Annotated in this window: 54 protein-coding genes and 1 tRNA gene (2 of these 55 cut by a window edge); 38 read left to right on the top strand and 17 right to left on the bottom strand. The window is 36.2% G+C overall.

Going from position 1 to position 57671, the window contains the following annotated elements; genetic code table 11:
• The 8 genes from BUA89_RS06850 to BUA89_RS06815 all read left to right on the top strand — a co-directional run.
• A protein-coding gene (locus BUA89_RS06850; protein ID WP_072954688.1) for a beta strand repeat-containing protein crosses the window boundary here: on the top strand, positions 1 to 694 show its final stretch. The gene continues 6968 nt to the left of window position 1, outside the view; the window shows 694 of its 7662 coding nt (coding positions 6969-7662); its start codon lies beyond the left edge, outside the window; it ends in the stop codon at positions 692 to 694.
• A gap of 122 nt (positions 695 to 816) precedes the next feature.
• A complete protein-coding gene (locus BUA89_RS06845; protein ID WP_072954685.1) occupies positions 817 to 1344 on the top strand; it encodes a hypothetical protein in 528 nt (175 codons plus the stop codon).
• An 80-nt stretch (positions 1345 to 1424) separates the two neighbouring features.
• Positions 1425 to 1691, top strand: a complete 267-nt coding sequence (locus BUA89_RS06840) for a hypothetical protein (protein WP_143152279.1) — start codon at positions 1425 to 1427, stop codon at positions 1689 to 1691.
• Positions 1692 to 1829: 138 nt separating this feature from the next.
• A complete protein-coding gene (locus BUA89_RS06835; RefSeq protein ID WP_072954677.1) occupies positions 1830 to 3023 on the top strand; it encodes a hypothetical protein in 1194 nt (397 codons plus the stop codon).
• 42 nt (positions 3024 to 3065) lie between these two features.
• On the top strand, positions 3066 to 3800 hold the full coding sequence (locus BUA89_RS06830) for a DNA-binding domain-containing protein (RefSeq protein WP_072954674.1): 735 nt from the start codon (positions 3066 to 3068) through the stop codon (positions 3798 to 3800).
• Between the two features lie 184 nt (positions 3801 to 3984).
• Positions 3985 to 6000, top strand: a complete 2016-nt coding sequence (locus BUA89_RS06825; RefSeq protein WP_072954671.1) for a hypothetical protein — start codon at positions 3985 to 3987, stop codon at positions 5998 to 6000.
• Between the two features lie 51 nt (positions 6001 to 6051).
• Positions 6052 to 7425, top strand: a complete 1374-nt coding sequence (locus BUA89_RS06820) for a hypothetical protein (RefSeq protein ID WP_072954668.1) — start codon at positions 6052 to 6054, stop codon at positions 7423 to 7425.
• 351 nt (positions 7426 to 7776) lie between these two features.
• Positions 7777 to 9186, top strand: coding sequence for a hypothetical protein (locus BUA89_RS06815; RefSeq protein WP_072954665.1), 1410 nt, complete (start codon positions 7777 to 7779; stop codon positions 9184 to 9186).
• A gap of 80 nt (positions 9187 to 9266) precedes the next feature.
• Here BUA89_RS06815 and BUA89_RS06810 read toward each other — a convergent pair whose 3' ends face one another.
• The 4 genes from BUA89_RS06810 to BUA89_RS06795 all read right to left on the bottom strand — a co-directional run bounded on the left by BUA89_RS06810 (position 9267) and on the right by BUA89_RS06795 (position 13436).
• The gene (locus tag BUA89_RS06810; protein ID WP_072954662.1) at positions 9267 to 10649 is read right to left on the bottom strand and encodes a hypothetical protein; all 1383 of its coding nucleotides are present in this window, start codon (positions 10647 to 10649) and stop codon (positions 9267 to 9269) included.
• Between the two features lie 239 nt (positions 10650 to 10888).
• On the bottom strand, positions 10889 to 11557 hold the full coding sequence (locus tag BUA89_RS06805) for a helix-turn-helix domain-containing protein (protein WP_072954660.1): 669 nt from the start codon (positions 11555 to 11557) through the stop codon (positions 10889 to 10891).
• A 720-nt stretch (positions 11558 to 12277) separates the two neighbouring features.
• A complete protein-coding gene (locus tag BUA89_RS06800) occupies positions 12278 to 12832 on the bottom strand; it encodes a helix-turn-helix domain-containing protein (protein WP_072954657.1) in 555 nt (184 codons plus the stop codon).
• Between the two features lie 533 nt (positions 12833 to 13365).
• Positions 13366 to 13436 (bottom strand) — tRNA-Gln (locus BUA89_RS06795).
• Between the two features lie 298 nt (positions 13437 to 13734).
• Here BUA89_RS06795 and der point away from each other — a divergent pair.
• Positions 13735 to 15045 (top strand): ribosome biogenesis GTPase Der, encoded by a 1311-nt coding sequence (gene der, locus BUA89_RS06790; protein ID WP_072954654.1) that lies wholly within the window; start codon positions 13735 to 13737, stop codon positions 15043 to 15045.
• Between the two features lie 110 nt (positions 15046 to 15155).
• On the top strand, positions 15156 to 15806 hold the full coding sequence (upp, locus tag BUA89_RS06785; RefSeq protein ID WP_072954652.1) for a uracil phosphoribosyltransferase: 651 nt from the start codon (positions 15156 to 15158) through the stop codon (positions 15804 to 15806).
• 8 nt (positions 15807 to 15814) lie between these two features.
• Here upp and BUA89_RS06780 read toward each other — a convergent pair whose 3' ends face one another.
• From BUA89_RS06780 to BUA89_RS06770, 3 genes are all read right to left on the bottom strand, one after another.
• A complete protein-coding gene (locus BUA89_RS06780) occupies positions 15815 to 16573 on the bottom strand; it encodes a hypothetical protein (RefSeq protein ID WP_072954649.1) in 759 nt (252 codons plus the stop codon).
• 18 nt (positions 16574 to 16591) lie between these two features.
• A complete protein-coding gene (locus tag BUA89_RS06775; RefSeq protein WP_072954646.1) occupies positions 16592 to 17278 on the bottom strand; it encodes an alpha/beta fold hydrolase in 687 nt (228 codons plus the stop codon).
• Positions 17279 to 17398: 120 nt separating this feature from the next.
• The gene (locus BUA89_RS06770; protein ID WP_072954642.1) at positions 17399 to 18052 is read right to left on the bottom strand and encodes a ComF family protein; all 654 of its coding nucleotides are present in this window, start codon (positions 18050 to 18052) and stop codon (positions 17399 to 17401) included.
• A gap of 107 nt (positions 18053 to 18159) precedes the next feature.
• Between BUA89_RS06770 and BUA89_RS06765 the strand changes: the two genes are divergently transcribed.
• From BUA89_RS06765 to BUA89_RS06745, 5 genes are all read left to right on the top strand, one after another.
• Entirely contained in the window at positions 18160 to 18543 is a 384-nt protein-coding gene (locus BUA89_RS06765) for an acyl-CoA thioesterase (protein WP_072954639.1), read from the top strand.
• Positions 18544 to 18604: 61 nt separating this feature from the next.
• A complete protein-coding gene (locus tag BUA89_RS06760; RefSeq protein ID WP_072954636.1) occupies positions 18605 to 19051 on the top strand; it encodes a 6-pyruvoyl trahydropterin synthase family protein in 447 nt (148 codons plus the stop codon).
• Between the two features lie 24 nt (positions 19052 to 19075).
• Positions 19076 to 19873 carry a UDP-2,3-diacylglucosamine diphosphatase gene (locus BUA89_RS06755; protein WP_072954633.1) on the top strand — a complete coding sequence of 266 codons (798 nt, stop codon included), beginning with the start codon at positions 19076 to 19078 and terminating at the stop codon, positions 19871 to 19873.
• A gap of 163 nt (positions 19874 to 20036) precedes the next feature.
• Positions 20037 to 21017: a long-chain-fatty-acid--protein ligase gene (locus tag BUA89_RS06750; protein WP_072954630.1), complete on the top strand. Its 981-nt coding sequence runs from the start codon at positions 20037 to 20039 to the stop codon at positions 21015 to 21017.
• Positions 21018 to 21035: 18 nt separating this feature from the next.
• A complete protein-coding gene (locus tag BUA89_RS06745; RefSeq protein ID WP_072954626.1) occupies positions 21036 to 21584 on the top strand; it encodes a hypothetical protein in 549 nt (182 codons plus the stop codon).
• Between the two features lie 45 nt (positions 21585 to 21629).
• Here BUA89_RS06745 and aqpZ read toward each other — a convergent pair whose 3' ends face one another.
• The gene (aqpZ, locus tag BUA89_RS06740; protein WP_072955765.1) at positions 21630 to 22358 is read right to left on the bottom strand and encodes an aquaporin Z; all 729 of its coding nucleotides are present in this window, start codon (positions 22356 to 22358) and stop codon (positions 21630 to 21632) included.
• Between the two features lie 211 nt (positions 22359 to 22569).
• On the opposite strand from aqpZ, the gene BUA89_RS06735 reads away from it, so the two are divergent.
• The 10 genes from BUA89_RS06735 to BUA89_RS06680 all read left to right on the top strand — a co-directional run bounded on the left by BUA89_RS06735 (position 22570) and on the right by BUA89_RS06680 (position 33857).
• The gene (locus BUA89_RS06735; protein ID WP_072954623.1) at positions 22570 to 23190 is read left to right on the top strand and encodes a DUF5715 family protein; all 621 of its coding nucleotides are present in this window, start codon (positions 22570 to 22572) and stop codon (positions 23188 to 23190) included.
• A gap of 80 nt (positions 23191 to 23270) precedes the next feature.
• Positions 23271 to 24002 carry a hypothetical protein gene (locus BUA89_RS06730; protein WP_072954619.1) on the top strand — a complete coding sequence of 244 codons (732 nt, stop codon included), beginning with the start codon at positions 23271 to 23273 and terminating at the stop codon, positions 24000 to 24002.
• Positions 24003 to 24014: 12 nt separating this feature from the next.
• Positions 24015 to 24623 carry a hypothetical protein gene (locus BUA89_RS06725; RefSeq protein WP_072954616.1) on the top strand — a complete coding sequence of 203 codons (609 nt, stop codon included), beginning with the start codon at positions 24015 to 24017 and terminating at the stop codon, positions 24621 to 24623.
• Complete coding sequence (locus tag BUA89_RS06720) at positions 24569 to 25408, top strand: sensor histidine kinase (protein WP_228420535.1); 840 nt, start codon at positions 24569 to 24571, stop codon at positions 25406 to 25408. The genes BUA89_RS06725 and BUA89_RS06720 overlap by 55 nt, the downstream gene beginning before the upstream one ends.
• Positions 25377 to 26054: a response regulator transcription factor gene (locus BUA89_RS06715; RefSeq protein ID WP_072954613.1), complete on the top strand. Its 678-nt coding sequence runs from the start codon at positions 25377 to 25379 to the stop codon at positions 26052 to 26054. Before BUA89_RS06720 ends, BUA89_RS06715 begins: the two co-directional genes overlap by 32 nt.
• A 136-nt stretch (positions 26055 to 26190) precedes the next feature.
• Positions 26191 to 27537 carry a T6SS phospholipase effector Tle1-like catalytic domain-containing protein gene (locus tag BUA89_RS06710; RefSeq protein WP_072954609.1) on the top strand — a complete coding sequence of 449 codons (1347 nt, stop codon included), beginning with the start codon at positions 26191 to 26193 and terminating at the stop codon, positions 27535 to 27537.
• A gap of 311 nt (positions 27538 to 27848) precedes the next feature.
• A complete protein-coding gene (locus BUA89_RS06700; RefSeq protein ID WP_072954603.1) occupies positions 27849 to 29783 on the top strand; it encodes an ABC-F family ATP-binding cassette domain-containing protein in 1935 nt (644 codons plus the stop codon).
• Positions 29784 to 30210: 427 nt separating this feature from the next.
• Positions 30211 to 30567, top strand: coding sequence for a hypothetical protein (locus BUA89_RS06690; protein WP_072954594.1), 357 nt, complete (start codon positions 30211 to 30213; stop codon positions 30565 to 30567).
• A gap of 316 nt (positions 30568 to 30883) precedes the next feature.
• Positions 30884 to 33268: a TonB-dependent receptor gene (locus BUA89_RS06685; protein WP_072955759.1), complete on the top strand. Its 2385-nt coding sequence runs from the start codon at positions 30884 to 30886 to the stop codon at positions 33266 to 33268.
• Positions 33269 to 33296: 28 nt separating this feature from the next.
• Complete coding sequence (locus BUA89_RS06680; RefSeq protein WP_072954590.1) at positions 33297 to 33857, top strand: hypothetical protein; 561 nt, start codon at positions 33297 to 33299, stop codon at positions 33855 to 33857.
• A 174-nt stretch (positions 33858 to 34031) separates the two neighbouring features.
• Here the strand turns inward: BUA89_RS06680 and BUA89_RS06675 are convergent, their stop codons facing one another.
• Positions 34032 to 34571, bottom strand: coding sequence for a hypothetical protein (locus BUA89_RS06675; protein WP_072954586.1), 540 nt, complete (start codon positions 34569 to 34571; stop codon positions 34032 to 34034).
• Between the two features lie 55 nt (positions 34572 to 34626).
• Complete coding sequence (locus BUA89_RS06670; RefSeq protein ID WP_072954583.1) at positions 34627 to 36090, bottom strand: hypothetical protein; 1464 nt, start codon at positions 36088 to 36090, stop codon at positions 34627 to 34629.
• 542 nt (positions 36091 to 36632) lie between these two features.
• On the opposite strand from BUA89_RS06670, the gene BUA89_RS06665 reads away from it, so the two are divergent.
• From BUA89_RS06665 to BUA89_RS06655, 3 genes are all read left to right on the top strand, one after another.
• Positions 36633 to 37967: a trigger factor gene (locus BUA89_RS06665; protein ID WP_072954580.1), complete on the top strand. Its 1335-nt coding sequence runs from the start codon at positions 36633 to 36635 to the stop codon at positions 37965 to 37967.
• A gap of 114 nt (positions 37968 to 38081) precedes the next feature.
• Positions 38082 to 38768, top strand: coding sequence for a hypothetical protein (locus tag BUA89_RS06660; protein WP_072954577.1), 687 nt, complete (start codon positions 38082 to 38084; stop codon positions 38766 to 38768).
• 169 nt (positions 38769 to 38937) lie between these two features.
• Positions 38938 to 41802: a M16 family metallopeptidase gene (locus tag BUA89_RS06655; RefSeq protein WP_072954573.1), complete on the top strand. Its 2865-nt coding sequence runs from the start codon at positions 38938 to 38940 to the stop codon at positions 41800 to 41802.
• Between the two features lie 114 nt (positions 41803 to 41916).
• On the opposite strand, the gene BUA89_RS06650 is transcribed toward BUA89_RS06655, so the two are convergent.
• Together BUA89_RS06650 and BUA89_RS06645 are read right to left on the bottom strand one after the other, a co-directional pair.
• Complete coding sequence (locus BUA89_RS06650) at positions 41917 to 42501, bottom strand: DUF3109 family protein (RefSeq protein ID WP_072954570.1); 585 nt, start codon at positions 42499 to 42501, stop codon at positions 41917 to 41919.
• Between the two features lie 6 nt (positions 42502 to 42507).
• Complete coding sequence (locus BUA89_RS06645; RefSeq protein WP_072954567.1) at positions 42508 to 43413, bottom strand: DUF6427 family protein; 906 nt, start codon at positions 43411 to 43413, stop codon at positions 42508 to 42510.
• A gap of 42 nt (positions 43414 to 43455) precedes the next feature.
• Here BUA89_RS06645 and BUA89_RS06640 point away from each other — a divergent pair, with 42 nt between their 5' ends.
• The gene (locus tag BUA89_RS06640) at positions 43456 to 43689 is read left to right on the top strand and encodes a DUF6341 family protein (RefSeq protein ID WP_072954560.1); all 234 of its coding nucleotides are present in this window, start codon (positions 43456 to 43458) and stop codon (positions 43687 to 43689) included.
• A gap of 82 nt (positions 43690 to 43771) precedes the next feature.
• Here the strand turns inward: BUA89_RS06640 and BUA89_RS06635 are convergent, their stop codons facing one another.
• The 5 genes from BUA89_RS06635 to BUA89_RS06615 form a co-directional block, all read right to left on the bottom strand.
• On the bottom strand, positions 43772 to 44209 hold the full coding sequence (locus BUA89_RS06635) for a universal stress protein (RefSeq protein WP_072954556.1): 438 nt from the start codon (positions 44207 to 44209) through the stop codon (positions 43772 to 43774).
• Between the two features lie 59 nt (positions 44210 to 44268).
• Positions 44269 to 44874, bottom strand: a complete 606-nt coding sequence (locus BUA89_RS06630; protein ID WP_072955757.1) for a fumarylacetoacetate hydrolase family protein — start codon at positions 44872 to 44874, stop codon at positions 44269 to 44271.
• Between the two features lie 289 nt (positions 44875 to 45163).
• Positions 45164 to 45562, bottom strand: a complete 399-nt coding sequence (locus BUA89_RS06625) for a putative signal transducing protein (protein WP_072954552.1) — start codon at positions 45560 to 45562, stop codon at positions 45164 to 45166.
• A 4-nt stretch (positions 45563 to 45566) separates the two neighbouring features.
• Positions 45567 to 46331, bottom strand: coding sequence for a 3'-5' exonuclease (locus tag BUA89_RS06620; RefSeq protein WP_072954548.1), 765 nt, complete (start codon positions 46329 to 46331; stop codon positions 45567 to 45569).
• A gap of 45 nt (positions 46332 to 46376) precedes the next feature.
• Complete coding sequence (locus BUA89_RS06615; RefSeq protein WP_072954544.1) at positions 46377 to 47087, bottom strand: CDP-alcohol phosphatidyltransferase family protein; 711 nt, start codon at positions 47085 to 47087, stop codon at positions 46377 to 46379.
• Between the two features lie 122 nt (positions 47088 to 47209).
• Between BUA89_RS06615 and BUA89_RS06610 the strand changes: the two genes are divergently transcribed.
• The 9 genes from BUA89_RS06610 to BUA89_RS06570 all read left to right on the top strand — a co-directional run.
• Entirely contained in the window at positions 47210 to 49141 is a 1932-nt protein-coding gene (locus tag BUA89_RS06610; RefSeq protein ID WP_072954540.1) for an LTA synthase family protein, read from the top strand.
• A 165-nt stretch (positions 49142 to 49306) separates the two neighbouring features.
• Positions 49307 to 49723 carry a DUF2147 domain-containing protein gene (locus BUA89_RS06605; protein WP_072954537.1) on the top strand — a complete coding sequence of 139 codons (417 nt, stop codon included), beginning with the start codon at positions 49307 to 49309 and terminating at the stop codon, positions 49721 to 49723.
• Positions 49724 to 49833: 110 nt separating this feature from the next.
• Positions 49834 to 50814, top strand: a complete 981-nt coding sequence (locus tag BUA89_RS06600; protein ID WP_072954533.1) for a pyruvate dehydrogenase complex E1 component subunit beta — start codon at positions 49834 to 49836, stop codon at positions 50812 to 50814.
• A 124-nt stretch (positions 50815 to 50938) separates the two neighbouring features.
• Positions 50939 to 52933, top strand: a complete 1995-nt coding sequence (locus BUA89_RS06595) for a KUP/HAK/KT family potassium transporter (RefSeq protein WP_072954530.1) — start codon at positions 50939 to 50941, stop codon at positions 52931 to 52933.
• A gap of 67 nt (positions 52934 to 53000) precedes the next feature.
• A complete protein-coding gene (locus BUA89_RS06590; protein ID WP_072954526.1) occupies positions 53001 to 53474 on the top strand; it encodes a Fur family transcriptional regulator in 474 nt (157 codons plus the stop codon).
• Between the two features lie 7 nt (positions 53475 to 53481).
• The gene (locus BUA89_RS06585; RefSeq protein ID WP_072955754.1) at positions 53482 to 55224 is read left to right on the top strand and encodes an OstA-like protein; all 1743 of its coding nucleotides are present in this window, start codon (positions 53482 to 53484) and stop codon (positions 55222 to 55224) included.
• A gap of 452 nt (positions 55225 to 55676) precedes the next feature.
• Positions 55677 to 56852: an aspartate aminotransferase family protein gene (locus tag BUA89_RS06580; RefSeq protein ID WP_072955751.1), complete on the top strand. Its 1176-nt coding sequence runs from the start codon at positions 55677 to 55679 to the stop codon at positions 56850 to 56852.
• 190 nt (positions 56853 to 57042) lie between these two features.
• Positions 57043 to 57429: an START-like domain-containing protein gene (locus BUA89_RS06575; protein WP_072954523.1), complete on the top strand. Its 387-nt coding sequence runs from the start codon at positions 57043 to 57045 to the stop codon at positions 57427 to 57429.
• A gap of 76 nt (positions 57430 to 57505) precedes the next feature.
• Positions 57506 to 57671: the start of an aminotransferase class IV gene (locus tag BUA89_RS06570; protein WP_072954517.1), read on the top strand. It continues 644 nt past the right edge of the window; 166 of the gene's 810 nt are visible here — the first part of the coding sequence; it begins with the start codon at positions 57506 to 57508; its stop codon lies off the right edge, out of view.

Below are 57671 nucleotides of genomic sequence, written 5' to 3'. Positions count from 1 at the left end.
TTTCTCAGGACATACTGCTTACAGAAATCAACTCGAGAATACCGCAAATTACGGTGCATCGGGCACTTTCAAAGGGATTACAGGTTGGAACTGGATCAATGCAAATTCTGATGTAGATGCAACTGCGGCTACCTTCAGCGCAGCACAGCTAAAAGCTAAATATGACGTTATTGTTACAGGATATAATAATATGACTGCAGCTGACGCCCCTGCAAAAATCAAAGCATTTACAGATTTAGGAGGGGTAGTGATTGTTCTTGAAGATGGAGCGCAATCTGCAGGAAATGCCCTTAATTCGGCTTTCGGAGGAACGGGTAATATCAGTAACGGAAGTGATGCACAGGCAGGAGCCAATGCGCAGGCAAGAACATTAGACAGCACTATTAGCAATGGTGTGTTTGGTACAGGAGGAGGTATAGTAATTACAGGAGTTCAAGGTCAGGCAGTTCCTCCGGTTACTAATATTCCTCCGGCTTCATTTATTGCTGCCTATATGAATTATCCTACCACTACAAGTTCAGATTATGCCGGAGTATACCTTGCAGGAGCTGGTAACAGAGCCATATTTGTATACGACGAAGGTATTTTCCGTGCCGCAGCTGTATCAGGTACTGTAATTGATACTCCGCAGGAGATTTTTATTCATAACCTGATGTCATATGCATTGCAAGCCATAGGATTTTCTCCTAACTAATATTTTAAACCAATCTCATAGGTTTCCAAAAACCTATGAGATTTAAAAAATTAAAAATAAAAATGTTTTGACAAACTCAGCAGAATTCAATTTTCAGCTGATTAACTATTAAACATAAAAAAATGAGAGCAGTAATTATTACAACATCCCTGTTGATATTAGCTGGCACAACAGCAAAATCACAAGTGGCCATCGGTAAGCAGGCTGTTACCAATACTTCGGTTTCTCTGGAATTTGCGGATACCGAAAACAGGGGAATGATTCTCCCGTATGTCATCGATAAATCCGGGATTACAGAAAATGGCACAATGATCTATGATACAACAGATCATAAGGTAAAATATTTAAAGGATAACGCATGGTTTGATTTTAGTATTGATGCAACAGGAACGGCCGATCTTAGTATTCAGGGAGCCGACAAGATAGAGCAGCCCGGAGCAAAGGTTGCCATTCTTTCAGGTGGAAATACAACAACAACAACACCAGGAATCCTGGTATTGGGCGATACCAATAAGGCGATGATATTGCCCAAGGTAGCCAGCCCACATCTTAACATTATAAACCCCAGTGCGGGAATGATGGTATATGACACTACAAAAAGACAGCTGGCCGTATACAACGGTACAGTATGGACTTTCTGGAAGCCATAACACATGCAGGGAAAAGGAGGGCTGAAAAATGCCTTCCTTCTTTCTCTTTTAAAATAAAAAAAACAAAACACACAAAAATAATGATGATTCTAAACGATATTCAATGTATCCCTTGCGATACATTCCGAAAAGAAATCTTCCATGATTTCTTACTGAAGCATATAAGTGATAGTACCGGGAAAGTGTACACGATTAATGCAGAAGCTCAACATCCTTTTACGATTCGCACCAGATTTGAAAGTCTATTTCAAAAAATGATACAGGCTTTGTCGCTCTCTTTACAGGGCAGCTGCAAAGTTGATAAGAAGAAGGTTGCCTTTGTTATCTTCATTAAAGATCAGCGGTAAACCAAATTTTATCACGATCAATTTTCGCCTTCATATGTCATAAAACGGTTTTTCCGATGATAATGAATAAAAAAGCCGATGCGGACCCGAAGGTGTAAAATTAAAAGAATCAAAAAATAATATACATCATAAAACCGTATGAAAAACAAATTAATTCCAATCAAACATGTGCAGCTAAAATTTATTATTCCTGCTGTTTTGTTTATGAATCTGCAATTATCAGGACAGGTGGGAATAGGTGTTGAAAATCCTGACCCGTCTGCTATTCTTGAGCTAAATGTAAATAATCTTGCAGCAGGCAGTAAGAAAGGCTTTTTAGGACCGAGGCTTGCTCTTGCTTCCAATACAGATGTAGCAACCATTCCAAACCCGGCGACAGGCTTATTGGTCTTCAACTCGGGAACAAATGTAAATTTAAATTACGTAGGATATGTTTTCTGGAACGGTACGGAGTGGCGTAAGCTGGATGGCACCTCAATAGCCATAGGCACAGTGGGGACTCTGAACTGTAACTCTGTATCTCTTACTCCTGATACATATACTTCCGGAGTTCCGTATACAGGAACCATGAGTGTTCCTTATACAGGAGGAAATGGAGGTAGCTATCCGGCTCAGTCTATTGGTCCTGTTAATGGGCTTACGGCGACCCTCGTTCCGGGTAATTTTTCTAATGGTGCGGGAACCCTCTATTATAACATCACAGGAACACCTACGGTTTCAAGCCCTTCTGTTACTACTTTTTCAATAAATATAGGAGGAAAAACATGCAGTGCGGCGGTAGGATCCGGCAGTGTGATTTCTGTTGGTCAGGAAGTATTCTGGTCCGGTGAAGCTCCTGCCAATATAGGAAGCGGAGGGCTAAACGCCACCACAAACCTTGCCGCAAATTATCTCAGTAACTATACTACCGATATCCCTGTAATGGATGGGATGAGATTCGATTATTACTTTATTGATGCGGTTTCGGGAGCAGGAACCATTTCCGGGTTACCTCGTTTGGTGAATGTTTCGGGAGGTAACCTTAAAGTAAATTTCTCTGCCATGTCAAGCGTGCAGAATTTTGGCTCCAGCAATATCTTACTGGGACCGAATAACTTTATTAATCTTGATGACGGGATCTACAATGGGAACGGATTAAATATGACAACAAGCAGTACTCCGGCGAACTATACAAGCCCCTCAACATCTCACACCGAAATTGAAACAGTGGATCTTTGGGTAAATAATCACTGGTACAGAGCCAATTACTATCCTGTGATTGACAATAACAACACTACAAACGCAAGCGATGATATCAGAAAGATATCCATATCAGTAAAAAGACTGAAATAAATTATTCCAATATTTAAAGACAACTTATAAAAACACATTATTATGCCAATTCTACACAAAATTAAAGCGTATCTGTACGATAATTTTTTAACGAAAGACAATCCCAATGATTTTATTGCCCGTACCATAAGTGAGCGTTCTTTGAATGTAAAAGAGATCTGCGAATCGGCGGCTAACCGTGGAGGAGCAGATGTATCGGCAGCAGCAATGGAGCATGCTACAGAACTTTTTCTGAAAGAAATGGCATACCAGCTTTGCGACGGCTACTCTGTAAACACCGGATACTTTACCGCAAGCACATTGATTAGAGGGGTTTTCGACAGCCCTTCAGAAACCTTCAACAGTGATAAGCACAGCATATTGTTCAGATTCAATCAAGGGGAGAAACTGAGAGCAGAAATCCCTACGATAGAGGTAAATATTATCGGCGTGGCTGAGGCCACTTCTACCATTCTTCAGGTAGCAGATGTGAAAAGCGGTACCGTAAATGATATCCTTACTCCCGGCAGAAACCTTAAGATATCAGGAAGCAGACTAAAAATATCGGGTGATAGTCCTGCTAACGGAATTTATTTTATCGAAACGGCCACTCAGGAAAGGATACCTGTAGACTCTGGCGATATTGTGACCAACAATCCTTCAGAACTTATTATCGTCATCCCGGATTTACCTGCCGGAAACTATACTGTGGAGGTTACTACCCAATTCAGCGGAAGTTCTGTTCATTTAAAAGAATCCCGTACGGCATTCTTTGATAAACAGCTTACTGTAGAGTAAAATTATTGGTATCTCTGATACGCCCGTATCAGGGGTACCGATTCGCCCGTATCAGACAGGCTGAATCGCTCGTATCAGGAGGTCTGAATCGCCCGAGTGGGTAGGTCTGAAAAATAAATAATGAAAGAAAGGTAAATCATGATGACGGAGTAAAAAATAGAATAAAAACAAATACCAAAGAACTATGAAAAATACATTACTATTGACAACGGCAGCACTTTTCCTTTTTGCTGCAGAAGGTATGGCGCAGGTCGGAGTGAATACGGCAAACCCTAAAACAAGTATGGACGTGAGTGCCAAGAGGGATGCAGGGGGAGCTATTACCGATAACACACAGGTATTAGGTCTACAGGCGCCACGGGTTACCCTTGCAGAGCTTACATCCAATACGGCGACATACGGACCAGACCAGACGGGAGCTTTTATTTATATTACCGATGTATCTGCCGGAACGGCTACAGGACAAAGGGTAAATATAGATGAAGCAGGATATTACTCTTTCGACGGAAGTGTATGGCAAAAAGTATTATATAAGAATGTTTACAACGCTGACGGTTCTTTAGTTGGCCCCGGCGGTTCCCGTACTTTAACATTGAACGGTAAAGAATTTAATATCACCGGACCCAATCAAAGAAGTTCATGGAGGACAGATGGTGTTTTGTATCAGGAAAACCGACAGGGTGCCGGAGGAAGTGGTGCCATCGTAGTTTCCGGAGGGAACAGCTCCAATTTGTTTCTGCAACAGTTCTATAACGGAGATGCTCAGGTGCAGGCCACCAGTAATTCAACAGCTTTAAATTTATCAACCCATGGTACGACAGCTTCTGCTCCCGTAACGATAAGTACCAGCGTAGGAGGTGGTGCACTGTCGACGGAAAAGATGCGTGTAACAGGAGAAGGTAATGTGGGAATATCAACCATAACCCCTCAAGTTACATTAGATGTTGCAGGAACTCCGGCTGCAACCAGCGTTTTAGACGGTATCAGAGCACCACGATTAACAGGAGATCAGTTGAGAGCTAAAGTCTACACCATTAATCAGTTGGCAGCCATAGTGTATGTAACATCAGGAGACAGTGCTCCGGCAGGGCAGACGATCAATGTTACCACTGCAGGATATTATTATTTCGATGGTGCAGCGTGGCAGAGAATGAAAATCGGTGATCTTAATATTTATAACAGCAATGGTTCGCTGACAAGCGCAAGAACTCTTACACAGGCAGGTTTCAGTCTTACTTTTACCAATGCACAAAGCACTATTTTCAGTAATACAGCGGGAGTAGGTATCAGGCAGGATTCTGGAACGGGAACGAGAGCTTCGATGGCGCTTTCTAATGGAGGTGCGGTGCAAATGTGGTTATGGAGTGATACCAATGCTGCTGCACAAGTACTTGGAACAGGTAACAGTACATCATTACTGATAGGAACCACTACAACACAGGCGGCTACTCCTATAATTTTTCAGACAAGTACCGGAGGGGGACTTGTAGGTACTGAAAAAATGAGATTGTTATCCAATGGAAATCTTGGAATCGGTACTGCTTTCGCTTCAGAAAAACTGGATGTAGATGGAAATACAAGGTTAAGAGGGCTTCCGTTGAATGGAGCAACCAATGCGATCTATACACAAAGTAATGGAACCGCTTCTGCTACTCAGAATCAGACTTTCACGGCAACCAGAACGGTAGTTGCTGATGCGAACGGAGTGTTGGGATATGTTACAGGTGTGGCTTCAGTACAGGCAACAAGTACGGATGCTACCAGATATCTGGGCGGGACGATCTATGCGAGGTTCAATAGTTCGGATAGTGGAACGCTGGTTAATGCAAAAGTAATTGGCGGTGCCACAGGTACGAGCTATACAGTAGGATCTTTATCGGCTACTTCTTCTAAAGGAGGGATTAACTCGGTGATTGGAAATGGATATACGATTTCTAATCCTTCGGCAGGTATATTTGATATACGGTTTGATACAGCACTCACAGAAATTTATGGTATTTCCGTAAACATTGTGGATGCGTACGGGCCTGGTCCGAGTGCATTAACCAATCCGAATCCGGCAACTCCCGGTGCAGCCTTATTTACTAATGATAATACACAGGTTTCTTTCATTTCCAATACAATTATAAGAATAAAAACAGGAAACAGTAATGGAGATTTGTCTAACAGATCTTTTACATTCTTAGTGACAGGAAAGTAATAGGACAATTATAAATTAAGATATAAAATAAAAACAATAAATCTTAAGAACATGAAAACAATTACATTTTTTGCATGTGCACTCTTACTGATCAATGTAAAAGTTAAAGCACAGATAGGAGTCAATACAGAAGCTCCCAAATCAACTATGGATGTAAGTGTCAAAAGAGATGCGGGTGGAATAATTACGGATAATACCCAAATACTGGGTTTACAGGCTCCAAGAATTACTTTGGCAGAGCTTACGGCTAATACGGCTACTTACGCAGCCGGCCAAACAGGAGCATTAATCTATATTACGGATGTTTCCACAGGAACAGCTACCGGGCAAAGGGTTAATATTAACGAAGCTGGATATTACTCTTTTGATGGAAGTGTATGGCAGAAAGTATTATTTAAAAATATTTATAATGCAGATGGTTCTATTACCACGCCAGGAACTCGCCGTACCTTGACATTGAACGGGAAGGAGCTGAGTTATCAGGGAACAGAACAGAGAACCTACTGGAGTGCTAACGGAAGTATGAATCAATCAGCGAACGGAGGAACTCTGGGAAGTATATCAATCTACGGAGGAAATGATACTAATTTATTTATTCAGCAATTTCAGAATTCAAATGCTTCAATTTCTACTACTGCTAACAGTACTGCCCTTACTATAGGAACGCATGCAACTGCCGTTTCTGCACCGGTAATCATAAATACTAGTGCAGGAGGTGGTGCAATAGCGACGGAAAAGATGCGTATCACCGGAGAAGGAAATGTTGGCGTAAGTACAAACTCTCCTACGGAAAAGCTCGATAATTCTGGAATAACAAGATTAAGAGGGCTTCCATTAAATGGAGCAACCAATGCGATCTATACACAAAGTAATGGAACCGCATCTGCTACCCAGAACCAGACTTTTACGGCTACAAGAACGGTAGTTGCTGATGCGAACGGAGTGTTGGGATATGTTGTAGGGACACCCACTTCGCCGGGAGTACCGAAGTTGGTAGTGAGTGCAGGTGTCCCGGGAACTCAGAATATAAAAGGGAATATACCTAATACAGTGGGAAATTATTCTGTAGAATATCTGGATGTATATAATGCCTGGACTTCCAATGTCTTTACAGTACCCGCCAGCCAGGGAGGTGTATATATTGTAGCCATGCAGACTTCTCATACACATACAGTAGATGCGAGTTCATCATGGTTTACTATTGCACGTATCCAAAAAAGCACTGACGGAGGTACCACCTGGACCAATGTATTGAATGATACCTCATCAAGCAATCTAGGGACAGATGTAGATAACGGAAACAAATTGTATTGGACAGGTGCTCTCAATGCAGGCGATAGAATAAGAGTAGTTTATCAGTGTAGCAGTATCGGGGATAACATTGTTTCTCTGGGGTCTCTTACTATAACGCAGCTGAATCAATAAAAACAGGTTTTTAAATACCATTTTACTTAAAAACAAATGAAATAAATTTATCCAATGTTGGGGAAGACTTACAAAATTTCTCCAATCTTAGTAAATAGATTATAGTATAAACCCGTTGTGCATTTTGATGTACTTTCGTCATTTCAATTAGATTTTTCAAGAAAATCGTATCGAGAAGTTTTTAATATAAATTCCATTCTCGATACATTTTTTCTCCACTTTGTTACGAAAAAACACTCGAGTTGAGGAAGGGATATTAAAAATTTTCAAAATTCACAACGGGTATAGTATAAAGAATGATATTAAAAAGAAACACAATTAAAAACAAAGTTTAATTCAAATTTTAACGCAATGAAAAAGATTATTTTAACAGCTGCATTAGCATTTGCAGCAGCTGTTTCAGCACAGGTAGGGGTAAACACTACAGCCCCTAAAACCACAATGGATGTAAGCGCCAAAAGAGATGCGGGCGGAGCGATTACCGATAATACTCAGGTATTCGGTTTGCAGGCACCTCGTGTGACCCTTGCAGAGCTTACAGCGAATACGGCAACGTATGGTACTAATCAGCAGGGAGCGCTAATCTACATTACCGATGTATCCGGAGGCACAGCTACAGGGCAGAGGGTTAATATCAACGAAGCAGGGTATTACTCTTTCGACGGAAGTATATGGCAAAAAGTGATATTTAAGAATATCTATACTGCTGATGGCTCTTTAACAGGGTCTGAAAATCGTCGTACCCTGAACTTGAACGGTAAACAAATGGAGTTTGTAGGATCTGAAGAAAGCACAAGCTGGAGTTCTATCGGAGCCCTGACCCAAGCAAATACCTTGTCCGGTACTGGGGTTGCTGATATACAGCTTTACGGAGGTAATGACAGTAACTTTTATTTACAGCAATTTTATAACGGTATAGCTTCAATATCAGCTACTAACAATTCTACAGGATTAACATTGGGAACAGATATTACCAATGCTTCCGCACCTATAAGAATAATAACAAGTCCGGGGGGAGGCGTTTCCGGATCAGACAGAATGTACATTACAGGAGAAGGAAATATAGGAATGAATACTAACACTCCTACAGAAAAGCTTGATCATAACGGGATAACCAGATTAAGAGGTCTTCCGCTGAATGGGGCTGCCAATTCAATCTATACACAAAGCAATGGTTCTGCATCTGCTACCCAAAACCAGACCTTTACAGCCACCAGAACGGTAGTGGCAGATGCCAACGGAGTATTGGGTTATGTAACAGGACTTCCTTCTACAGGATCGGGAACGGCGCCTTCAGGTTCTATTAATATAGGGGAAACAGTTTCAAGAGTGTATTCTGTGCCTACAACAACCGCTAATGCCAATACCTTTAACCTGAAAACCTACATCACGGCAAATGGGTTAACGGCATTGCCTCAGTTGGATGGCTTAGAGATGAATTTGCAGGGAGTAAGCGGCACGTATTATGATCCGCGGGTTTATAATGTATCTTCAGGAGCCCAGCTGGTAAGTTATCAGACGTTTGCCACTCAGGTCAATGAAAACGAGACTTCTCTGAACAATAATCTGGCAGCGGGAGACTTTTTACAGATTGATGCCAACAACATCGTATTCTGGACAACTACCGCAGCAGAAGTAATAACGACCAATTTGCAGGTGCAGGTAAATGCCACGACCTACCGATGGTATGAGTTTAAATGGTGGTGTATGGAAGTTTCCGGCGAAAAGAAAATTTTCCTTTCGGTAACCCGTAAAGGATAGTCATGGTGATGTGATAACGAATAAGCAAATGCACTCTGCATTTGCTTATTTATTTTAGGATATAAGGGCCTTATAATAATTTATTGCTTTTGTACTTTTTTAATAAAATAAGAAAATGGAATTCCGGTAGCTTTTTTGAAAGCCGTAGTAAACTCTGTTTTGGAAGTAAAGCCATGATTCTTCGCAAGCTCATCTTCCGTATACATTCTGGATTTCGGATCGGAGTATAAAAGGTGTACCACCTGAGCAATTCTCGGATCTTTGATTGCTGTTGAGGTATTTTCTGATGAAGTTCCGGAACCATAGTTATCATGAGCCAGTTTTCTGATCAGTTTGTTATAATCTTCTTTCAGTTTTTTGTTCTTTCTGCTCCAGAACAGCCAGCCGAATAGTAAAAGCAATACTGATGTAATGGCTGAGATGAAGATAACATTTTTTACTGTACTGTTTTTTTCTTTTTCTTTGTCTGAAATAATTTGGTTAACAGGCGTATACAAACTTTTCTTCTCGACCTTAATGATGCTGTCGTTTAGTACAGTGTATAAACTCAGGTAATATTTTGATGAATCTACTTTGTTAATTCCTGCATAGGAGTCGAACAAGCTTTTAAAAATATCTCTTCTGATGTAAGGAAGTGTTGTCTGCTTTTCCAGTTTCTCGGCTTGCTTCGCAAATTTGATGGAATTGTTATAATCTTTATTGTTGCTATGAAAAACTGCTAAATCACTAAGAAGAGTAGCTTTTCCGTCAGTATAAATATCAATATCCTTGTTGTTGTAAATTTTTAGTGCTTCATTAAAATAGAATAAAGCAGAATCCTTTTTTTTCAGATTATTATAGGTATATGCTAAGCTTCCATATTGTAATGCGAGATTATGGAATTTTCTGTTAACCATAGTTTTTGCTGTATCATTCATCTTTTTGCTTGCTAGGATACTTTTATGTCTGTTTTCTATTTGTTTTTTAGTATCTCCTAATTTTTCATAAGTTCCTGCATAAGCTTCATAAATAATTGCTTTTGTATATAGAGATTTATTTTTTAATTTAATTTTATCGGCATAAGGAAGTGATTTTGACAGTTCCTTCAAAGCTTCTTTTGAAAATCCCATTTCACCATAAGTGATAGCTTTCATTCTGAATATATCTGATAAGTAATCATTATCATCAAGTTTTATTGCATATTCTTCTGCAATTCTGGCTTCTTCGATTACTTTTTTGTAACTGCCTCCATTATAATATAAAAGCATTAACGTGTAAGCACTTTTCATAATGCCATAATCATAATGATTTTGCTTCGAAAGTTTTTTAGTCTCTAAAGCTATCTTAATTGCTTTTTTAGGATCTTTATCTGCTACTATATTTTTAGCATTATTAATTTTTTTAAGAATACTGTCATTAGAAATTTGAGCATTTAATAGTGTTATTGATAAAAAAAACAGCAGGAGGAGTTTTTTAATTAACATATATTAGTTTTATAGAATTTCCGACAAAAATAAATGTTTTTTTTAATCAGTAATTTAAATAAAAGTAAAAAAAGATGTTAAATTTTTAATATCTGTTGTTGTATAGGAGAAAAATAAAATATTATTTTCTTTTAATATGCAGAGGTGTATAAAATAATTTCAGCAATAGAAAATGGGATAATAACAATAAGTGATAGAATAAAAATAAGCAAACGCGATTTGCATTTGCTTAATTTATTTTATTGAAATGATACTTCTGAATCAGGACCTTCATTCTTTAAATTGGCAATGAAATATGAAGGTGGAATTCCGTTTTCTTTTTTAAAGGCAATGACAAAAACCTGAGAAGAAGAATAGCCACATTCTTTAGCCAACGAAACTATTTTATACTGCCGATATTCGGGGTTGCTATAGAGGAGTCGGGTGATATAATTAATTCTGAGTCCATTTATATAATTATTAAAGTTTTTATTCCTGTGGATCTTTATCGTCTCTGAAAGATATTTGGTGTTGGTGCCTAGGTTATTGGCAAGCCATGTTAGAGTAATGTCTTTTTTCAGAAACTTCTTGTCATTTTCGAACTTGACAAGTTTCTTTAAGATGATGTTGGCGGTCTCAGTTGAGATGTAATAGTTTTTTTCAGGCTCTTCCACGGGTTCTGCAAAATTGTTAATACTTTCTTCAATGGTATGTTCCGATGCGTTTTTTATAGCATAAGAATAATTTGAGTAATTCTTTTTGTTTTTCCTCCAAATTTGCCATCCAAAAATAGAGGTAATGCCGGCGAAAATACCTGAATAGATAAAAATAGGATTTTCATAATTTAGTCTTTCCGGAGAAATAATTTGTGTTTGCGAAAAGATAAAATCGGAGATGAGAACAAGGCAAATAAATAAAGATTTTTTCATGGTAGTTATTTTGATGATTGTGGGAACAGATTCTGGACTTGCTTGTCATAAAACCTTTGGTAAAAATATAAACTCTCAGCATCTTTATAGAATTATCTATGATATATATTCTGATATTATCTTGTTGTTATTTTATTTAAATTTCTGATTGTCAGTTATTCTTATTTGTAAAATAGCTTTTTTAATCATTTTTTTTATCTCCTTTTATACGTCTCAATTATCAAGCTGATTTCTGTATTTATGTTAAGTATTTATAAATTAAAGTTAAGGTTTTTATATTCCGTTTTAATATGTAATAATAGTCCATTGTGCATTTTGATGTACTTTCGTCATTTCGAATAGATTTTGAAGAAAATCGTATTGAGAAGTTTTTAATATTGAAGGTAAATTCCATTCTCAATACATTTTTTCTCCACTCTTTTACGAAAAAACATTCGAATTGACGAGTCGAATATTAAAATTTTTCAAAATGCAAAACGGGTGTATTAATAAAAAAATAGTGTAAAAAAGAAAAATCTTTAATCAAATTTTAGATTAAAAAAATAAAGTTTTTAAAATGTGAGAAATTGATAAGTTCTGTTTACTCATATGGCCAAAAATATATTACAAAACAGATGGAAAAATGAGTTTTGAAGAAACAATATTCTTCAAAAAATGAAAAATTGCTGAATGGAGAATGTATTTGATGCTGCTAGACTTATGCTAAAAAACGGCAATTATTTAAACATGATCTCTAAGCTGCTCTATAAAGTAAGAAGGAGTCATCCCAGTTTCCTTTTTGAAAGCAATGGCAAAGACTTCTCTTGAAGCAAAACCGCAGTGTTCTGCAAGGTAGGTTATTTTATATTCTCTGTATATGGGCTCTTTGTACAGCATTTGTATGATATGCTGTATTCTTAAGCCGTTAAGATAATTGTTGAAGTTCTTCCCTTTATATTGCTTAATAATTTCAGATAAGTATCTGGGATTGGTTTCCAGGGAACTTGCCAGTGAAGTAAGGCTGTTGTCTTTTTTTAAATATTTTTCCGACTTCTCAAATTTCTCTAATTTTTGGAGAATGGTATTGATCGTATTGTCATGAATATTTATATTTTTTTCGGGAATTATTGTTTCTTCATTTTCAGTTTCCTGCTCACTTTGAAAATCTTTTTTTTCCTCAATACGAATTTGGTTGATGATATTTTCATACCTATCATGAAAAACCTTCTGTTTTCTTCGCCAAAAATAAAAATAGATAAGAGAAGCAACTGCAGCCAGCAGTATTGCAATGTACAAGAAGTTTTTATTTAAAATCAATATTTTTAAGGTTGAGATATTGTAGCATGAGGTATTTATCAGTAAAAAGGATTGTCGACAAATCATTGATATCCTTGGGCTAAAATCCATTTTTCGGCATATCTTATCTTTCTTTACAGAATTAAAAAATGTTCTGTTGGGCTGTAAAAAAAAATCAAGATTTTTAGTCATGTATGGTATTGATTTATAAGAATTACTTTAGGCGATCACGCAATGTTGAATTTGAATAAAAAGTACGTGAAAATCTTTCTTTTTATATTAATATTTGATTAAGTATATTTTATTTGTCATATACCACAAAATTAAATAGAAAAGAGCAGAAAAGTTAAAATAGGTAGAATTATTTCGGAAATTATATTGCTTTTTTAGCGTGCAATCTATTGAAATAAAGTTTTTTGTATTTTTTTGAAATTTTTATTTTAATCACATTTTTTGGAAAAAACAGTTCAATACGAAACGAAACTCATTAAGTGATAAAAATAAAAAATCTTCTGATGATCAGAAGATTTTTGTAGACTCACAGGGATTCGAACCCCAGATGACTGAACCAAAATCAGTAGTGTTACCGCTACACCATGAGTCTGTATTTCTATGTTGCAAAATTAGATAAATTATTTCAAAAATAAAAATGCTATATGAAGATTAATTAATAAAAAATGTGTGTAAAGGCCTTTATTTATTGATATTCAAAGAATTATTTTTAAGGAAAATTTTTTGTTTGAAATAAAAGAAGATAAGGATTGACCTATTTGTATGAGCTTGTCTGCTATTTCTGTTTTCTTTATCCAATTAATCAAGTAAAATAAAAACCATATCTTTGCAAAAAATTGGGCTCCAAAAGTTGGAGAAACCCATTAATAATTAAATTATTAAACATTTTTATGTCGAATATTGTCGCAATCGTTGGGCGTCCCAACGTAGGAAAATCCACGTTATTTAATCGTTTATTAGAAAGAAGAGAAGCTATTGTAGACTCTACTGCAGGGGTTACCAGAGATCGTCATTACGGAAAATCTGACTGGAATGGTGTGGATTTTACTGTTATCGATACAGGAGGTTATGATGTAAATAACGATGACGTTTTTCAGGGTGAAATTTCTAAGCAGGTACAATTGGCTGTAGATGAAGCTACATCGATTATTTTTATGGTGAATGTGGAAGAAGGTCTTACAGATACGGATTATGAGATCCATGAAATGTTAAGAAGATCCAACAAGCCTGTTTACATTGTTGTAAATAAAGTAGATTCGTCTAAAGAAGAATTGGCCGCTACTGAATTTTATCAGCTTGGAATCGAAAAATACTACACTATTTCTTCTGCAACAGGTTCTGGAACGGGAGAGATTTTAGATGACGTTGTTAAAGACTTTCCAACAACAGATTATAAAGATCCATTTGAAGGATTGCCTAAAATTACTATTGCAGGTCGTCCGAATGTAGGAAAATCTACACTGACGAATGCTTTGCTTGATACCGAAAGAAACATTGTAACTGATGTTGCGGGAACGACAAGAGATAGTATCCAGACACTTTATAACAAGTTCGGGCATGAGTTTGTATTGGTAGATACAGCCGGAATGAGAAGAAAATCCAAGGTAAACGAAGATTTAGAATTCTATTCTGTAATGCGTTCTATCCGTTCTATTGAATATTCTGATGTGGTAATTATCATGGTTGATGCAACTTTAGGTTGGGAATCTCAGGATATGAACATTTTCGGTCTGGCTCAGAAAAACAGAAAAGGAATTGTTATTTTGGTGAACAAATGGGATTTAATTGAAGATAAACATACCAATACGATCAGAGATTTCGAAAAATCGATCAGAGATAAAATCGGTCAGTTTTCAGATATTCCAATTTTATTTGTTTCGGCTTTAACGAAGCAGAGGATTTTGAAAGCGGTAGAATTGGCAATGCAGGTGTATGAAGACCGTAAGAAGAAGATTAAAACTTCAAAATTAAATGAAGTAATGCTTCCGATTTTTGAAGCAACTCCACCACCGGCAAACAAAGGAAAGTACATCAAAATCAAATATTGTGTACAGCTTCCGACACCGTCTCCACAATTTGTATTCTTCTGTAACTTACCGCAGTACGTGAAAGAACCATACAAAAGATTTACTGAAAACCAGTTAAGAAAAGAATTCGGATTTACCGGAGTTCCGATTGAAGTATACTTCAGACAGAAATAAATTATTTTGAAAATTTGGAAATGAGTTAATTTGAAAATTAATTTCATTATTTTGGATGAAATAAAACTCATGATCTCATTTTCAAATTTTTTAACTTTCAAATTAAAGCTATGACAATAGTCCTTTCAGAGCAATTTTCTTTAGTTAATACCTGGATCAACGAATTAAGGAATGTTGAAATTCAGCATGACCGAATGAGATTCCGTAGAAATATGGAAAGAATTGGTGAAATTGCAGCCTTCGAAATCAGCAAAGGATTAGAACAGAAAGAAGTTGAAATTCAGACGCCTTTAGATAAAATCAGAGTAAAGGAAATTGCCATTCAGCCAGTTATTACAACGATTTTGAGGGCGGGAGTTCCTTTATTTGAAGGGATTTTAAATTATTTTGATAAAGCAGATTGCGGATTCGTTGCTGCCTACAGAAAGCACGATGCCAACGATTATTTTTCTATCAAACAGGATTATTTAACGTGTCCGAATATTGAAGGAAGACCGTTAATCGTAGGAGATCCGATGTTGGCAACTGGAGCTTCTTTAATCGAAGCGATTAAAGATTTATTAACGAACGGAAATCCAAGTCAGCTTCATATTGTTGCCGCCATTGCTTCAAGGCAAGGGGTTGAAACCATTGAAAAAGCTTATCCCAATGCCAAAATCTGGGTGGGAGCCATCGATGAAAACTTAACCTCAAAAGGTTATATTACACCGGGATTGGGAGATGCAGGAGATTTAAGCTACGGAGAAAAACTTCAGAGATAGTTTAAATTTTATTTAAAAGTCATCGTATTCGAAGAGATCACGCCTGTGAATATATTGGGATACTTGCTTTTATCTTCTTTAGTCAGAAATTGATATAAATTTTTATTTAAAATAATTTTAAAGGTTACCTCATAGGTAGCCTTTGGTTTTAAGCCATAATAAAATTCCTGCTTACCTAATGAATGCAGCATTTTACTGTAAGGATTAAAATGTATTTTGTATTTAATTTTCTGATGAGGTTGAATGGTCATCATATTTTTAATCAGATACCAATTGTACGTCGCAGATAACTGATTATCGATTTTTTTAGATTCTTTCCAATCATTTATTTTTTCGAGCCTCAGTTTAGAAATTTGTGCTTTTTCAAGCAACTGTTCTTCCTCATAGAAAGGATCTGTAGCTAATTCCCGTTCTTTAAACTGTTTATCCTGATAAATAAAAGGATAAATTCCCAAAACATTCGTGATATCAGGCTCCGAAACTATATTTTCTGGTTTATTGTAATAGAGATTGGCTTTATCAGTGTAAGGCAGGGCATAACTTAAAGTATCGAGCGGGAGTGTAACTTCCTTATCTGAATTATTACTCAAAGTAATTTCAAGAATATGACCTTTATTTTTAATTTCCTGATCGGTAGCAGTTCGATGTTGTGGAATATAAAATTCAAAGGTATCATAATCAACTTCTGTAACATTCAGCGAAATTTGTGCATTCACAAAAACGCTTAGAAATATCGCGATGAAAGATAATATATTGATTATTCTCATGTAATTTCAATAGTTTATTTAAGACAAATTCCAGAAATCTTTCATTAAATTTAAAAGTAGATTTGGTCGAACCTTATCCATCGGATGTTTCGTGTCGGGAAGCACGCATAGTTTTGCATTCGGAAGGTTTCTGTAAACACTCACCGTTTCTTCCAGTGTTACCATATTATCTTTGTCACCAACCATAATCTGAACCGGAAAATTGATCGTTGCTAACTGATCTTTCAAAGGTGGATTTTTGCCTAACAAAATCATCATTTCTGCAATCGCAGGAAGCAATTCTTTCCATTTTGAGCCGTGTTGGGCTTTCAATAACTCTGCATATCTTGGTACTTTTTCTGCGATCACTTCGGGATTCAGCATCTTACTTTCTTTTACGGCCTGCTCTTCCGTCCAGTCGAATTTTGTTCCCAATGTCATGATGGAATGTAAGCTTTCCGGATTTTCCAAAGCATAACAAAGTGCCACGTAACCGCCCATGCTGTGCCCGAAAATATGAACGTCTTTTAAGTTTTCTTTGGCAATAAATTCTTTTAATTCGTTCGTGTATTTTTCGATTGTAATTCCATGTTCAGGAATGTCAGTATTTCCATGTCCTGAAAATAAAAGCGTGTGAATGGTAAAATATTTTGAAAGTTCGCTTTTAAAGGGTTCAAAAATTTCGCTGTGACCTAAAGCTCCGTGCAATAAAATAAGATTTGGCATTATAATTAGTTTGTCGGAAAATTAAGAAAAAAACTCGAGAGTTGTTGCTGGTTGATAGCAGGTTGTTGTTAGTTTTATTTGTATTAAATTTTAAACAAAATTTCTAATTCAAACTTAAATTTAAATATCAATTGCCATCACGAGAACACTTACCTTATTGTCTCCGGCTTTTAAAATTTCCCAGGCAATTGAAGCGAGGGTATTTCCGGTGGTAAATACATCATCGATGAGTAAGATGTGCTTTCCTGAGATATTTTTATTGATAGAAAATGTGTTTTCTGTTGAAAGGCGATGTTGCTTGTCTTTCAGAGCCTGCGCTTTAGAATAATGATTTCTTTTAATCAATTCATGATCAAAAGGAATATGATAAAATCCTGAAAGTGTTTCAGTAAACAGGTGCAGTTGGTTATAGCCTCTTTCCTTCAGTTTTTTAGGATGAAGGGGAACAGTTACTAATAAATCAGGTTGTTCATCTTTAAAATCCAATCTTTCGCATGTCCATTCTGCAAGAATTTTTCCGGTTCTTTCCCTGCTCTTATACTTTAATTCGTGAATGATTTTGCGGCTTATGTTTTCTTTTTCAAACTGCATTAACGCGAAAGTATGCTCTACAGGAAATAGCAATTTGCATTTGTCGGTAATAAAATTATCCTCAAAATAATTGAAATGGGTAAAGTGAATCTGCTCAAAGCAGAGATTGCAAACCAATAGCTCATTATCGATGATCCGGTTGCAGTGCAGGCAACGATTGGGAAAGAAGAGATCTAAAATCATTTGTGTATTTTCTTAAAACTAATTTAAAGAAATTTGTTAAAAGTATTAAAGACAGATTTAAGATTTTTTTGAGATCGGTTAAAATTTTAAAGTCAGTATCTTTGAGGATGAGTTTGATTTACGAGAAACAGATAAAAGTTACCGAAGAGCATATTGACAGGAACAATCATGTAAACAACGTACAGTATGTACATTGGATGGAGGAAATAGCAGGCGAGCACTGGGATTTTGTAAAGCATCAGACAGAATATCCCGAGGATATATGGATGCTTCTGGATCATCATATTCAATACAAAAAGCAGGTGTATCTCGGTGATATTATTACGGTAAAAACCTATCCGAAAGCTCCTGAAGGAATCCGCCAGCCAAGAAAAGTAGAGTTTTATTGTAAAGATCAGTTGGTAGTAGATTCTCTGACGCTTTGGGTCTTGGTAGATGCCAAAACACAGAAAGTTAAAAGGCTGGAAAGTGATTGGCTGGAGAAGCTTTAAGGAAAACAGGCTTTATTTAATGATGCGATGATTCAAAACTCAAATTCCTTATCTTTGCACCATGATACGTATTACAAAAATTTTTACATTCGAAACCGCTCATGTTTTGTACAATTATGACGGAAAATGTAAAAATATGCATGGACATTCTTATAAGCTGTTTGTAACGGTGAAGGGAAAACCTATTAATGATTTGGAGAATCCCAAAAACGGGATGGTGGTAGATTTTGGAGATATCAAAAGTATCGTAAAATCTGAGATTGTAGATGTCTGGGATCATGCAGTACTGATCAATGGGCTGTCGCCTCACAGAGAACTGGGTGAAGGCCTGGAAAATCAGGGGCATAAAGTAATTTACTGCACATTTCAGCCGACTTGCGAGAATATGTTATATGCCATTGCTGCAAAAATTAAGTCTAAACTTCCGGAAGGGATTTCCTTGGCTTATCTTAAACTTCACGAAACAGAAAACTCTTACGGGGAGTGGTTTGCAGAAGATAATCAATAATTTATTCAATAAAAACTCAGTACGGTGTTAAAAACGACCATTAATTTAGAGCCTGGAAAAAAAGTTTACTTCGCTTCAGACCAACATTTTGGTGCGCCCAATCCTAAAGAAAGTAAAATACGCGAAGAGCGGTTTATCCGTTGGATGGACGAGATCAAGCATGATGCTCAGGTATTGTTTTTAATGGGAGACCTGTTTGATTTCTGGCATGAGTGGAAGCATGTAATTCCGAAAGGATATGTACGTGTCTTAGGCAAAATTGCAGAACTGAAAGATCGCGGGATTCATATTTATTTTTTCGTAGGAAATCATGATCTTTGGATGAAAGATTATCTGGAAGAAGAGATCGGATGCACGGTTTTTTATAAAAAACAGTATTTCGAAATGGGAGGAAAGCAGTTTCTGTTAGCTCACGGAGATGGTTTGGGGCCTGGCGACAAAGGTTACAAAAGAATGAAAAAAGTCTTTACAAACCCAGTGGCACAATGGTTTTTCAAATGGCTGCATCCGGATATTGCCATGAAGATTGCTTTGTATATGTCTCAAAAAAATAAAATGATTTCGGGAGATGAGGATAAAGAGTTTTTAGGGGAAGACAAAGAGTTTTTGATTATTTACTCTAAAGAAAAACTGAAAACGCAGAAAATCGATTATTTTATTTACGGCCACAGGCATCTTCCCATGATTTTGGATCTGGAAGGAAAAGCAAAATACATCAATCTTGGAGATTGGATTTCGTATTTCACGTACGGTGTTTTCGATAATGATTTCGAATTAAAAACTTTTGGTACAGGCACAAAAAAATTACCCCCTAAGAGGTAATTATCGAATGAGCCGAAACCCATTCTTGTTTTTAATCCATATTCCGCGTATGACAAAGCAATAACCCGACCAAATTGTAGTTTTTTTAATTAAAAAAATATTAAAAACCCTGATTATTCAGTAACTTGTTTACAATGAGAAGGTAAAGATTAAAATATTTAAAGTGGAAAATATATTCAACATACAGACAGAGCATGATTTTTTGGCTGCTGCTTTAGAAATATTCCGTTATCAATATGAAAATGTTGAGGTATACAGACGTTTTGTCGACTATCTGGATGTTAATCCTGACAATGTGGACAGTGTGACAAAAATTCCGTTTTTGCCTATTGAGATGTTCAAAAATCATAAAATTTTAGATGAAAATGTGACAGCTGATTTGTTTTTTCAAAGTTCGGGGACGACACAAATGAATTTGTCCAAACATTTTATTGCCAACAAAGACATTTATGAGCAAAGCATTTATAAAAGCTTTGAACGCTTTATCGGAAAACCGGAAGACTATATCTTTTTAGGTCTATTACCAAGTTATCTTGAAAAGCAGAACTCTTCACTGATTTATATGGTGGATTATTTAATGAAAGAATCTGCCAAACCTGAAAACGGATATTTCCTTTACAATCATTCAGATTTATTTAAACTCTTAAATGAATTAAAAGACAAAAAAGTCATACTATTTGGTGTTTCTTTTGCTCTTTTGGATTTCCTCGATTACTGCAATTCAAATCCCCAAACTCTCGAACCCTCAAACACATTAACGGTGATTGAAACTGGTGGGATGAAGGGAAGAAAAGAAGAAATGACCAAAGATGAACTGTTGAAAATTTTACAGCAAGGTTTTAATACAGATAAGATTTATTCGGAGTACTCCATGACGGAGCTTTTGTCTCAGGCTTACTCTTTGGGTGAAAATATTTACGAATGTCCGGGCTGGATGAAGATTTTGGTCAGAAATGCCGAAGACCCTTTTAATTATGAACAGGATGGCAGAACCGGGGCGATTAATATAATTGATCTGGCTAATATTCATTCGTGTTCATTCATTGCGACTCAGGATTTGGGAAAAACAATGGGAGATCAGTTTCAGGTGTTGGGAAGAATTGATCATTCTGATATCCGTGGATGCAGCCTTTTAGTTTCTTAATGCTATAAGCTAAGTGATATGAAGTTGAAAATTGAAGAATTAGTACACGCATTTATTCATTCTCAGTGTGATTTTGAGAAAGAACTGGTGCTGACCAATCATTTTCAGGCAGATTGGGAAGCTGATATTCTTATTGTAGATTCGGAAGGATTTAGTCATGAGATCGAAATCAAGCTTTCGAAAAGCGATTTTAAAAATGACTTTAAAAAATCTTATATCAACAGCAATACGGGCGAAAGGTTTTTAAAGCACGATAAGATTTCCTGTGGAGATTATGTCTGTAATGCATTCAGTTTTTTGCTTCCAATGGGTATGATAGAGCATTCTTTAATCCCCGAACACTGTGGTATTATAGAATTTTATCATAATGTGGATTCTTGGGATACTGAATTTTATCTGATCCGAAATCCTAAAAAAGTTCACGAAGATTCTTACTGGAAACTGAATGACAAAGATCTTTTTCTCCGAAAAATGGCGCTGAACTTATTGCAGAGAAAATTAGAAATCAAAAGAAAGCATGAGGAGTTTATTTTTAAAAATCCTTTTGATAGTAAGAAATTAAAATAACAAAATCCCATCATTTGACGGGATTTTATTTGTATAGTTTTAAAATTATTCTACAATTTCAGAATCTCTTTGAAGCAGGAATTTATAGATTAATCCTCCGATTACACCTCCCAGAATGGGTGCTACCCAAAATAGCCAAAGCTGAGAGAGTGCATTTACTCCCACAAAAACTGCCTGAGAAAGCGATCTTGCCGGATTTACCGATGTGTTGGTAATAGGAATTGAAATTAAATGAATTAATGTTAATCCCAAACCAATCGCAATTCCTGCAAATTTTCCATTGGCAAATTTATCTGTTGCTCCCATAATGATGATCAGGAAAAATGCTGTTAATAAAAACTCAGCTAAAAATGCCGCGCCCAAAGAATAACTTTTCCCGAAGTAAACTGCCTCACCGTAAAAATTGGTAGCGAAAGCTCCCGGTCCCGAAAAATCCGGTGTTCCCGAACCGCTTAAAATGACATATAAGGCGCCTGCCGCTGCAATTGCTCCTAAACACTGTGCAACGACGTAAGGAACTAAGTCTTTTGCAGAAAATCTTCCTCCGGCCAATAGCCCGAAAGAGACAGCCGGATTGAAGTGTCCACCGGAAATATGCCCTACCGCATAAGCCATAGTAAGAACGGTAAGCCCGAAAGCCAATGCCACTCCTATTAATAAAATTCCTACCTGCCCGCCGGAAGACGGAGCAATTTGTGAGGCGAAGATTGCACTTCCACAACCTCCGAAAACAAGCCAAAATGTGCCAAAAAATTCGGCAAATAACTTTTTTATCATACTGTTTATTTTAAAGAATGTCTCAAATGTAAAGTTTAAATGGTGATATAAAAAGTATGTTTTCAAAGATATTCCGAATTTATGCTGCGTTCAATTAGCAATTTGATAATCTGTATTCTGCTTATTCATAAGGTTTACAGATAAATTGTGGAACCGGAATTGTATGTGATATTTTATTAATTTTAATTATATCATTTAAAACGTCTCTATGAAAAAGTTTTTGTGTGTGATTGTTGTGTGTTTTATCCATGCTTCCTTCGATTCCCAGATGGCTAAAAAAACATTACCCTGTTATGATCTTACAGAAGTTTTAAAAGTGGAACCTACTGCTCTGTACAAACCGCATCTTGATGCTTCGAAAAGTTTTAAGGTGAAACTGCTAAAAGATTCAAAAACAGTTTTAAATTATATCAACAACGGAAAATTTCATAAAATAAAAAAGTCTGGAAAAGGTTTTCGTGTTCAGAAGCTGGATTACAGCCGTGCCTGGATGGTTTCTAAAGGGAAACTGATGTTGGAAAGAATAGGTGCCCGCTTCAGCAAAGAAACAGGAGGGACTACCTTTACCGTTTCCTCCATCACCAGAACATTGGAAGACCAATGCAGGCTGAGAAGGGTAAATTCTAATGCCGCGATGGGAATAAGTTCTCATAATTACGGGAATTCTTTCGATATCTCTTATGTCCGATTCAATGGGGTTTTAAGGAATAACCCAAAAATGGAAGTAGCTTTGGAAAAAGTGCTTAAATACTACTATGACGCCGGAAGAATTTATTATATTAAAGAAAAACAACAGAGCTGTTTTCATATTACGGTAAGGAATTATTAACTAATTTTCAATTATAGGTGAGATACTTGCACAGATAATTAAGTTTGTCTAATTTTATGGCACTTAAAATACCATGAAATATGAATACATTAGACAGACAACAATGTGATATCGCGACTCAGAATTGGGCAGCATGTTTGGCAGATTATAATGCAATTAAAAATCTTATCCCTACCAATTTTGTTTTCAATTTCAGTGCTCAGGAAATCAACTGGGTGAAAGATGCGAACAAAAATTCTCAGTTTTGTACTGAAATAGGAGTGTATAACGATCAGCTTATTGCTATTCTTTGCCCGATGAACGCATCAGGACAGAAAGTGGCTGTCAGCGATTATCCGTACAGTGTTCTAAGTCAGTTACCAGGAGATCTGAAACTAACGGAGATTGAAGAATACATTGTTGTAAAGAGTGCTATCCTTTCGAAAGATCTTAAAACGATCGATGATAACTCGAATATGTATTGGCCGGTGGCCAATAAGCCGATGATGGAGCAGGATAAAGCAGTTGAGGCAATAGAGTCTTGGAGGAATGAAGGGATGAACTGGTTTTACAGAGAATGCACAGAGTTTGGAGGAAAGAGAATTTTCAATCAATTCTTTGTACCTGCACAAAACCTAAGCCCGGAAAAAGAAGGATTTGCCTATATGGTTTGCTCTTTCGGACTTAAGTTTTCTGAGGTTTATCAAAGAGTGCTTCCTACACTTATTTTTATTTCTTTCTATGAAAGTGCTGAAAATACCAGCAGCGTAGAAAAAATATCAAATACGTATGACTGGTCGCAACCATGTCCGCCTATTTGCCCTTTTGGCTAATTTTTAATTAAAATGGATATATATAAAGTAATAATTTATCTCAATAATGGTTTACTTTTTCTTTGTGTTTTAATAGGACTTTTAAAATACAAATACTTTAAAAATACGGAAAAATGGTATGTTTATTATATCATTTTTCTTTTTTTGATTGAAGCTATTGTTAAGATTTCTCTTTTAGGATTTCATGCTGAGAATGTAAATTCTATTTTTCCTTATTATGTTTCGGGAGAGCTTTTGCTTTTAGGAATATTATTTATTAGGAAACTGAAGATATCTTATTATTGGTATATTCCTTTGGCTTTATTAGCTGCATTTCTTTTCATAGACAATCATTTCGTGACTAATGATGTCAAGAAAGTTATATCAAATATTGTTGTCATTTGTTTTGCAGGATCGGCATTGTTGCTGGAAATTAAAAATAGTAAAATAAACGACAGGTTTATGATGGCTGACAGTCTTATATTTTTATATTATACATTATCAGTCTTTTTATTTTTTCTTCTTCGTCAGCTAACGACTTTTAGCCCGGAACAGGCTAATATGATTTGGAGTATCAACAATATTCTTTGCAGTTTCCTTTATATATCAATCATTTATACCTTTTTAAAATTAAAGAAATAACTTTAAATATCACCTTTTTTATTGCACTGATTGCCGTTCTGGTCATCATCATGTCTTTTATTTTGCTGGCGTACAGAAGTTTTATTAAAAGAATTATTAAAGAAAAAAAGGCACAGTATGAAGCCGAAGTAAGGCATCAGAAAAAAATAGTGCTTGAAAATATCAAAGCTCAGGAATCTGAACGGAAAAGAATTGCCGTCATGATTCATGATGATATCGGAAACAGACTGAATATTCTTTCTCTTTGGCTGAACAATCTCGATACCAAAGGAGATGAAATCATCAAGAAAAATATCTCTACACAGATGAGTTCCCTGATCGATTCTGCAAGAAGTATTTCCCATTCCCTCTATCCCGTGAATCTGGAATCTGTGGGACTGGTATTGTATATAGAAGAGCTGATTGCCAATTTAGCAGGAAGGATTAATATCTCCTTGAATGTAAGTTCAAAATTTGAGAAAAAAGATATTTTCATAGAAGTCCAGCTGTACAGGATTATTCAGGAATTTACCACCAATGTTCTCAAGCATTCTGAGGCATCAAGAGTCTGGATTTATATTAAAGATTATCCAAAATACAATAATCTGGGAGTTATTATCTCCGATAACGGACAAAGCTTTGATTACGAAGCGGTAAAAAAAGGAATGGGGATCAAGAATATAGAATCTCGTATAAAATCTATGAACGCAGAACACAAATGGAAAAATGTTTTGGGTAAAGGAAGTCGTATCATTATTAAAATTCCATACAATCATGAATCATCAAATCAAAATAGCATTAATTGATGACGAGCAGCTCATCCTGGAAGGGGTAAAAATGCTGCTGTCGTCGGAACAGAATATTTCGGTAACTTCCACGTCTAGTACAGGGCAGGATTTTTTAGCAACGTTAGAAAATTCTTCACAGGAAGATTTTCCCGATATTGCTTTGGTAGATGTTCAGATGCAGCCGATGAACGGATTCGAATTGGTAGAAATTTTAAAGGAAAAATATCCTAACCTTAAGATCATCATCCTTTCTTCACATTATAAGACAACCATTTTAGGATATATGGTAAAGCTCGGCGTATCGGCATTTTTACCTAAAAATTCCAACAGAAATGCTTTCATTGAAGCGATTACGATGGTTTATAAAAACGGAATTTTCTTTACTCCCGAAGATCATCAGATGATTTTTTCTTATATGAACAGTCCTACCAAAAAGAAAACCCTTTTCGAAATGGAAGATGACCTTTCCGACCGGGAAAAAGATGTGGTGAAGCTGATCTGCCAGGAATGTACCAACAATGAGATTGCAGAAAAGCTATTCATTAGCCCGAGGACTGTAGAAAGCCACCGACAGAGAATAGTAGAGAAGATTGGGGCCAAAAATACAGTGGGAATTGTTATTTATGCCATCATCAACAATATTTATCCTTTAGATAGAATATGATTCCGTAGAAATACGGAATTTTTTTTTTGGTACTTTTTACTCTATCATCCCATACTTTTTCATCGTTACTTTGAAAAGTTCATAAAAGAAGCACTTCATTATTAATAATGAAGCTCGAAATAAAACCACAAGTGCAATGAAAAATAACATCATCTCTGTCGGAATTTTTTTTGATGGTACGGGAAACAACGGGATGAATGCAGTTTCTGTTGAAAAACCCCTTAAAAATAATGAAAGCTATTACGGAAATCCTACCAATATCTATAAACTGTTTACCCTGTTCAATGGAAATGAAAAGTTGTATATAGAAGGAATTGGTACCGTTACTCATGCGGAAGACAGCGATTTTGCAATGGCAACCTGTCTTAATCCTTCGGGATACCACGGGTATTCCTCTGAAGATAAATTGGAGAAGGCTTTTGCTTTTGCCGAAGAAAAAATGGCTGATAAAAATGCTGAATACCATTTTTATGTTTATGGTTTTAGCCGGGGTTCTATGCTGGCAAGAAACTTTTGTTACGAACTGCAGAAGCCTGATTCCAAATATTCTGCCGTTATCAAAGTGAAATTTCTGGGTGTTTTCGATACCGTGGAATCTGCGGCTTTCAACGATTATAATATCACGGTTTTTCCGGAAACGGAAAAGGCTTTGCATATTTGTTCTCTTAACGAGTGCAGGTATTTTTTTCCTTTAACAGGGTTTTTCAGCGAGACGAAAGAGAAAAGAGATGCAATCTATGAATCTGAACACTCTGTATGGAAAGAGATTTTCGTTCCGGGAGCTCATGCGGATATCGGAGGAGGATATTTGGAAGGCTCTCAATCGGTGTACATTTCTCCCAATTTTCTGGAAAATAAGGAATTATACTATTATGTGGAAAATCTGAAGGCAGCAACTTTGGATTCTAATGGAAGTAAAGTCTGGGATGCTGTTTTAAGAGATGTTAAGGTAGATCATGGTGAAGTTTTTTCCCAGGCCTACATAGCGAGAAATCTTGTATACAATGAGCTTTCAAAGGTGTATGGGAAATTGATGTTAACAGAATCCAATGCCCAGCAGCCGATTTTTAATACCGATTTTGATGAAACCAATTTTGATTTTGATACCGAGTTCCATTCTTATTTAAGTCAGCTTTCAAACCAATTGGAACATTATAAAGAAAATCTTTCAAAAGAATTACAACCGGATTATGATTATGAAAAATTGGCAGATTATACCCATATTTCGGCCAACTTCGGGTTATATCATTCTTCATTGCCCAACAGTTCAGTATCGGAAATCAATCCTGAATTCATCAACAATGGTTTGAATGTGCCGAGCCATTCGGATGATCAGTTCAGCAAAAACCAGTCAAAAGTACAGTCAGAAATACATCACATAGAAGATTCTATTGTGGATTACGCATACGGAACAAACATTCCGAATAACGATAATTGGAACCGTACCATTTTAATTAAAGAGAATTTATATAATAAATGTTAGTACTTTTTCAGTTTTAAATTTAGGTGTGGGGCTGTCGTGGTTAGACAGCTCTTTTTTTGTGCTTTATTTTTATCTTTTAAGCTGTTTCCATTTTTTATTTGGAGCTTTTTGACTCCCTCTAAATGTATTTTTATTGTTTTTTGGAGCAATTTCCCGCTTTCTGCTGTATCTTTTTGGTTAAAACAATTTGGCAATAAAAGCATGATAAAATTTGAATTATACGTTACATTTCTTTTACATTCTGCTATTCATTTCTTTTTCCGTATTTTTGCACGCGAAAATTCATTATTCATTATTAATCATTATTTAGCATGCTTTCGGTTCAAGGTTTAGGATTACATCACTCGGGGAATTATCTTTTTCAAAACGTGAATTTCACGATAAAAAAGGATGATAAAATTGGTTTGGTCGGTAAAAATGGAGCAGGGAAATCCACTCTGTTGAAAATGCTTTCCGGAGAAATCACTTTCTACGAAGGAAACGTAGTTCCTGAAGGAAACATTACCATTGGTTTCTTAAAACAAGACCTTGATTTCGTAAAAGGAAGAACGGTTTGGGCAGAAACGATGCAGGCTTTCGAGCAGATCAACGCCTGGAAAAACGAATTGGAAGAGGTAAACCATCAGATGACGGTAAGAACAGACTACGAAAGTGATTCTTATACAGATTTAATTAATAAAATGACCGAACTCAACGATCTTTTAATGAATCATGATGCCTACAATTTGGAAGGTGACATGGAAAAAGTTTTGTTTGGTCTTGGTTTCAAGGCAGATGATTTCCAAAAAATCACCGATGAATTTTCCGGAGGTTGGAGAATGAGAATCGAGTTGGCGAAATTACTTCTTCAAAAGAACGATATTATGCTTCTCGATGAGCCTACCAACCACTTGGATATGGAATCGATCATGTGGCTGGAAAATTTCCTGAAAGATTATCCTGGCGCAATCGTTCTGGTAAGCCACGATAAGCAGTTCATGACGGCAGTTTGTAACCGTACTTTTGATGTGAATAACAGAAAGGTGGATGATTACAAAGCCAATTATTCCAAATATCTGATCATGCGTGAAGACCGCCGTGAAAAACTGATTCAGGCGAAGAAGAATCAGGATGCGGAAATCAAGCAAATGGAAGATAATATCAATAAGTTCCGTGCCAGTGCTACAAAGGCTTCTTTTGCGCAGTCGCTTATTAAAAAATTAGATAAAATCGAACGTATTGAGGTTGATAATGAAGACGTTTCAAAATTCAACATTCGTTTCGTTCAGTCGCAGGTTCCCGGGAAAGTTATTTTCGAAGCTGAAAATCTCGGAAAATCTTATGGCGAAAAACAAATCTTTGATGATGTAGATTTCATTGTTCAGAGAGGAGACAGAATTGCTCTTCTTGGTCAAAACGGGCAGGGGAAAACAACCTTGGCAAAAATTCTTGCCGGAGACATCAAAGATTATTCAGGTTCTTGGAATTTAGGACATAATGTAAATATCGGTTACTTCGCTCAGAATCAGGAAGAAGTTTTAACACCGAATAAAACGGTTCAGGAAGAAGCGGAAGACGCGGCAACAGAAGAAACAAGACCGAGAGTTCGTGATTTGTTAGGATCTTTCTTGTTCCAGGGTGAAGCGGTAAATAAAAAAACGAAAGTACTTTCCGGAGGGGAGAGAAACCGTTTGGCACTTTGTAAATTGTTGCTACGTCCGTTCAATACGTTGATTATGGACGAACCTACGAATCACCTGGATATTCAGTCTAAGGAAATTATCAAGCTTGCTTTACAGAAATTTGAAGGAACGTTGATCGTAATTTCGCACGATAGAGAATTCTTGCAAGGTCTTTGTGATAAGATTTACGAATTCCGTGACGGTAAAATGAAAGAATTCCTGGGAGACATCAACGAATATCTTGAATTCAGACAAAAAGAATCGATTAGAGAAATTTCTGCTGAAAAAGCAAAACTTCACGGTGAAGAAGCTAAAGTTGAGGTAAAAGCTAAGAAGGAAGAAAAACCGGTAGCCGACAACCAGCAGCCGGCAACCATTGTAAGCAAAGAGCAGAAAAATATTCAGAATAAAATAAAAAAAGTAGAAGAAAGAATTTCCGAGCTTGAAACAAAAGTGGAGGAATTTGAGGCTTCTTTTACCAAAGAAAATCCTTCTGAAGAAACGTTGGAAAAATATAATCAAATTAAAGAGGATCTGGATCTTGCTTTACAGGAGTGGGAACATTTGGGTGCTCAGCTGGACTAATTTTTTTGAATTAAAAAGATAATAGCGAGATATGCTTAGCATGACATTGTGGATAATTTAATGTTATATCATAACAGTTAGTCGATGGTCATGCTGAGCCTGTCGAAGCATTTAAAAATATCAAAACAAAATAATTCTTGTAACCCGTTGTGCATTTTGATTTGTTTTTCGTCGCTTCGAGTAGATTTTTGAAAAAAATCGTATCGAGAAGTTTGTAATTTTGAAGATCAATTTGTTTCGATATATTTTTTCTTAACTTTGTTACGGAAAACACTTGAACTGACGGACTTAATACCAAAATTTTGCAAAATGCACAACGGGTTTCCTGTAAGAAAATCAGAGTTATTACAACATATTCTATAGTTTTATCATAATTTTTAATAAAACTTTAATCTAAAAACTTAAATTATTTTTATAATTTTGACGGATGATTTTTAAGGAAAGCAGAAATCTGAAAAGTTTTATCTCCAAACTATTGTTTGGGATATATTTCCTTGCGATGTTTTCCCAAAATTTTCACAGTCACAGTTCTGAAGAAGTTTTTAAAAATTTCAGTTTCAAAAAATCAGAAAATACCATTGCAAAAAATGTAGTGAAAGAAAAAGCCGGAGACTGTCTGGCATGTCATTTCTTAGCTACCGGACATACTTTAGTTCCTGAAGAGTTTAGCTTTTCCTTTGAAAACTATACACATGAAGTAAAGCAGGTTATTGCTATTCAGGAAAAAATATGGTCTCAGACCAAATTCACCTTTCAGCTTCGGGGACCTCCCGCAATTTCATAATTTATAGATTCTTTCCGGATTTTTAGCTTTAAGTACTTGAGGTATTTTAATTAAACTAACCCTGTTTTTTAACCGTTAAGGAGGACTTAGGAGTTTAGTTTTGTTAAGAAAATCATGTAGATTTTTTAATATCTCTTCAAAGCATAACTAAACTTAAAGACTCTAAAATGCTTAAAATAAAATCTTAATGGGTCAAACTTGAGCGTAGAGGTTATAAGTTAACAAAATCCAATTCAAAATTTTAACGAAATGTATTTTTAAGTAATCATTCTTCATGATGAACGACTTAAAATGTACGCAATCAATCTATTTAACAATGAAATTGATATATAGTTTAATGCTTATCCTATGCGGATTTGCATTTACAAACGCACAGCAGACTTACTCTGTAGAAGGAACTGTTCAGGATTTTCATGACAAAACCATGCTGGAAAATGCAGTCGTGAAACTCGGTGACTTCACTGCAAAAACAGATAAAAAAGGTAAGTTCTCATTCAATAAAATTCCTGCAGGAAAATATCAGCTCATTGCCAAACATCCTCTGTGCGATGATTATACTGAAAATGTGGGAGTCGACAGAGATTTGCATTTAGCCATTACTTTAGAACATCATATCGGTGATATCGAAACGGTTACCATCCACGGAAGCCACAAAACAAAAGGCTCTGTGATCATGAGAACGCTTGATAAAGCTGAAATCGAGAGAAATTCCACGGAAAACCTGGGGAATTTATTATCTAAAATTTCAGGAGTTACTGCTCTGAAAACAGGAAATAATATTACAAAACCTGTTATTCGTGGGTTGTATGGAAGCCGGATTTCTATTGTAAACAACGGGGTAAAAATGGCAGAACAGGAATGGGGAGTAGAGCACGCCCCCAATATTGATGTGAATGATTTTGAACACATTGATGTTATCAAAGGTGCAGCCGCCCTGAAGTACGGAAATGAAGGTGTAGGCGGTGTAGTCGTTTTGGAGCCTGCGATTTTACCAAAGAGAGATACGATTATGGGAAGCCTGAAACTTTCAGGGATTTCCAGTGGAAGAGGTGGTGAAATTGCTGCAAACGTTGCCAAAACCTGGGAAAACCAATGGTTTGTAAAAACGGGCGGAAGCTACAGGAAAACAGGAGATCAGTATGTTCCGCATCACACCCTGCAAAATACGGGAATGGAATTCAATTCTTTCAATTTTGCATTCGGCAAGCATAGTTTTCTTCAGGGATTTGATATTTCATACAGCGGAATCAACCAGGAATTTGGGATTTATAAAGGAGCGCATTTGTCGAGTCCGGAAGATTTTTATAATGCTGTGAATTTCGGTCAGCCTTTTTATCTTGATCAGTTTACCTACGATATAGACAATCCGAAGCAGGAAGTAGAGCATCATATTGCAAAACTTTCGGCTTACAGGAGGTTTGCTGATTTTGGGAAACTGACTTTTCAATACAGTTTTCAGCTAAACCGTAGAAAAGAATTTGATATCAGAAGAGGGGAATTGAGCGAACTGCCTTCAATGGATTTGCGTTTAATTACTCATTCTGCAAGTCTGGTTCATCTTATTGAGCGTACAAACTGGAGTCTCGAAAGCGGTATTTCAGCAGCTTTTCAGGATAATTTTCCCAACCCTGCTACCAAAGCAAGACGTTTGATTCCTGATTATTATCGATATGATGGCGGTACTTTTTCTGTCTTTAAATATCGTTTTAATTCAAAATTCAATGCAGAAGCTGCCGTGAGATATGATTTCAGCAGATATGATGCGTATAAATATTATGATTCTGATAAGTGGAATGATAATTATGCAGATCAGTTTCCGGAATTTTTTGTAAGCGAATCAGGAAGCAGAATTTTAACAAGACCGATTTTAGATTATCATAATTTTTCTGCAAATATGGGCTTAGATTATAAACCAACGCAGAATCTTGAGTTTAAATTGAATGTATCAAGAGCAGACAGAAGTCCGAATGCGGCGGAACTGTTTTCAGACGGACTGCACCATTCTGCAGCGGTAATGGAAGAAGGTAATCTGGGCATTAAAAAAGAAACGGTTTATAATGTTAATCTTTCATTAGCGGGGCATTTTAATATCCTGAGAGGACTTCATATTGAAGCAAGTCCATACCTGATGATTTCAGACAATTTTGTAAATCAGATCCCGACGAGTGTTTTGAATACCAACAGAGGGGTTTTCCCGGTTTGGACTTATCAGCAGATTAAGGCAAGGATTTACGGTTTGGATGCCGATGCCGAATTATCAATTTTGGATAATCTGAAATGGAAATCGGGCTTCAGCATTTTGAGAGGTGACGATCTTTCGAATCATGAGCCGTTGATTTTAATGATGCCGGCAAAACTGAGAAATTCAATCGAGCTGAATCTAAACAAGCCTAAAAATTTCTATGTTACCTTGGAAAACGAGAATACATTTAAACAAAACCGTTTTCCGATAAGAAATTTACCGGTAACATTTATTAAAGACGGAGTAGAAAGAAACGAAGTTGTGGATTTCAGCTCTACGCCTGCTGCGTTCACCTTATTCAATGCTTCGGTAGGAGCAGACTTATATAAAAATCTGAATCTGAATTTCAGAATCAACAACATTTTTAACGTAGAGTATCGCGAATATCTGAACAGACTCAGATATTATATGTACGAACCCGGAAGGAATTTCGTCGTTACTCTTAAATACAATTTCTAATTATTAATTACTTAAAATTTACATTAAAATGAAAAAATTCATCAATATAACATTAGTCCTTTTTGCAGCTCTTTTAGTTTTCTCTTGTAGAAATGATGACGATGCCATTCCTGAAGATGTTCATGAACATGACGAAATCGGGAAAGTCGTTCTGAAGCTTACCAACAAATCAGATGCAACAGATGTACAAACTGTGAATGTAATATCGGGTGTTGCAGACGGTCATTTGCATTTGCATGCAGGTGATACTTATTTGGCAGAATTGGATTTCCAGATTAAGCACAATGATCATTATGATTCATCAGAAGAAATTGAGGAAGAGAAAGATCATCATTTCATAACATACGCTCCGGCAAACGCAGATATCGTTGTATTGAGAGCAGCAAACGATATTGTAAGAACAGATGGCAACAAATTAGGTTTAAGAACTGAATGGACAATCAATTCTACTCAGTCAACAGGAAAAATGAATATTAAACTTATCCACGGGCCAACATCTGTGAACCAGAATTATCCTTCTGCAACGAATCAGTTAGGACAAACTCAGGGAGGGGAAAGTGATGTAGATATTACAGTTGACGCACATTAAAATTAATTTTTTATATCCTTTAATCTTGTTAGCAAAACCACTGAATTTTTTCGGTGGTTTTTTGTTGCCAATTGGCATATTGAACGGATTTAAATAAAAAATAAAAAGAAAAAACCTCCTGAAAAAGGAGGCTTTGGGAACAAGATTTTTATGTTTTTAGAACCATCTGATGATTTAGGGTCTCCAATAAGACCATTTGCTGCCATTGAATACAGCTAAACGTTTTGCTCCGGCTTTGTTCACGTAGACCATCATTCCGGCAGCCGGGCTTGGGATATTTCGTACATCTTCTACGATAGGCAATACCATGGATTTCGTTGTGGATTCTAATACCAATACACCGTTGGCAGTGCTGGACGCTGCACCGATAATTGTTTTCTCTCCGGCTGCTTCAGCAACCTGTGCCACGGTTGGCTGAGTGGATAAAGCTGTTGTCACATCGGCATCCTGACCACTTAGATCTATCCATGCTCCGTTATAATATTTTACACGTGCTTTTGTAGCATCAGTAGCATCAAGAATTAAAGTTCCTTCAGTAGGAGTGGTGGGTAATGTTCTTACATAAGGTAAGATAATTCCTTTATTTTGGTTAGGCGGAAAATCTAATAAAACGGAAGTTTTTACCGTTGCTGTGCCGGTAGTATCTCCTATGGTAATCTGGGCGCTTGATAATGTTGTTATTCCTAAAAAGAACCCTGCTATTATTTTTTTCATTGTTTATTTTGATGTAGTTTTTAATGATAATTAAATTGTAAGTTTGGTCGATGAATTACGGGCAGGCAGGAGTGCTGAAACAGCTCCATGCAGTTCCGTCATAGATTTTCAGACATTTAACAACGGTATCGTATACCATCATTCCTTCCTGAGGAGATACCAATGAAGTGATTTGCGCTGTAGTTAATCTGGAAACAACAAACCCTTTATTATTGGATTCTAAAGCAAGATGTCCCGATTTTCTGCTTGCCGGCCAGCTGCCGTTATTCGGAGTTACCTTTTGCAAAAGAGAAATTCCTACCGTCGTGTTTGTACCGGCTGTTGATGTATTGGCATCATCGTAGCATACACATCTTTGTATAAAATAATCATTGGTTCTGGGGTAATAAGTATCACCTAACACAGGAGTTTCTGTTGAACGGAAATTAGAGGTTGAACCATTCGTTCCCTGCTGTTTAATTTCGAACTTAAACGTTTCATTAGGTTCGTAAACAGTATCATTTACAGAAGCTATATTGATAGCAATCCCGTCTTCATCATTGTTTGGGCTTGCATATCCGGGAGTGACACCACCATCATAATTTCCTGCAGGAATGGTAATCAGGTAAATATTTGTTCCGGTCGTATGAGCTATTGAAGGGGTTCCGTGTGAATTGGTTACAGGTGTTAAAGTGATATCAGCATCAGAAGCTACTGCGGTACCGTTGTTGGGATTGATCAATTCTACAGCTACAGTAGTTGCGTTTCTTACGGCTCCGTTTATTCTTAAAAATAAATTCCCGTTGCTGGATCCCTCACAAGATGATAACGCATTGGAAAACTTAAGATCAATAATTGGATCTAATGTAATTCTTACATCATCCAGTAGATTTCCCAAACCACCACTTCCACCGTCTACAAGTGCTCTGAAACCTACTCTGTAAACTCCGGCTGTTCCGTTAAAAGTATAACTGCCTGAATTGGTAGACCAACCGGTTAAGCTGGAGGGTGTCGTTGTTGTTCTGATGGTTGCAATATTTTGCTCACTCTGATTTTCAATAACCATAGCTGCCTGCTCTTCAGTTCTTGTTCTGGCTCTGTGCTTAAAATCATAACTGATAATATCTCCGCTAACCAGGTACATATTCTGATAAATCATTGAGCTTACATACGAGTTAAGTTCAACAAAATTGGTTCCTTGTGCCGCCTGAACATTGTTAACAGCACCATTTCCCCACACTTCAATAGGGTGACATGCTCCTACAACACCAACGGTACAGGCATTTGCCTGCGCGGGATGTGAGGTATACCAAGGTGAGGATACTGCTAATCCGGCATCGAAAGTAGATCCATAACCGAAATTGGTATCTGTTTGCTGTACAACTCCGTTGGCTACCCCAAATTCTAATCCGGGATTTACAACAACTCTGGTCTGTGCAAATCCTTTTTGGGAAATGTTTAAAAATAAAAATGAAATCACAGATAGTCCCAGGTATTTTTTGCCAAGCGGGAAAGCTGCGATTCGAGTAGAGATTTTCATAGGTATTATTTTTTTAACTTAATTTATAAGGGTAATTCGGAATAGTTTTTAGTTAAACTATTTCTGAATTTTAAAACTGATTGATTTGCAATGTTTTGAAATATTTATGCAGAACATGATAACATATTTCAAAAAAAAATGAATTATTATTCTGAAAATCAAAAAGATATTAAAAATTTAATTTTAGTAAAAAGTAAAAATTCAATACAAATATCAATTTCAGTTGCAAAAATAAATAAAAAATTGACTTTTAATGTTTATTTTGCATTAATTAAGGGAAAATGTGGTATGTGTTTTATTTGATTAATATTTGGTTTATAACAATATAGAACTGAAAAGGGTGATAAGGCAAGCTATCATTATGGAATTGATTTGTTCGCACGGTGCCAGACATAATAATTTCTAAAGTAATTCAATCCCGGTATCAGCGGGTATTCATCAGATTGTTCTTCTTTTAACATTATTTGGCTTTTTAAGTTGATTTTAATTGATATTTTTTCATAAAATTTTTATATTTTTGCAACCTAAAATTTTAATCAATAATGAAGGTTACTGCAAAAAACCATGATGATGTAAGTGCATTGCTTACAGTAACATTGGAAAAATCTGACTATAAGGAAAAAGTTGAGAAACAATTGATTAATTATGCTAAAAATGCACAAGTTCCTGGTTTCAGAAAAGGAAAAGTGCCTTTGAGTATGGTTAGAAAACAATATGAAGCAGGAATTGCTTTTGAAGAGATCAACAAGCAGGTTTCTGATGCTTTGAACGGCTATGTTAATGACAACAAATTAAGATTAGTAGGTCAGCCGGTTCCTCAGCCAGTAAACGAATTCGATTACAATGCTGATCAATTGGAAGTTGCTTTCGAAGTAGGGTACGAGCCGGAATTCTCTATAGACTTGGCTAAATATGAAGCTCCTCATTACAAAGTAGAGGCTTCTGAAAAAGAAATCAACAAAAGTATTGAGAACATGCAGAAGCGTTTCGCGGAGCAGGCTCCTCAAGACAAAATCAATAAAGATTCTTACATCGCTCTAGAAGTTTCTCAGGTTGTTGAGGAAAATGCTGAAGGAGAGCACCACCACCACCCAAAGAATGTTACCATTACAGCTGAAAACAAAGAAGCTTTCAAATTGGTAAAATCTTTGAAAATGGACGGATCTGTAAAAGTGTCTAAAGAAACTCTTGCTGGTGACGAAGAATTGGCTAAAGAATTAGGATTCTCTAAAGAAGAGGTTGAGCACTTACACCACAATGAAGTTGAGGTAAAAGTAAAAGATTTCTATGGTCTTAACTTAGCTGAGCTAAACCAGGAGCTTTTCGATAAAGTGTATGGTGAAGGTAACATCAAGTCTGAAGAAGAATTGAAAGAAAAAGTAAAGTCTGAATTAGACGAATACTTCCAGCAAAATGCTGACGTTCACTTTGTAAATAAAGTATTGGAGCAGGTTTCTGAGAAAGAAGAAGTGAAACTTCCTGAAACTTTCTTGGTAAAATGGTTACAGTTCTCTAACCAGAACATCCAGTCTGAAGAGCAGGCTAAAGAAATCCTTGAAGCTGAGAAAAACCAATTGAAATATCAGATCATCGAAGGAAAATTGATGACTGAGAACAATATCCAGCTAGACTATGCTGATGTTTTGGCTCAGGCTGAACAATTGGTAAGAAATCAGTTGGCGATCTACGGAATCCACCACTTAGGTGACGAGGAAATCCAAAAGTATGCTGTTGAAATGTTGAAAGACCAGGAGCAGGTAAGACAAATTTCTTCTGAAGTTGCAATGACGAAGTTGAAAGACGTAATCCTTGAAAAAGCTACTAAAAAAGAAACTGCAATCTCTCACGACGAGTTTTTGGAAGAACTTAAGAAGTAATTCTTTGTAAAGATATACAGAAAGCCTCCGATTTTTTTCGGAGGTTTTTTTATTTTCTTCCTTCAAAATTTTATTGAAGCAATATTCCTATATTTACACATCTAAACTTATATAATGAAAAAGATCATCATCCCTTTTTTCTGTGCAGTACTTTTTTCTGCTCCGGCAATGGCACAAAAGACTAATGCTGCTACCGCTAAGACAGAAGTTGTAAAATCGAAACTTACACCTAAAGAAGTAATCGACAATTATCTGAAAGCTATTGGAGGAAAAGATAAATTGGAAGCTGTAAAAACTACGCTTACCGAAAATACAATGACTGTTCAGGGAATGGAAATTTCCATGACGACTAAAAAGATGGGGAACAAATTCAAATCTGAACAATCTGTAATGGGGCAGAAAATGGTTCAGTTTTTTGATGGTGAAAAAGGTTACTTTGAACAGGCTGGTCAAAAAATGGATATTCCTGCCGATAAAATTGGCGAACTGAAAAAAAGTAAAGTAATAGATGCTTTAGGGTATGATCCGGCGAGCTTCTCTACCGTAACTGTTGAAAAGGTAGACGGAAAGGATTACAATGTTCTGAATTCTGATAAAGGGAAGCATTATTTTGATGCGGCAACGGGATTATTGTACAAATCTTCTGCAGCAGAAGGCAATGCACTTATAAAAAGCTATATGACCGTTGACGGAATTAAATTTCCTCAGGAAATTGAAGCTGAAGGAAACGGTCAGAAAGTGAATATTAAAACGACAAAAATCACCATCAATTCAGGAGTTACTGAAGCTGATTTTAAATAGCAAGACATTGTATTTAACATAATTAACCGGGCATAAGTCCGGTTTTTTTATGGGCTGATGAAATTAACTATAATTAACGGTATTTAACTTTAAATAATATTTCAATCATTTCTTCGTTCAGTGAATAAGTGATATTTTTACCACGAAAAAAAATTAATAATCAATTTATATGAAAAAAATGTTTTCGTCACTTGCAGTGATCTTTTTGATGTCTGCAAATGGTTTCGCACAGAACATCCCTACAGATCCTTCTGTAAAAATCGGTACTCTTTCCAACGGAATGAAGTACTATATCAAGAAAAACAATTTACCCGAGAAAAAAGTAGATTTCAGATTGGCCATCAATGCGGGATCTATTCTTGAGGATGAAAACCAGAGAGGTCTGGCTCACTTTATGGAGCATATGAACTTCAACGGAACAAAAAATTTCCCGGATAACAAATTGGTAGACTTTCTCCAGTCTATCGGGGTAAAATTCGGACAACACCTTAACGCGTACACCAGTTTTGATGAAACGGTTTACATGCTTCCTGTTCCTCTGGACAAGCCCGGAAATCTGGATGCCGGTCTGAAAGTAATGGAAGACTGGGCGTTCAATGCAACCCTTTCCGACGAGCAGATCAATAAGGAAAGAGGAGTTGTTTTGGAAGAATTAAGATTAGGTTTAGGTGCTGATAAAAGAATGTCAGACAAATATCTTCCGAAATTACTCTACAAATCTCAGTATGCCAACAGGCTTCCGATCGGAAAAAAAGAAGTGTTGGAAAACTTTAAGCCAGATGTAATCAGACAATTCCATAAAGACTGGTACAGACCGGATCTGATGGCAATTGTTGTTGTTGGGGATATTAATGTAGATGAGGTTGAAAAGAAAATCAAGGATAACTTCAGTAAATACAAAAATCCTTCAAAACCGAGAGAAAGAAAGACTTTTGATCTTCCGAACCACCAAGAAACTTTAGTAGCGATTGAAACAGATCCGGATGCAACAAGCTCTATGGTTCAGTTCATTATGAAAGATTCAGAAGCTTATCAGCCGGATGTTACTGTTCAGCAGTATAACCAGAGTATTTTAGAGAATATTACTTCTACTATGCTGAACAACAGATTGAGAGAATTAATTAATTCAAACAATCCCCCTTTCACTTACGGTTCGGTATATCACGGAGGAACGTACGCAAGAAGCAAAGAAGGTTTCCAGGGATTTGCAATGGTAAAAGACGGAAATCAGATCAACGCTTTGAAAGTTCTTTTGGAAGAAACAGAAAGAGCAAAAAGATTTGGCTTTACCCAGACAGAACTAGACAGAGCGAAAGCTCAGGTTTTGTCTAATATTGAAAGAACATACAATAACCGGGATAAAACGGAAAGTGATGTATTGGTAGACGAATATGTAAGAAATTTCCTGGAAAAAGAACCGATGCCGGGAATTGTCTGGGAATATGAAGATACTAAAAACTTCTTGCCTACAGTAACATTAGCTCAGACTAACGAAACCATTAAAAAGTTTGTAAAAGATGACAGCAGAGTAGTGGTAATTACAGGTCCCAAAAAAGATAACGTTCAGATGCCTACGGAAGCTATGGTACTGAATACTTTTGAAGGTGTAAAGATGGCTGACCTTAAGCCTTATCAGGAAAAAGCGACAATTAAGAATCTGGTAAAGCCTTTCAAATCTGAAGGCAGCATTGCCAAAACAGAAACGGATGCAAAATTAGGAACCACAACCTGGACATTGAGCAACGGGGCAAAAGTAACTTTCAAAAAAACCGACTTTAAAGATGATGAAATTGTTTTCTCAGCAAGAAGTATGGGAGGAAGCTCTTTGATTAACGATGCTGATTTTAATAAAACGCAGTTTGCTTTCGCAGCATTATCTGAAGCGGGTGTAAATGGTTTGTCTAAAGCGGATCTCACCAATTATCTTGCAGGAAAACAGGTAAGTGTAAATCCTTCGGTAGGTCCTTATTTTGAAGGAGTATCGGGAAGAACCACTCAAAAAGATCTGGGAACATCTATGGAGTTGATGTATGCTTATTTTACAGGGTTAAATTACAATCCGGATGCATTCAATGCTTATAAAACGAAGCAGTCGGCAATGTTGGATAATTTACTTTCCAATCCGCAGTTTTATTTCTCCAGCGAACACGCGAAATTTATGAACCAGAAAAATCCGAGATTCATCGGAATTATCCCGACGGAGAAAGAATGGGCACAAACGGATTATAAAAAAGCGTATGATATTTATAAGGAAAAATTTGCCAATGCAGGAAACTTCCAGTTTTACTTTGTAGGAAATATTGATGAAGCTACTTTTAAAAATGAGGTGATTCAATATATTGCAAGCTTACCTTCTACAGGAAAATCTACCAGCTATAAAGATACGGGCTACAGACAGCTTACGGGAGATTATTCTAAAGTTTACAAAAAAGGAAAAGACCCGAAAAGTATGGTAACGATTGCCTACAGCGGAGAAACTCCTTACAATGAAAAAGAAGCATTGGCATTGGAAGCTTTGGGTGAAGTAGCGACAATTAAAGTTATTGAAAAATTAAGAGAAGACGAAAGCGGAATCTACGGTGGTGGAGCAAGAGGCGGTATGAATAAAGCGCCTTACAGCGCATACAACTTCAGCATCAACTTCCCTTGCGGACCGGAAAATGCAGAAAAGCTTACCAAAAGTGCGCTTGCAGAACTTCAGAAGTTAATTGACAAAGGACCTGAACAAAAAGACCTTGACAAGTACAAAGAAGGAGAAATAAACGATTACAATACTCAGATTAAAGACAATATGTTCTGGATGAGTAATCTTACGAAAAACCAATTCGACGGAACAGACAAGTACGAAATCTTAAATTATAAAGAAAAAGTACAGGCACTGACTGTAAAAGATCTTCACGATGTAGCGAAGAAATACCTGACAAAAGGAAAAATCGTAGCGAAACTGATGCCTGAAGACGGTTGGGAAAATGCTAAAAAAGAGGACGTAAAAGTAGATGGAGCAGCTGTGATAAAAGCAGGAGCAGTAAACTAATTTAGTTTTCATTCAAATAAAAACCCGTCCCGTAAATTTTACGGGACGGGTTTGTTTTATAGAATAAGAAGTAAAATTCTCGTACTCTCAAACATTCAAAATCTCTCCAACATATTAAGCGCCATACTCTTTCTTCCATTCGTCAGCTACATCGCTCAGAACATCGTAGAATTCCTCACCATACTTTCTGATCAGCGGGGTTTTTAGGAATTTATAAACAGGAACCTGCAGTTCTTTTCCTAAAGTACAGGCATCACTGCAAACGCTCCATTCATGGTAATTCAATGCTTTAAAAGTAGAATATTCCGTTACACGGATCGGGTAGAGATGGCAGGAAATAGGTTTTTGCCAGTCTACAGCACCATCTTCATAAGCTTTTTCGATTCCGCATTTTGTAATCCCTTTTTCATCAAAAGTTACGTAGGCACATTCACGGTCTTCCACCATCGGAGTTACGTACATTCCGTCCATAGGGTCGGTTGTCCATGTTCCCTGTTCTTCCAGTGCTTTTACGCCTTCCGGAGTAAGGTAAGGTTTAATTTTATCAAAAATGGTATCTAAAATTTCCAGTTCGTCTTTATCCAAAGGGGCACCTACGTCTCCTTCCACACAACATGCACCTTTACATTTCGAAAGGTTGCATACAAACTCTTCAGAAAAAATATCTTCGGAGATCAATTTATCGTCTATCTGAATCATAATCTTTTAAAATAAATCAAAATAAGTTCCGGCTTTAAAACCGATTAAACTAAAAATAATCAACCATAAGCTTACTTCCTGCATCCAGTATTTAGGGAGAAACTTCAACATTCTGCTGATGATAATGGTTGAAGGGAAAGCAAGAAGAAGCAGGTATTCATAACTTTTATTCATGTAAAGAATAATAGTAACCAGCTGTGCCACCGAAAAAACGAGTAGAAAAGTATATTTGTACCGGCTTATTGGGCTTTTTTTATTGTAATTTCTAAAATGGTCGTACACGGCATAGATCAGCATCAGTACGACAGGAATTAAAGGAATTAATTCTGTATAATCCGTAATCGGCTTCATTTTTCCAAACGGAAAGTAATCGATATTCCAGCTTGTGAAATTCACAAAGAACATGACCGAAAAATAACTCAGCACGATTAAAATAATTCCCAGCAGGAACCTGAAAATATTCAGTCCTATTCTTTCCGAGGTGGCAATCACGTGAATGATCACAAAAACGGCCATGGGCCATGTGGTCGGAAGGAAAATGAAGTTCAGCGCTACGATGGCTCCTACCAGAACGTAAGATTTCTTTCTCAGATCTTCATTGGTACTTGTTAAAAGTAATAAAAGAAATGAATTGGTTAACAGTGAAACGGCAATTCCGATATCTAAGTGCCCGGGATATAATCCGAAAACAAAAAATGTATATAAAAATAAGGGCAGATGCGTCTGATAATTAAGCGCGATGCTGTGAAAACAAAAATACCCTAAAGCGATCCCAAGAAAAGTAATTCCTGCAATAATTGCTTCGTATGTGTTGAAATTCAGTATGTTAAATATTATTACTACTAAAAGAAGAAAACCAATATACACAGGGATTGAAAAAATATTGCTTTCTTTTGAAAGTAATTTAAACATTTTTTATAAATTTGTACAAAGTTAATTTAAAAAAGGAAAATAATGACGTCTTTCTTTCTATTCTTAAGCAAAGTTTTCAAAGCAAGTTTTGGTTTTTTTGATACTTTCGGTAATGTTTTAAACTGGATTTTGTTTCTTGTTTGCTGTGTATTGTTCACTTACTGGTGTTACGTATTAGTTGTTACACTAGGTGGCGATAAAGATAAAGACTACTATTCTCCAACGGAAGGTAAGCATCCTTACTATGATCCGAACATCTACAAAAAAGAAGGTTAATTAATTGGTTATATAGTAAAAAGCCGATCAAATTTTATTTGGTCGGCTTTTTTATGTAACGATTAAAATTTAACTCTTTAGATTAATCATGAATCGGAAGCACCAAAACCGGAACACTTGAATCCTTGGTAATCCCTTTCGTGAGGCTTCCTACAAAAACATCGTAAATTCCACTTCTTCCATGCGACCCCATCACGATGAAGTCCGCATTTTTTTCTTTAGAATATTCTAAGATAATATCTTTGGCTATCCCTTGCTTTAAAAGATGTTCACAATCGATGTCGTGTGCCAGAATCCTTTGCTGAATTTTATTCAGCTGAACCAATTCCTCTCGGATCTCATTCTCTTCAACTTCCGGAAAATATTGAAATCCCATGTCGCCAATCGCAAAACCGATATCCGAAGGTGCCACATGAATGATATAAATTCTGCCGTTTACCTGTTTAGCAAATTTTACAGCTCCTTCCAAAAGCTGTTCTGTTTTGTCCCCAAAATCTACGGGTAATACAATATTTACCATAACCTTTAATTTTGTTTACTAAAGATAGGAAAATTATGCCAAAAGTTATGTTAAATTACTTATAATATTCGGATGTCTAAAACTTTTTCATTCTCCAGGTAAGCTTCCAGAATATCATTTTCCTCAACCTTTCCAACCCCTTTTGGAGTTCCCGTGAAAATTAAGTCTCCCACTCTCAATGTAAAATATTGTGAAACGAAAGCGATAATATCCTCAATGGTAAAGATCATATCTTTCGTATTACCATCCTGCAATTTATCTTTATTTTTCAATAAGGAAAAGTTCATCGATTCAAGATTATAATTCTCTTTTTTGAAGAAATTTCCGACTACAGCAGAACCGTCAAATCCTTTCGCCAATTCCCACGGAAGGCCTTTGGATTTAAGCTCACTTTGAAGGTCTCTGGCTGTAAAATCGATTCCCAGACCAATTTCTTCATAATGTTTGTGGGCAGTTTCTTTCTGGATGTATTTGCCTCCTTTTGAAATTTTCACCACTACTTCCAGTTCATAATGAACATCATTGGAAAATTCAGGAATATAGAAATCATTTCCCTTCAAAACTGCGGTGTCCGGCTTCATGAAGATCACCGGTTTTTCAGGAATTTCGTTTCCCAATTCTTTTGCGTGTTCGCTGTAATTTCTTCCTATGCAGATAATTTTCATAATTCTTTTATTGGTCATTGTAAGAAGAGAATTGATTCAGCAGTCTCATCCCACATTTATTTTTAATTTATTTTTCAGGAGCTGTTTCCCGCTTTCCACTGTATCTTTTTGGTTACGGCTTCCACTCCGTTCCAGCCGCAACCAAAAAGGATGTCGTTTCAATCGGGGCTAGGGTTGTAGTCTATCATTTAAATATCAGAAATTATCTACAAAATTTGTCATTCCATAGGAATCTCGACGTATTATCAATAATAAACTTCCATCTCCTAATTTTCGTTTTTATAAGGCCTCAATGCATAAACTCATTTCCGCAATAATAGCAGACAAACTTATGGCTTTTCAAAATCGAAACACCGAAAAAGCTTGTGGCGCTGTCGTCTCTGTAGATGTGATTCGAACCACATTTAGGGCATACAAAATCAAAATCAGGGTTTTCAATCGTATGTTCCACTTCCAAAGAAAACTCTTCATGTTCTTTGTAATCCTGCAATGCCTGATTTGCTTTTTCCATATCTTCCTCAAAAACCTGCAGCTGGATTCCACCCACCGCCTGAGAAAGCAGCCAATCTGACTGAATCAGCTGTTCGTTCGCAATAAAGCTGTTAATGCCACTTTCAGCCAAGATCTGTTTGTCCCTGTTGGCCTGAAGAGCCGTTTCGTAAAACTTGAAGGTAACCAGCTCGCTCATTATTTTAAAATTTACTGGATAACTGAATTTTTGTAAATACTTTCTTAGTGTACAAAGGAAAATCGGCATTCTGAAGCCAACCGTAATAGCCGAGATCCTTCTGGAAAACATCTTTTACCTTCTGACCTTTATATTTTCCGAAGGCAAAAATTTCTTTCCCATTTTCATCATAATGAATCATTCCTGCTAAATCTGCAAATTTGTTCTGAGTGGAAAATGTGCTAAGTTCTGCAATTTCATTCGGAACATCCTCGTATTTTCCCACCTGCGCATCCAAAACTTCAAAAGTAGCCATCACATCAGCTTCTGCAGAATGTGCATTTTCCAGCGTTTTATTGCAGTAGAACTGATAAGCTGCACCTAAGTTTCTTGGTTCTTTTTTGAAAAAAATGGTCTGTGCGTCTACCAGTTTGAATTTGCTTAAGTCGAAATCAAAATCGGCGCGAAGCAATTCTTCGGCTAACAAAGGAACGTCAAATCTGTTTGAATTAAAGCCTCCCAGATCCGAGCCTGTAATCATTTCAACTATTTTCGGAGCAATCTCTCTGAAAGTCGGAGCATCTTTTACATCTTCATCATAAATTCCGTGGATTTCGCTGCATTCTTTAGGAATTGGCATTTCGGGATTTACTTTCCATGTTTTGCTTTCTCTTGAAGAATCAGGATTCACTTTTAAAATACAGATTTCAACAATTCGGTCTTTGCCGATATTGGTTCCTGTAGTTTCTAAGTCAAAGATGCAAAGTGGTTTATGTAATTTTAAATTCATTTCTAATAATTTGAAAAATATGTTAATTTGAAAATCTTCTGACAACTAAAGCTGCTTCTGAAATATAAGCGATACTAATATATAATAAATAACCAGCATCGGAATTCCCACAATCTGAAAAATCGCCAAAATTGCAATTCCTCCTCCCAAAAGGATAATTTTAGAATAATTATCTTGAATTCTTTTTGACTTGAATTTCATCGCCATCATTTTAATGGAGCTTACTAAAAGCCATGAAGTGATAAGAGTGAGGACAATTAATAATAATTCATTCTCAAATAGAAAACTGAAAGTATTGGTCTCTTTAAAAGCGTAGTATAATCCGAATAAAAGAACCGTATTGGTTGGGGTGTTGAGTCCTTTGAAATAATACCTCTGCTCTTCATCAAGATTGAAAATAGCCAGTCTCAGACACGAAAAAACAGTGACCAGAAGTCCTATATATTTGAGGTCAAAGAATAAATGCATTCCTAAAATTTCACTTCCAAATGGCTCGAACGCTTTAAACATTGTAAATCCCGGGATCACTCCAAAGCTTACCATGTCCGCCAAAGAATCCAGCTGAAGCCCGAGATTTGAGTTGGATTTTACAGCTCTTGCTACGAATCCGTCAAAAAAATCGAAAATACAGGAAAGTATAAGGCATACGCCTGTTGTCTGATAATCGCCCAAAATAAGATGAATAGCTCCTACACAGCCTGCAAAAAGGTTTCCCAGAGTCAGTGCATTGGCAAGATTATTTTTAATAAAATTCATAGCTGCAAAATTAAAATAATATATCAATATATCCATTCAACGGAGTTCCAATTATTGCTGTACTATTTATATTGTTGTTAGGTAATGTTAAATTTAATTTGAATTTGATGTAAATTTGCGTCATGAAATTGTTTAAGGAGTTTAGAAAACAGGAAGTTCTGGTACTTTTGTACAGAATTTTTTTAGCATATTTTTTCTATCAGATTGCCAGATTTTTGTTTTGGTATTTTAATAAAGGACTGATAAAAATAGATTCAGTATCAGATTATCTCAGTCTTTCCTATCACGGCATTGCGTTTGATACAACGGCGATTTTGTACATTAATGCCTTATTTATCTTTTTAAGCATTATCCCGATTGTTGTCAATACGAAAAAAATATATCAGAAAATATTGTTCTGGCTTTATTTTATTACCAACGGAATTACTTACGCTATGAATTTCGGGGATTTTGTATATTTCAAGTTTTCCCAAACCCGACTCACATCGGCTGCATTTCAGGTTGCTCAGCATGAGTCTAATATTTTCAAGGTTTTTACAGCGTCAATCATTCAGAATCCTTATGTTCTACTCTGGTTTGTGGTATTAATGTGGCTTTGGGTAATTCTTTATAAAAAGATTAAAGTTCAGGAAAAAAAGCCTCAGAAACTGGTTCCTTATTTCATCTGGTCGATCCTTATACTTTGTGTAACGGCAGTTTTGGCGGTGGGCGGAATTCGTGGAGATTTCAAACACAGTACAAGGCCGATTAACCTGGTAGATGCCAACCGCTTTGTGAAAATTCCTTCACAAGGAAATATCGTATTGAACAGTACTTTTTCGTTTTTCAGAACACTGGGTACAAATAATTTCAAAGAAGTTCATTTTGTGGATGAAAAATTCATTGATGAAAATATCCAACCTTATAAAATGTATGACAGAAAAGTTACAGGTAAACCCAATATTGTCATTTTCATTGTAGAATCATTTGGAAGAGAATATTCCGGAGCGTTTAATAAGGACAAAAATATTAAGGATTATGTTTCTTATACACCTTTTATTGATAGTCTGGCAGGGCAAAGTTTAATCTTTCCCAATACTTTTGCGAACGGAAGGCAATCTATCCATGGGATGAGCTCTGTGTTGGCAGGAATTCCGAGTCTGACGGATGCTTTTACAAGTTCGCCTTACTCCAATCAGAAAATTCAGTCGATTGTATCGGTCTGTAACGAAATGGGATATGATACTTCTTTTTATCATGGAGCACCCAACGGTTCGATGGGGTTTTTAGGTTTTGGAAATATTTTAGGTTTTAAACATTATTTCGGAAAAACAGAATACAACAATGACAGTGATTTCGACGGGATGTGGGCCATCTGGGACGAGCCATTCCTGCAGTATTTTGCTAAAAATGTAGGTAAAAATCAGCCTTTTATGACAACGGTGTTCACGGCTTCTTCTCATCATCCGTTTAAAATACCTGAAAAATATAACGGGAAATTCAAAAAAGGAAAAAATCAGATGCATGAACCGATTCAATATACGGATTATGCCATTAAGCAATATTTTGAAACTGCAAAAAAACAACCTTGGTTTAAGAATACCATTTTTGTGTTTACGGGAGATCACACCAACGAAATCTATTATCCGGAATACGAGAAAGTGATGAATCGTTTTGCAGTGCCCTTAATTTTTTATTCTCCAAATCCTGAATACAGTTTAAAAGGTATCAGTCAGGAATTCGCACAGCAGATTGATATTTACCCCACTTTGGCAGATTTAATCGGTTATCATAAAAAAATAAGAAGCTGGGGGAGAAGCTTGGTTAGTGAAAAACATTACTCTCCGATTATTGCCAATTCAGATGGTACGGTTGAGCAGTTTATCATCGGAAATTATATTTACCGTTTTGATGGAAAAGAAGTGGTTGGCATTTTTGATAAAACAGATTTAGGATTAGAAAAAAATCTGCTGGATCAGCTTAAAAGAAATCCTGAAACCGAAAAAGGAAAACAGATTGCAAAAGCGTGGTATCAGGATTATATGAACAGGGTAGTCAACAGAAAGCTTTATTGATTCAAAAAAATAAGTAACTTAATAATTTTACAGTTTCATTTTTGGCATCCGTCTTGTAATGTATGTGCAGGATAATAATATTTTTTGTTTATTTCAAATTAATTTATATTTTTAACAGTAAATAGACAACAGAAATATTATATTGAAATTAAAACTATAAGAAATATGAAAAAATTATTATTAACATTCGCTCTTTCACTTTTCGGAGTGATGTCTTTTGCTCAGATCGAAGGAAAATGGAAGACTATTGATGATGAAACCAAACAGGCGAAATCTATTGTAGAAATCTACAAAAAAGGAGACCAGTATTTCGGGAAAGTTTCTCAGCTGCTGATAAAGCCCGCAAATCCTAACTGTACGGAATGTAAGGATGATAGAAAAAATAAACCGATTTTAGGACTGGAAATCATCAGAGGGCTGAAAAAAGACGGAGATGAATTCACAGGGGGAACCATCACAGATCCTAAAACCGGAAAAACGTATAAATGTACGATTACAAGAAAAGGGGATCAGCTTAATGTAAGAGGGTATGTGGGGATTTCCTTAATGGGAAGAACACAGACTTGGCAGAAAGTAAATTAAGCAAAGTTTAAATAACACGAATAAGCGGCATTTCATCAAATGAAATGTCGTTTTTGTTATATAAATAATAAAAAAACATTACTTTTGTAGTCTAAATTTTTCAAATAAATATGGCAGAATATACTTTTCGTGAGGTAATTGCACAGGCAATGAGCGAGGAAATGCGTAAAGACGAATCCATCTTTTTGATGGGTGAGGAAGTTGCAGAATACAATGGTGCTTACAAGGCTTCTAAAGGAATGTTGGATGAATTTGGTCCTAAGAGGGTAATCGATACACCTATCGCAGAACTTGGTTTTACAGGGATTGCAGTGGGAGCGGCGATGAACGGTAACAGACCTATTGTAGAGTATATGACGTTCAATTTCTCATTGGTAGGTATTGATCAGATTATTAATAACGCAGCGAAGATCCGCCAGATGAGTGGGGGGCAGTGGAATTGTCCTATCGTTTTCCGTGGTCCTACAGCCTCTGCTGGGCAATTGGGAGCTACTCACTCTCAGGCTTTCGAAAACTGGTTTGCAAATATCCCGGGGCTTAAAGTTGTGGTTCCTTCTAATCCTTACGATGCAAAAGGATTGTTGAAGACAGCTATTCAGGATAATGACCCTGTAATTTTCATGGAATCTGAGCAGATGTATGGAGATAAAATGGAAATTCCTGAAGAAGAATATTACCTTCCGATCGGAAAAGCAGATATCAAAAAAGAAGGAACGGATGTTACTTTGGTTTCTTTTGGTAAAATTATGAAGCTGGCTATTCAGGCTGCAGAAGATTTGGCTAAAGAAGGTATTTCTGTAGAAGTAATCGATTTAAGAACGGTTCGTCCTTTAGATTATGATACTGTTTTGGCGTCAGTGAAAAAGACAAACAGGCTAGTTATTTTGGAAGAAGCTTGGCCATTCGGTTCTGTAGCAACTGAAATTACTTATATGGTACAGCAGAAAGCATTCGATTATCTGGATGCACCTATTAAGAGAATTACTACTCCTGATGCACCTGCACCTTACTCTGCAGCCTTATTTGCAGAATGGTTCCCTAAACTTGAAAAAGTAAAAGAGGAGATTAAAAAAGCAATGTACGTAAAGTAAATAGACGATTATAGAGAAAAACTTCCGAAAGGAAGTTTTTTCATTTATTATATTCATCAAGAAAAAGTCTTGGGTATTTAAATTTGATTTAAATTTGCGCTTTTAAAATTTAAAATTAGCTGATATGGCAGAAGTTACAGAAGGCGGTCATCATTTTGACATTAAAAAGCTTTCTTTCGTTGGTGTTTTAGTTTCTTTGGGAATTGTATTTGGAGATATAGGTACTTCTCCGCTTTATGTAATGAAAGCAATTGTAAACGCCAGAGAAAACGGTAGTACGATGCCTTTTAACGAGTACATCGAGGGAGCACTTTCCTGTATTATCTGGACTCTTACTCTTCAAACAACAATTAAGTATGTAATTATTGCCCTGCGAGCAGATAATAAAGGGGAAGGTGGAATTTTGGCTTTATTTTCTTTAGTTAAAAATCTTAAAAAAGGCTGGCTGTACCTCATAGCAATTGTAGGAGCCGCTGCATTGATTGCAGACGGAGTCATTACCCCTTCGCTTACAGTAATGTCTGCAATTGAAGGTCTTGAAATATATAATCCGCATACTCCAGTAGTTCCGATTACCATCAGCATTTTGATTTTAATTTTTGTAGTACAGCAATTTGGAACAAGCTTTATCGGTAAATTCTTCGGACCTGTAATGGTAGTTTGGTTTTTGGTTTTGGGTGGCTTAGGGCTTTCTCATTTAAGCGAAAACATGGAAATTTTAAGATCTTTCAATCCCTACTATGCTTATAAACTGATAGTGAACTCACCAAGTGCGATTGTAATTTTAGGGGCCGTTTTTTTGTGTACAACAGGAGCAGAAGCACTTTATTCAGATTTAGGACATTGTGGTGCCAAAAATATAAGGGTAAGCTGGGGCTTTGTAAAAATAATGCTGATCTTAAACTATCTTGGGCAGGGAGCATGGCTTTTAACAAACTATCAGAAGCCGGGCTTTTCAGTTATCAATCCTTTCTTTGGGATTATGGAAGAGTGGATGGTGGTTCCGGGGGTGATTTTAGCTACGGCAGCCGCAATTATTGCCAGCCAGGCTCTGATTACCGGCTCTTTTACTATTTTCTCAGAAGCAATGTCATTGAATTTGTGGCCCAATCAAAAAATTGATTATCCTTCCGGAGTGAAAGGTCAAATGTACATTCCAAGAATCAATTGGGGATTATTATTGTTCTGTATTATTGTTGTTCTTCACTTTAAAGAATCAGGGAAAATGGAAGCAGCCTACGGACTTTCCATTACCGTAACGATGTTGATGACGACAGTACTTCTCGTTTATTGGTTGTTAAAGCATAGAATAAATAAAGGCTTGATTCTTATATTTGCGTTGGTATACATGTCTATCGAGTTAGGATTCTTTAGCGCCAATATTATTAAATTCTTTGAAGGAGGCTGGATCACTGTAATTTTAGCCGGATTTATCGGAGTTTGTATGTATGCTTGGTTTAATGGAAGATCCATCAAGACAAAGTTCATTAAATTTGTTAAGCTTGAAAATTATATTCCTATCATTAAAGATATGAAACTGGATGAGACGATTCCGAAATATGCCACAAACTTAGCCTATTTAAGTCGTGCCAAAAGGAATGATGAGATTGAGTCTAAGATTATTTATTCCATCATTAAAAAACAGCCGAAAAGAGCAGACCATTATTTTATCTTAACGATTACAAATCAGGAAGATCCATATACTTTCAAATATGCGGTAGATGAAGTGCTTCCGGGAACAATCTATAAAATTAATTTTATGTTGGGATTTAAAATAGACAGAAGAATTAATGATTATTTTGATATGGTTCTCAGAGATATGATGGCAGACGGAACGATTCCTTGCCGAAGCAGTCACCCTTCGTTGAGAGCCCATAATATCCCGCCGGATCTTAAGTATGTAATTATAGATAACACCTATATCAACGATATACTTCTTACGGTAAAAGAGAAAATTACGTTAAATATCTACAATTTTGTTAAATATATCGGTAGTGATGATTTCAAAGCATGGGGTATCACTTCACACAATGTAGTTGTTGAATCTGCGCCTATGACGGAAGACTGTGTTGGGGAGTCTAAAATCCAGCAGTGTGAATTTATTCGCCACAACAATTAAATTCTTTAACATTGTGGTACGGTAAGTATTTAAATAAAAATCAATAAATTTGTAGATAATTTTTTTGATGGATACAATACAAAAAGAAAAAAATATTGCCCTTATTAAGGACGTGTTGAGAAACTATTTGCTGGAAAAAGGTTTCAGAAACACTCCTGAACGATATACAATATTAGAAGAAATATATAATATGGATCATCACTTCAATGTGGATGATCTGTATTTATTAATGTTGCAGAAAAAATATCACGTTTCCAAAGCAACAATTTACAATACCATTGAAATTTTCCTGGATGCGGGATTAATCCGTAAACATCAGTTCGGAGAAAAGACCCTTACTTCTTCTTCTTACGAGAAATCTTATTTTGATAAACAGCATGACCACTTGGTGATTTACAAAAAAGATTCGGATAAGGAAATTGAAGAAATTATTGAGTTTTGCGACCCAAGAATCCAAGGAATTAAAGAAGCTATTGAAGAAGCATTTGGCGTGAAAATTGATTCTCACTCGCTGTATTTTTATGGCACTAAGAATGATTAATCAATCCATGAGGTTGCTTTTTGCAATCTTAGTTTTTATTTCAACATTTACTTTTGCACAGGATAGACCAAAACCTGTGCAGAAAGATCCTTATTTTACGTCTTCGGCAGCTCCGAAAAAAAATGCCGCTCCTACAGAAACGGTTAAGCATAGACATTCCGACCAGCTCAGAAAAGATACAAAGTACGACGGAAATAATTATTTTGTGGGAAATGTAGTTTTTGAACATCAGGGTTCTATACTCAATGCAGATGAAGTGGTTTTATATGATGAGCAGAATTTTGTAAAGGCTATCGGGAATGTTAAGCTTCAGAATGCTGACGGTTCTGTCATTACGGCGGATGAAATGGAATACGACGGAAATACCCAGCGTGGTATTGCCAGAAAAAACGTAGTGCTTACCGATCCTAAAGGAACAATCATTAAAACCGAAACGATGTATTATGACAGGATTTCGAATCAGGCATATTATAATACCGGAGGAACAATTAATGATGGTAAAAGTACGACGTATTCTAAATCGGCAACTTATTTTCTGACGACCCGCACCATAGATCTTACAGGAAGAGTAAAAATTGAGGATGCTCAGTATGTGCTGGAGGGAGACAACGTGGTTCAGAATCAGAATACCAATATTGTTGATATCAACGGCCCGACTACCATTACCAATAAAAAAAATCCTAAAAACCGTATTATTACCGATAAGGGAAATTATAATACCAATACCAAAGAGGCTTTTTTATATAAAAACTCCAGAGTTCATTACAATGATAAGATTCTTACCGGAGATGAAATGTATTACAATCAGCTGACAGGTTTTGGTAAAGCAACAGGAAATGTAACACTCGACGACCCTTTAGAAAGAAGATGGATAAAAGGAGGCTATGGAGAAATTTTTGAGAAGAAAGATTCTGCCATGATGACCAAAAATCCTTATGCAGTGAAGGCGATGGAAAAAGATTCGATGTATTTTGCAGCAGAGAAGATTATTTCCTTTCAAAGACCGGATTCGTTGGATATTAAAGTAAAGAAAAGTTTCCTGAGAGCCTACAAAAAAGGAAGATTTTACAAATCCAATGCGCAGGGAAGGGCGGACTCTATTGCCTTTAATGAGACAGATGGTGTATTGCACATGTATACAAAACCTATCCTTTGGAGCAATGGAAAGCAGGTAACGGGAGATAAGGTAGAAGCCTATTTCAATACCCAGACGGAAAATATAGATTCTTTAAAAGTTCTCGGAAACGCATTTGCCATCAGTAAAGTGGATTCTTTGAATATGAAAGATGAATTCAACCAGGTAAAAGGAAAGCTGATGACTGTTTACTACGGAGAAGACAATAATATTAAAGAAGCAAAAGTGATAGGGAATGCCCAGGCTATTACCTTTTCGGATGATGTGAATGAGGAGACTAAAGAAAAGGAAAGAATCGGGATTTCATTGACTTCATGCGGTATTATTGATGCTATTTTTGAGGAAAAAGCCTTGTATGTGGTAGAATGTAATATCGGAGCTGTTGCTGACACCTATCCGATGAGTAAAATTGAACCCGCCAGGCGGAAGTTTCAGGATTTCAACTGGAATACAAAAGACCGGATTCTGAAATGGCAGGATATATTGGTTGATACACCAAATTATGAAGAAGTAAAATATGAGTCTGATACTGCCTTATACGACAAAGCTCAGGAAGCAATTGATAAAGAAAGAGCAAAAGAAGAAGCGAAGAAACCCAAACGGGTGAGACGATAATTGCTTTTTAGTCAAAAATTCCAAAAAACGATAAATAGGTCATCATTTTTTATATGAAAATGGTGACTTTTTTGGTTAAAACCTCTGTAATTAAGGTACTTTTAGGGAATTTTTTTTGAAAAAATACTTTTATTCAGTACTGTTTTATTCAAGAATTAGTGAGAGCGAAACCCTTACTGCAATTATGTTTTTGAATTGTTAAATTTTCATTGATTATTGAATTGATTTACGGAATCATTATATTAAGTAAATAATTTTTAAAAAATGTTTATTTTAATTGGAATTTTTATATATATTTACTCTAGAAAATATAGTAAACTATATTAATATTTTGTGATTTGGTGGTATCGCTTGCAGATTTTACTGCGAGCGATTTTTTTATTCTATCAGGAATATTTCAGACTTTACAGAATGTTTTTTAGTTTTGCTAAAAATTTTTCTCGAAAATGGAAATGCAAAAAGATTTTTTTATCTATCAGGCACAAACTACAAAATTTGCAGCAGGTTTTGAAGTCGAAAAAGCGGAAGGAAATTATATTTACGGAAAAGACGGAAGAAAATATCTGGATTTTGTAGCCGGAGTTTCTGCCAATACATTAGGGCATTCTCATCCCAAAATTGTTAATGCGATCAAAGAACAGGCAGAAAAATATCTTCACGTTATGGTGTACGGAGAATATGCTCAGGAAAAACCGGTAGCCTTATGCAAATTATTAGCCGAAGCAACTCCCGATCCTTTAGAAATTACTTATTTGGTGAACAGTGGGGCAGAGGCGATTGACGGAAGCTTAAAACTTGCTAAAAGATATACGGGAAGGGAAGAGATTGTCTCTTTTAAAAATTCATATCACGGAAATACACACGGTGCTTTAAGTGTTTCAGGAAATGAAACGCATAAAAGAGAATTTCGTCCTTTGTTGCCTATGGTTTCTTTTATTGAATTCAACAATGAAAATGATTTTGATAAGATTACGGAGAAGACGGCTTGTGTGATCTTGGAAACCATTCAGGGAGCAGCAGGATTTTTAGTGCCGAATGATGATTATTTAATCAAATTAAAAAAGAGATGTGAAGAAGTCGGTGCTTTATTGATACTTGATGAAATTCAGCCGGGATTTGGAAGAACCGGGAAACTGTTCTCGTTCGAGCATTTCGGTATTGTCCCTGATATTTTAGTAATGGGCAAGGGAATGGGCGGCGGAGTTCCTGTAGGGGCATTTATGAGTTCAAGAGAAATCATGGAAAAACTGGCTCATTCTCCGAAATTAGGGCATATCACCACCTTCGGTGGAAACCCTTTAATCGCAGCTTCAAGTTATGCTACTTTGAAAGAAGTTTTAGAAAGCGGGCTGATGTACGAGGTGGAAGAAAAAGAAAAATTATACAGAGAATTGTTGGTTCACCCTAAAATTAAAAATATCAACGGAAAAGGATTAATGTTAGCCGTAAATTTAGGCTCGCCGGAATATACTTTAGACGTTGCTAAAAAATGTATGGATAAAGGGCTGATCGTTTTCTGGCAATTGTACAGAAATGAGTATCTGAGAATTTCTCCGCCACTGACAATTTCTAAAGAAGAAATAAGAGAAGGTTGTGAAATTATTCTCAGTGTGTTGCATGAAAATTAAAATATAAGCTCTTCGTTTTCGGAGAGTTTTTTTATCTCCAAAAAGTAGAATTATTCTGTTAAAAATAATGCTAAACATATATTTGAATTGCCGTGACAAATATCATAAAGATTGTGTAAAAAAGTAAACACATTTTTGTGTAATAAAAAAATTAATTTATATATTGCGGGACGATTAAAACAAAGATTATATGGCGAAACATAAAGTCCATTACGAATTTCCAATGCATTGTTTATCAGAGATTTTGTATGAATATCTGGCAACTGCAGAGGGATTGTCTGAATGGTTTGCGGATGAGGTGACAGAAAAAGGCGATGATTTCTTTTTCAGCTGGGGCGGAGGTCCTGCGGAGAAGGCTACTTTAATTAGATATAAGCCTGAAGGTTTCGTTCGTTTCAGATGGGAAGAAGATGAGGGAACCAAAAACTTCTTTGAAATGACAATTACGATTGATGATATAACCGAAGATTTATCTCTGAACATTACAGATTTCTGTGAGGTAGGTGATGAGAATGAAAACGCAATGTATTGGGAAAATCTTATTGAAAACCTAAGAATAAAATTAGGTGCTGCCTAAACGTAGGCTGTACTGAATGATAAAACTGATGAACGATTTATCGTTCATTATTTTTTTGTAAACAAATCAGATAAAATTGGAAAATCAATATTTTACATCAGACGAATTCAATGTGAAGAACAGAGCTTTTCTTTTTGGTGATGCCGTAAAAGTTTCTTTCTTCATCAGAAATGGTAAATTAATCATGGATGAAGAATGCTATTTCTTCCTGATGGCTTCCATGAGAAAAATAAGACTGAATA

Source organism: Chryseobacterium arachidis (assembly GCF_900129245.1).
Taxonomy (GTDB): Bacteria; Bacteroidota; Bacteroidia; order Flavobacteriales; family Weeksellaceae; genus Chryseobacterium; species Chryseobacterium arachidis.
This window is presented reverse-complemented; position numbering and strand designations above follow the sequence as displayed.

Excerpts from the sequence above, each read along its gene's own strand:
- BUA89_RS06845 (WP_072954685.1), top strand. The coding sequence starts at position 817 with ATGAGAGCAGTAATTATTACAACATCCCTGTTGATATTAGCTGGCACA.
- BUA89_RS06840 (WP_143152279.1), top strand. The coding sequence starts at position 1,425 with ATGATGATTCTAAACGATATTCAATGTATCCCTTGCGATACATTCCGA.
- BUA89_RS06835 (WP_072954677.1), top strand. The coding sequence starts at position 1,830 with ATGAAAAACAAATTAATTCCAATCAAACATGTGCAGCTAAAATTTATT.
- BUA89_RS06830 (WP_072954674.1), top strand. The coding sequence starts at position 3,066 with ATGCCAATTCTACACAAAATTAAAGCGTATCTGTACGATAATTTTTTA.
- BUA89_RS06825 (WP_072954671.1), top strand. The coding sequence starts at position 3,985 with ATGAAAAATACATTACTATTGACAACGGCAGCACTTTTCCTTTTTGCT.
- BUA89_RS06820 (WP_072954668.1), top strand. The coding sequence starts at position 6,052 with ATGAAAACAATTACATTTTTTGCATGTGCACTCTTACTGATCAATGTA.
- BUA89_RS06815 (WP_072954665.1), top strand. The coding sequence starts at position 7,777 with ATGAAAAAGATTATTTTAACAGCTGCATTAGCATTTGCAGCAGCTGTT.
- BUA89_RS06810 (WP_072954662.1), bottom strand. The coding sequence starts at position 10,649 with ATGTTAATTAAAAAACTCCTCCTGCTGTTTTTTTTATCAATAACACTA.
- BUA89_RS06805 (WP_072954660.1), bottom strand. The coding sequence starts at position 11,557 with ATGAAAAAATCTTTATTTATTTGCCTTGTTCTCATCTCCGATTTTATC.
- der (WP_072954654.1), top strand. The coding sequence starts at position 13,735 with ATGTCGAATATTGTCGCAATCGTTGGGCGTCCCAACGTAGGAAAATCC.
- upp (WP_072954652.1), top strand. The coding sequence starts at position 15,156 with ATGACAATAGTCCTTTCAGAGCAATTTTCTTTAGTTAATACCTGGATC.
- BUA89_RS06780 (WP_072954649.1), bottom strand. The coding sequence starts at position 16,573 with ATGAGAATAATCAATATATTATCTTTCATCGCGATATTTCTAAGCGTT.
- BUA89_RS06775 (WP_072954646.1), bottom strand. The coding sequence starts at position 17,278 with ATGCCAAATCTTATTTTATTGCACGGAGCTTTAGGTCACAGCGAAATT.
- BUA89_RS06770 (WP_072954642.1), bottom strand. The coding sequence starts at position 18,052 with ATGATTTTAGATCTCTTCTTTCCCAATCGTTGCCTGCACTGCAACCGG.
- BUA89_RS06765 (WP_072954639.1), top strand. The coding sequence starts at position 18,160 with ATGAGTTTGATTTACGAGAAACAGATAAAAGTTACCGAAGAGCATATT.
- BUA89_RS06760 (WP_072954636.1), top strand. The coding sequence starts at position 18,605 with ATGATACGTATTACAAAAATTTTTACATTCGAAACCGCTCATGTTTTG.
- BUA89_RS06745 (WP_072954626.1), top strand. The coding sequence starts at position 21,036 with ATGAAGTTGAAAATTGAAGAATTAGTACACGCATTTATTCATTCTCAG.
- BUA89_RS06735 (WP_072954623.1), top strand. The coding sequence starts at position 22,570 with ATGAAAAAGTTTTTGTGTGTGATTGTTGTGTGTTTTATCCATGCTTCC.
- BUA89_RS06730 (WP_072954619.1), top strand. The coding sequence starts at position 23,271 with ATGAATACATTAGACAGACAACAATGTGATATCGCGACTCAGAATTGG.
- BUA89_RS06725 (WP_072954616.1), top strand. The coding sequence starts at position 24,015 with ATGGATATATATAAAGTAATAATTTATCTCAATAATGGTTTACTTTTT.
- BUA89_RS06715 (WP_072954613.1), top strand. The coding sequence starts at position 25,377 with ATGAATCATCAAATCAAAATAGCATTAATTGATGACGAGCAGCTCATC.
- BUA89_RS06710 (WP_072954609.1), top strand. The coding sequence starts at position 26,191 with ATGAAAAATAACATCATCTCTGTCGGAATTTTTTTTGATGGTACGGGA.
- BUA89_RS06700 (WP_072954603.1), top strand. The coding sequence starts at position 27,849 with ATGCTTTCGGTTCAAGGTTTAGGATTACATCACTCGGGGAATTATCTT.
- BUA89_RS06690 (WP_072954594.1), top strand. The coding sequence starts at position 30,211 with ATGATTTTTAAGGAAAGCAGAAATCTGAAAAGTTTTATCTCCAAACTA.
- BUA89_RS06685 (WP_072955759.1), top strand. The coding sequence starts at position 30,884 with ATGAAATTGATATATAGTTTAATGCTTATCCTATGCGGATTTGCATTT.
- BUA89_RS06680 (WP_072954590.1), top strand. The coding sequence starts at position 33,297 with ATGAAAAAATTCATCAATATAACATTAGTCCTTTTTGCAGCTCTTTTA.
- BUA89_RS06675 (WP_072954586.1), bottom strand. The coding sequence starts at position 34,571 with ATGAAAAAAATAATAGCAGGGTTCTTTTTAGGAATAACAACATTATCA.
- BUA89_RS06670 (WP_072954583.1), bottom strand. The coding sequence starts at position 36,090 with ATGAAAATCTCTACTCGAATCGCAGCTTTCCCGCTTGGCAAAAAATAC.
- BUA89_RS06665 (WP_072954580.1), top strand. The coding sequence starts at position 36,633 with ATGAAGGTTACTGCAAAAAACCATGATGATGTAAGTGCATTGCTTACA.
- BUA89_RS06660 (WP_072954577.1), top strand. The coding sequence starts at position 38,082 with ATGAAAAAGATCATCATCCCTTTTTTCTGTGCAGTACTTTTTTCTGCT.
- BUA89_RS06655 (WP_072954573.1), top strand. The coding sequence starts at position 38,938 with ATGAAAAAAATGTTTTCGTCACTTGCAGTGATCTTTTTGATGTCTGCA.
- BUA89_RS06650 (WP_072954570.1), bottom strand. The coding sequence starts at position 42,501 with ATGATTCAGATAGACGATAAATTGATCTCCGAAGATATTTTTTCTGAA.
- BUA89_RS06645 (WP_072954567.1), bottom strand. The coding sequence starts at position 43,413 with ATGTTTAAATTACTTTCAAAAGAAAGCAATATTTTTTCAATCCCTGTG.
- BUA89_RS06640 (WP_072954560.1), top strand. The coding sequence starts at position 43,456 with ATGACGTCTTTCTTTCTATTCTTAAGCAAAGTTTTCAAAGCAAGTTTT.
- BUA89_RS06635 (WP_072954556.1), bottom strand. The coding sequence starts at position 44,209 with ATGGTAAATATTGTATTACCCGTAGATTTTGGGGACAAAACAGAACAG.
- BUA89_RS06630 (WP_072955757.1), bottom strand. The coding sequence starts at position 44,874 with ATGAAAATTATCTGCATAGGAAGAAATTACAGCGAACACGCAAAAGAA.
- BUA89_RS06625 (WP_072954552.1), bottom strand. The coding sequence starts at position 45,562 with ATGAGCGAGCTGGTTACCTTCAAGTTTTACGAAACGGCTCTTCAGGCC.
- BUA89_RS06620 (WP_072954548.1), bottom strand. The coding sequence starts at position 46,331 with ATGAATTTAAAATTACATAAACCACTTTGCATCTTTGACTTAGAAACT.
- BUA89_RS06615 (WP_072954544.1), bottom strand. The coding sequence starts at position 47,087 with ATGAATTTTATTAAAAATAATCTTGCCAATGCACTGACTCTGGGAAAC.
- BUA89_RS06610 (WP_072954540.1), top strand. The coding sequence starts at position 47,210 with ATGAAATTGTTTAAGGAGTTTAGAAAACAGGAAGTTCTGGTACTTTTG.
- BUA89_RS06605 (WP_072954537.1), top strand. The coding sequence starts at position 49,307 with ATGAAAAAATTATTATTAACATTCGCTCTTTCACTTTTCGGAGTGATG.
- BUA89_RS06600 (WP_072954533.1), top strand. The coding sequence starts at position 49,834 with ATGGCAGAATATACTTTTCGTGAGGTAATTGCACAGGCAATGAGCGAG.
- BUA89_RS06595 (WP_072954530.1), top strand. The coding sequence starts at position 50,939 with ATGGCAGAAGTTACAGAAGGCGGTCATCATTTTGACATTAAAAAGCTT.
- BUA89_RS06590 (WP_072954526.1), top strand. The coding sequence starts at position 53,001 with ATGGATACAATACAAAAAGAAAAAAATATTGCCCTTATTAAGGACGTG.
- BUA89_RS06585 (WP_072955754.1), top strand. The coding sequence starts at position 53,482 with ATGAGGTTGCTTTTTGCAATCTTAGTTTTTATTTCAACATTTACTTTT.
- BUA89_RS06580 (WP_072955751.1), top strand. The coding sequence starts at position 55,677 with ATGCAAAAAGATTTTTTTATCTATCAGGCACAAACTACAAAATTTGCA.
- BUA89_RS06575 (WP_072954523.1), top strand. The coding sequence starts at position 57,043 with ATGGCGAAACATAAAGTCCATTACGAATTTCCAATGCATTGTTTATCA.